The sequence below is a fragment of the Pandoraea nosoerga genome, assembly GCF_902459585.1.
Classification (GTDB): domain Bacteria; phylum Pseudomonadota; class Gammaproteobacteria; order Burkholderiales; family Burkholderiaceae; genus Pandoraea; species Pandoraea nosoerga.
Genome location: NZ_CABPSC010000007.1, coordinates 167,845 through 224,545, shown reverse-complemented (window position 1 = coordinate 224,545; position 56,701 = coordinate 167,845). Strand labels below are relative to the sequence as shown.

Genomic DNA, 56,701 nt, shown 5'->3' with positions numbered 1-56,701 from the left:
CGAACGCAACGCCCACCGCCGCGTACATGGCGCGACGGCGAAGCCCCGGCGGCGGCGCCTCGGCCTGGTGGCGGCCACGCGAACCGGCGGGGCGAACGGGAACGGGACAAACGTCGGGGAGTACGACAGCCATGGTGAGCGATCTCGAGCGGGCGATGAAAGAGGGGTTTCACTTGCCCTGTCACGCGAGCACGCCAAAACAGCTCACCTTTCCGGCAAAAAAGACGCAACGCCCGCCGGGTCAGCCTCGCGGCCCGACCGTCACCCAATAGCGAGTGAGCGACGAAACGCGAACGGGCAGCGCGTGCGGCAGCATGGCGAGGATGGCGTCCGTGTCCGCCAGCGGATACGTCCCGGACACGCGCAGCGCCGCGACTGCCGGATCGCACCGCACATAGCCGCGCCGGTAGCGCGCGAGCTCGGCAAGAAACGCATCGAGCCGCATGTCGGCGGCGACGAACATGCCATCGGCCCAGGCGCCATCGCCGTCGGCAAGCGGCGCGACGGCGCTCGCCCGCTGCGCCGTGAAGCGCGTCTGCTCGCCGGCCCGCACGGTGCGCGGGATCTCGCCGGGCCCCGCTGCCGCGGGCGTGACGCGCACTGCGCCGTCGAACACCTGCACCTGCGTGACGCCGCCCGCCTGCTGACGCACGGCAAAGCGCGTGCCCATCGGCATGAGCGTGCCCTGCGCGGTGGCGACCACCAGCGCGCGCGGCAGGGCATGCCTCGCGTCCTTGCCCGTCGTCACCATGATTTCGCCGTCGACGAGCGTGATGCGCCGCACGCCGCCGTCCATCGACCATCGCACGGCGCTGCGGGTATTGAGTACCAACGTCGTGCCGTCGGCCAGACGCCATGTGCCGCGCTCGCCCGCCCCGGTATGCGCGTCCGCCCGCAAGCCTTGCACGATCGACGTATCGCTCGCGAGCCACGCCCCGCCGCCCACGAACGCCGCGCCGACCATGGCCTTGAGCGCATGACGGCGCCCGCGCGAGCGCGGCGCCCAAAGTACCGAGTGCGCCGAGCGCACCGCGGTGGCGCCCAGCGTGTCCGAGACCTGCCGCATGCGCAGATCCGCACCTTCGATGTGGCGCCATGCCCGCTCGTGCTCCGGATGCGCCTCGCGCCACCGCGCGCAAGCCGCGCGCAGGGCGTCCGTGGCATCGCCGCCATGCAGCGTGATCCACCACTCGGCGGCTTGCCGCGCCACGTCGGCGTCGAAACCGCCAACGGCCGTTGCTCGTTGCGTCATCGTGCGCCCATCGCAAAGAAGCACTGCGTTGCGGCCCGCACGAGATGGCGCTTCACGGTAGCCAGCGAAATGCCGAGTCGCGCGGCAATCTCGGCATGCGTGAGTCCGTCGAGCTGCGCGAGAAGGAACGCCCGTTTGACAAGTGGCGGCAGACCGTCGAGACAGCGATCGATCTCGACCAGCGTCTCGAGCACGACGGCGCGCGCCTCGGGCGACGGCTCGCAACCCTCGGGCTCGCGCGCCAGTGCCTCGAGATAGGCGCGCTCGATCGCTTCGCGCCGCCAGTGGTTGTACAGCACGCGTTGGGCGACGGTGGTGAGGAAGGCGCGCGGCGAGGCCAGCAGCCGAGGCGGATCGCGCTCGAGCAGGCGCACGAACGTGTCGTGGACAAGATCGGCCGCGCGGTGCGAGCAGCCGGTCTTGCGATGCAGCCAGCCATGAAGCCAGCCATGATGGTCGTTGTAGAGTCCGTGCAGCGTGTCGTCGGCGGGCATGCGCCCCTCCTGTCCCCGGCCGGGTGTGGCCGGAAGGCTGGACACCCGCTTTGCAAATGAGAATCGTTCGCAGTATAGCAAACGACACCCAAAGAACGGCGTCCCGTCGTGTCGCCATCGCCGCCGGCGCCTCAGTAATACGTGTCGTCGAGCAGCATGTCCTCGAAGAACGCGCCGAAGCGCCGCTGCGGATCAAGCAAATGAATTTCCAGAATCCAGCGCATGGCCGACGGCGTCGCCTCGAAGTCGGCCAGCGTGCCGGTGTGAATCGCGGCATGCGGGAAGTCCGATACGCGATGACCGGGCAGCTCGAAGTTCAGCGTCCAGCCCATGCGTTGCGCGACCTCGTCGGCATACGCGTAGAGCGCCTGACCCGACGCGCCGTCGCGCAGCCACTTGGCGCGCACGTCGTGGAACAACGCTTCGGCGTCGCGCGCGCAACGCGCGTATCCGGCGTGCTCGCCCACGACGAAGCTCGCGCCGCCGTCACCCTCCCACGCGTCGAAGCGCGGCGCAATGTCGATGAAGAACAGATCGTTCTCGGCGAGCACCACGCCCGGCTCGGACGGCTGGCGCATCGGCTTGAGCGTGTTCCTGCCAAAGCGAACGCGCGTGGGGTGCCAGCTCAATTCGAGGCCGGCCGCCGCAAGGGTGCGCCTGGCCATCGCCACGGCGTCTTCCTCGCACATGCCCGGTCGCACCTGCGCGGCAATGTTGCGAATGGCTTCGCGGGTCTTGTTGCGCGCGAGCAGCATGCCGTCGACGGAAAATGCCGGGCCGACCCGCTCCGCGAGCGAGGCCGCATCGGGGTAGCGGACGCTGGCCGTGGACGGCGCCCGGGAGGAAGCGCCCGCCGCCGTGGCGGGCGCACCGGTCGCACGCGAAGTGGCGGGATGAGCGGGATGGGCGGGATGGGCGTGATGGACGTGACGGGCGTGAGGGGCGTCATGAGCGGCATGATTGTCCTCGGTGGGGCCGGCAATGGCGGCGCCGGCGGAGCGGTTTGCGTGATTGGACATGGGGGCTCCTGTTCGGGATGGCGTTCGGGGGCATCGCGGCGACGCATTCGAAGGTCCTCATGGCGCCGCCGATGTCACCGATTGTCGAAGCGCCGTCCCGGCCGGTGGCGCAAGGCAGGCGGCCCGATTGCGCCAAACGGCGGCATCTTCGCGCCAGCGGGCGACCGCGCCCGTGCGCGCGCGCCGCTTTCTGCCAAAATGCGGCCCATGTCTGCCAGCGCTTTCAAGCCATGATCCGGAACGTCGCCCTGCTGGTTTTCCCCGGCGTGCAATCGCTCGACGTGAGCGGCCCGCTCGATGTCTTCGCGGAGGCGAATCGCTTCCTGTTGCCCGGCGATCACTATCAGACGGAAGTCGTCGGCAGCGTGCACGGCGCCATCGCATGCTCGAATGGGATGACGCTGCTGCCGCGCCGTCACTATCAGGATGTGGGCGGCCATCTCGACTTGCTGCTGGTCGCGGGCGGCCCGTCGTTGCTGACGGACGATCTCGGCCCGAACGTCGCCCGATGGTTGCGCAACGCCGTGCCGCGCGCCCGCCGCTACGGCTCGATCTGCAATGGCGCGCTCGTGCTCGCGGCCGCCGGGCTGCTCGACGGCAAACGTGTGACGACGCACTGGAACGATGTCGACGTGCTTGCCGAACGCGCCCCTGCGGCCCGTATCGAGGCCGATCGTCTGTTCGTGCAGGACGGCAATCTGTACACGTCGGCGGGCGTTACGGCGGGGATCGATCTGTCGCTGCATCTGCTCGCGCAGGACCACGGCCCGCAAGTGGCGCTCAACGTGGCCAAGCGTCTGGTCGTCTTCACCCAGCGCGCCGGCGGCCAGTCGCAGTTCAGTCCATACCTCACGCCCTACGCCGAGCCGAATTCCCCGGTGGCGCAGGTCCAGCAGTACGTGCTGGAGCATCTCGCCGAGCCGCTGTCGGTCGGCGACCTGGCGGCCGTCGCGAAGATGAGCGTGCGCAACTTCTCGCGGGTATTCGCGCGCGACGCCGGCGTGACGCCGGCCGAGTTCGTGAGCGCCGCGCGCGTCGACGCCGCGCGCGTCATGCTGGAAAACGGCAGCGCCCCCCTCAAGACGATCGCGTGGCAATGCGGCTTCGGCGACGCCCACAACATGCGCAAGGTGTTCCAGCGCCGCTTCGGCGTCTCACCGCAGCAATACCGCGAGCACTTCAGTCAGCCGCGGGACTGACCCCCGCGCGGCGCCGGTACTCGCCCGGCAGTGACGAGACGTGATGGACGGGCTCACGCGCGTTGGGTCTTCGATCGCGGTCGCGGCGCACGCGCCGTGCTCCCCGTCTTCCAGTTGCCGCGACTCAAGGCTTCCACCACGGACGCTACGAACTGACGAAACCATCGTATGCCTTCGTCCGCGTCGAACGCCTGATGCCAATGAATCGTGGACTCGGCCTCGGGCGCCTCAATCGGCAACGGGTAAATCGCAAACTTCCCGGACGCGTTCAGAATCTGCGCCACTCCCCTGGGCAGCGTGGCCACCCAATCGGTCCGCTCCAGGATTTCCGGCACGATCGTGAAATGCGGCACGCTAATGGCCAGGCGCCGCTGCAGCCCGCCGCCGCTCAGCGTCTCCTCGATCACGAGATGGCTCGAATCCGTGGACGTCACCGCGATGTGCGACATGGCAAGAAACTGCTCCCGGGAGAGCACCCGGGCGGGCAGGCCGGGGCGCTTGCGCGTCATGCATGCATACGTCTCGCGAAACATCACGATGTGGTTCGTCATGCCCTTTAGCGTAGGCAGATTGCCGATCGCAAAGTCGAGCTGACCGAGCCGGAGCCGCTCTTCCACCACACTGGCGTCCACCTGCTCGACCGACAGACGCACGTTCGGCGCAGCGTGCTGGAGCGCTTCGCACAATCGCGGCAGGAACACCTGAACGCCGATGTCGCTCATCGAAAGCCTGAACTTTCGCGTGCTCGTGCGCGCGTCAAACACCTTGTCGTGGTTGAGCACCTCCTGAATGGACACCATCGCGCGGCCCAAAGGCAGCGCCAGCCGCTCCGCGGTCGGCGTCGGCAACATGCCGTCGCTCGCGCGCACGAACAACGGGTCGTCAAAGAGCGCACGCAGGCGCGACAACGCATAGCTCGTCGCGGGTTGCGACAGACCAATGCGCTCTCCTGCGCGCGTAATGTTGCGCTCTTCGAAGACCGCGTGAAACACCCGAAGCAGGTTCAGGTCGACGTCATTGATATCCATGGCACTTATGGTAATGATATTTACGATGCATTTGACGGATATGTTACCCATTTCTAGACTCCTTCACATTCATCGAAGGGGTATCGAGACATGGGATGTATTGAAACGATCGTCGCGCAGGCCAACGCCGCGACGCAAGCGCAAGGCGCGAGACATACACTGCCGGCACTTCTGTGTGCGCGCGCTGCGAGAAATCCCGGCGCGCCGCTGTTCTCCGACCGCAAGACGACATTGACCGGCGCAGACGCCATCTCCATTGCCGCGCGCCGCGCCGGCACGCTCGCGGCGCGCGGCATCGGGCGCGGAGACCACGTTGCGCTGCTGTGCGGAAACCGCGTGGAATTCATCGAAATGGTGCTCGGCTGCGCGTGGCTCGGTGCCGTGGCCGTCCCCATCAACACGGCCTCACGCGGGTTTCAGCTCGCGCACATCCTGCGCAACAGCGGCGCGCGACTTCTCATCGCCGAGGCCTCGTTGGCCGATTCGGTCAACGCGCTCGATGTCGATGACTTGCGCTTGGAGGAGATCTGGCTCATCGACGATCCAATGCCGGGCGCGCTCGCCCCGGCCTGGCCCACGAGGCCGGTGCCGCCCCTGGGGGACGCGATCCCGGCGGCCGCGCTGACCGACGGCGATCCGTTCGCGATTCTTTACACGTCGGGCACGTCCGGCGTCTCGAAGGGCGTCGTATGCCCGCACGCTCAGTTCTACTGGTGGGGCCGGAATACCGGCGGCGATCTCGGCATCGTCAAGGGCGACGTTCTCTACACCTGTTTGCCGCTGTTTCACACCAACGCGCTCAATACGTTCTTCCAGGCCCTGATTCTCGACGCCATGCAGGTCGTCGACCGCCGCTTCTCCGCGAGCGGATTCTTCGACTCGCTGGTCGACACCGGCGCTACGGTCACTTACGTGCTCGGGGCGATGGTGCCGATCCTGCTCGGTCGCCCGGCGTGCGCCAACGAGCGACAACACAACGTGCGCGTGGCGCTCGCTCCCGGCGTGCCCGCGAACTTCCATCGGGAGTTCACGCAGCGCTGCGGCATTGCGCTGATCGACGGATTCGGTTCCACCGAGACCAACAGTGTGATCGGCGGCGACGTGAGCGCGCAGCGCGCGGGCTTCATGGGCCGCCTCGCCGCAGGTTTCGAGGCGCGTGTCGTCGATGAAAACGACATGCCCGTGCCCGACGGCGAACCCGGGGAACTGATCCTGCGCGCCAACGAGCCGTTTGCCTTTGCCAGCGGCTATCACGGCATGCCCGACAAGACCGTCGAAGCGTGGCGCAATCTTTGGTTCCACACCGGCGATCGCGTCATACGAAGCGAGGACGGCTATTTCCGCTTTGTCGATCGGCTCAAGGACGCCATCCGACGCCGCGGCGAAAACGTCTCCTCCTTCGAAGTCGAACAGGTCCTGCTCAGTCATCCGAGTGTCGAAACCGCGGCCGTCTTTGCCGTGCAGTCGGCGCTCGCGGAGGACGAGGTGATGGCAGCGGTCGTGCCGTGCGCCGGCCACACCATCGATCCTCTCGAGCTGATTCGCTACTGCGAACCGAGACTGCCCTACTTCGCGGTGCCCCGCTTCCTCGACATCGTGCCGGACCTGCCGAAAACCGAGAACGGAAAGATTCAGAAATTCAAGCTGCGCGAACGCGGCGTGAGCGCGTCGACGTGGGATCTCGACTCATCGGGATACCGCCTCAGACGCTCGTGATCGCCCGGATTTCCCACCCCGACGGCGCCGTGCACTCACATCGGCCAACGATACGGCGCGCACGTCCCCATACGCGTGCATCGACAGGTGCACCAGGAGGAGCTTCAGATGGCAAGCACGCAAACGTATAGCGGCCCGGAATCAGGCGGGACGGTGGCCAACATGGACGACCGATCGCTTCGGCGCATTGTGTTCGCTTCGGTGATCGGCAATGCACTGGAGTGGTACGACTTCTTTCTGTACAGCACCGCCGCGGCGCTGGTCTTCGGCGATCTGTTCTTTCCAAAGGGGACCGACCCGCTTCTCGGCACCCTGGCAGCATTCGCCGGCTTTGCCATCGGCTTTGCCGCCCGGCCGCTGGGCGGCGTGCTCTTCGGCCACATCGGCGACAAGTTCGGGCGCAAGGGCGCGCTGGTCTGGACGCTTTCCATCATGGGAGGAGCCACGTTCCTGATCGGCCTGCTGCCCACCTACGCGCAGGCGGGCTTCTGGTCGCCGGTGATGCTCATCGTGCTGCGCATTCTGCAAGGCATTGCGGCCGGCGGTGAGTGGGGAGGCGGCGTGTTGATGATCAGCGAGTCCGCGCCTGCGGACAAACGCGGCTACTACGCGTCGTGGAGCCAGATCGGCGTGGGCGGCGGCTTCGTGCTCTCCGCCGCCGTTTTCTACGCCGTGCAAATGCTGCCGAAGGACGCATTCATGGCCTGGGGCTGGCGCATCCCGTTCGTGCTCTCCATCGTCATCTTCGGCGTGGGTGTGTACATCCGGTCGCGCCTGCCGGAAAGCACGGAGTTTTCGAAGGCGGAAGCGGCCGGCAAGACCGTGCGTGCGCCGCTGCTCGACGTCATTCGCAAACACCCCAGGGAAATTCTGATGGCCATGGGACTGCGCGTGGCCGAGAACGGCGGCTCGTACATTGTCGTTGCGTTCGCGCTGGTCTACGGGAAATTCATCGGCGTGCCCAACGAGATCATGCTCGGCGGCCTGATCGTATCGATGATCGCCGAACTGTTCACGATTCCCTTGTGGGGCCGACTGTCCGACCGCTGGGGCCGAAAGCCGGTGTATATGACCGGCGCGCTGGGCTTCGTACTGATGGCATTCCCCTTTTTCTGGCTGCTCGACACCCATACCCCCGCGCTGATCTGGCTCGCGTTCATGATTGGCAACGCGGTATGCCACGGCGCGATGATCGGCACCCAACCCAGCTTGATGGGCGAATTGTTCAGCACCGAAGTCCGCTATTCGGGCATGGCGCTCGGGCACGAGGTCGCATCGGTGTTTGCCGGCGGCCTGTCGCCGCTGATCGCGACCGCCCTGCTGTCTCATTACCACGCCGCCTGGCCAATTGCGCTGCTGATGATGTTCCTCGGTTCCGTCACAGTCGTCTCCCTGCTGTTCACGCGGGAAACCACGCGCCGAAGCCAGCGGCAGGGGCATTGATATGACACCCCGTGATTTCAGCGGCGTGCTGATTGCCGCCGGCGCCGAGGTTCCGTATCGACGACGCGCCCCGGAAAGCTCCACCGGCGATCTGCTCGCCGACGCGTTCTCCCGGGTGCTCGCCCAGTCGGGCTTCTCCGCCAAGGACGTCGATGGCCTGGGCGTTGCCGCATTCACCCTCGCCCCCGACCATGCCGTGGACATGGCATGGCGGCTGGGACTGAGCCCGCGCTGGTGCATGGACGACTGCCATGGCGGCGCAAGCGCCATCAACATGCTCCAGCACGCGGCGCGGGCGATCCAGTGCGGGGACGCGAACGTCGTCGCGCTGCTCTGCGGCGACCGCTTTGAAACGTCCGACTTCAGGCAACTGGTCGATCACTACAACCTGACGACGCGCAATTTGCTCAGACCGCTGGAGACGGGCGGGCCCAATGCCGTGTTCGCGATGCTCACGCAGCGCCACGCCCGCCGGTTCGATCTGAGCCCGCACGACTACGGCGCACTGTGCGTGGCGCAGCGTGCATGGGCAGCGCAAAACCCCAATGCCGTGTACCGCGACCCGATGACGCTCGCGGACTACCTGGAAGCACCGCTCGTCGCGGATCCATTGAGACGCCTCGACTGTGTGCCGGTGGTCTGCGGCGCCAACGCCATCATCGTCGCACGCGCCGACTTGGTCCGCGGTACGCGCAGTGTGCGTATTCGCGCACTGCAGAGCCTTTACAACACGGACCATCAGGCCGGCGACGGGCTGACGACGCCCCTGGCCGTCGTGGCGCCGGCCCTTTGGCAGCAGGCGGGCGTCGCGCCGAGCGACATGGACGTGATCTCGGTGTACGACGACTACCCGGTCATGGCGCTGATTCAGCTTGCCGAGCTCGGCTTCGCGCCCGACGGCGACATACGCGCCCTGCTCGCACGCATTGCCGCGCGTGAGCTCAACGTCAACACATCGGGAGGCCAATTGTCCGCGGGACAGGCGGGGGCCGCGGGCGGGATGCACGGGCTCGTCGAAGCCATCACGCAGTTGCAGCACGGCGGCGGCGAGCGCCAGGTGGCCGGCGCGCGACTTGCCGTCGTGAGCGGCTACGGCATGGTCGAGTATCGCTACGGCATGTGCGGCAATGCCGTGGTGCTCGAAGGCGTTACGGGACAAGCGAGAGAAGCGGGAGAAGCAGGAGAAGCGTCATGACGTTGTCGGCATTTCAGTGCACTGCGTGCAATCACACGCTCTTTCCCGCGCGCTACTTCTGCCCGAACTGCGGCGGCGCCGATTGGCAAAGCGTGCCGCTCGGCGTGGGGACCGTCGCGGAGACTACCGTTGTACGCCAACGCGTCGGCCTGCCCAACGCGGCGCCCTTGCATCTCGCAAGCGTCCTGAGCGTGGCCGGCCCGGTCGTCATTGCGCGCTCGGCCGCCGCGCTCCATGCGGGTGACGTGGTCCGTCTGACGGTCGATTCCGCCGGCGCCATCGTGGCCGAGCGCACCTGACCCCCGAAACTGCGAGGACATGACATGCAAGTCGAAGGATCCGTGGCCTTTGTCTCCGGCGCCAATCGCGGCGTTGGCGCCTGTTTCGTGCAAACGCTGCTCGCGCAGGGCGCGCGCAAGGTCTATGCCGGCGCGCGCGATGTCGCGCTGTTGCCGCGGAACGACAAGCGCGTCGTACCGGTAACGCTGGATGTCACGCGTGCCGCCGACGTCGCGCGCGCCGCAAACCTTGCCGGCGACGTCAATTTGCTGATCAACAACGCCGGCATCAACCGGATCGTGCCGCCGTTCCGGGCAGGCCACCTGGAGGCCGCCCATGCGGAAATGGCAGTGAACTACTTCGGGACGCTGAACATGACGCTGGCATTCGCCCCGGCGCTCAAGCGCAATGGCGGCGCGCTCGTCAATGTTCTGTCGATTCTGGCCCGCGCCACATTGCCGGCGATGACGTCACTGAGCGCCTCCAAGGCCGCCGCCCTGCGCATGACCGAGGGCATGCGCGCCGAACTTCGCGCGCACGGCGTGCGCGTGCTCGCCGTCATGCCCGGCGCGATTGACACCGATATGTCGCGAGACGTGGGCGACATGCCCAAGCTCGCGCCCTCCGAAGTCGTGCTCGCCACACTGGCCGCGCTCGTCGACGGCACCGAGGATGTCTATGTCGGCGACATGGCCAAGGCGATCGCCTCGGGCCTCGCCACGGACAGGAGCGCGGTGCTGCGACAACTGGCCGGCAGCGGCTGACCGGTCGACCCGATTCATCGATTTGGACTCGCCGAATCGATTTCACCTATCGAAAGGAGAACCTCATGGCTGGACAAACCATCGAAATCGCGGCCGGGAACGGGAAGTCGTTTTCGGCCTACCTCGCGACCCCGAAGCAGGGTAAGGGACCGGGCCTGATCCTGTTGCAGGAAATCTTCGGCATCAACGCTTTCATGAAGGAGATGGCCGACCGGTTCGCGCAGGAAGGTTATGTGGTCGTGGTGCCCGATCTGTTCTGGCGCATGGCCCCCGGCACCGTGCTCGGGTACGGCGAAGAAGATTTCGCACGCGCCCTCGATTTCAATGAACGCCTAGACCTCGGCAAAGCCGTCGAAGATATCGGCGCGACCCTCAAGGCGCTGCGCGCCGTGCCGCAGCAAATCGGAAAGATCGGCGCGGTCGGCTACTGCCTGGGCGGGAAACTGGCCATGCTGGCCGCGGCAGCGACGGATATCGACTGCGCCGTGAGCTATTACGGCGTGGGCCTGGAAGCTTTCCTGAACGAAGTGCCGCAGATCCGCTGCCCCATGGTCTTTCACTTCGCCGAGAACGATGCCCTCTCGCCGCCACCGGTGCGCGAGACCGTCATCGCCGCGCTGTCGGAGAACCCGCAGATCGAGCACTATGTCTATGCGGACTGCGATCACGCGTTCGCGACGCCCGAGCGCGAGCACTACAACAAGCCCGCGTCGATCATGGCGTATTCGCGCACCATCGCCCTGCTTCGCAAGGTGCTGGGCCCCGTGTATGACCTCAATGCCCTGTGGGAACTGCATTGCTATCACGAGTTCGAGTCACGCGACGTCGACGCGATCATGCCCACCATGGTCAATGCGCCTTACGTCAACCACATCCCGACAATGACCGGCGGCGTGGGGCACGACGAGCTCAAGCGGTTCTACAAGTACCACTTCGTGCACGCGAACCCCGCCGATACGCGCTTCATTCCGATTTCGCGAACCATCGGCGCCGACCGTATCGTCGACGAGTTCATCTTTTGCGCGACGCACGACCGCGAGATCGACTGGATGCTGCCCGGCGTGGAGCCGACAGGCAAATACATCGAAGTGGCCATGCTCGCCGTCATCTGCTTTCGCGGCGACAAGCTGTACAACGAGCATATCTATTGGGATCAGGCGAGCGTACTGGTGCAGATCGGCCTGCTGGACCCGGCAGGCCTGCCGGTCGCCGGCATCGAAGCGTCGCGCAAGCTTCTCGGCGAGAGCTTGCCAAGCAACACATTGATGCGTAACTGGTCGTCTAGCGAAGGAAAGCCGATCTGAAACGCCAGGAACTCGCGTGCGCGGTACATCCATTCGAGCGTCGATTAGTACTACTTACATATAGATCCATGCTTTCCCGCCATCGCCTGGCGGCGTCATGCCCCCCAACTCGATAACGATACGGGTGATTCATATGAAACTCAGGTTTGGATGTCTCGCGGCTTTCATGAGTGTTTCGGCGCCCGTGCTGGCGCAGACGTCGTTCACCATCTACGGCGTCATTTCCGACGGCATCGGCTACTTCAGCAACCAGTCGGGTAGTTCGGCCGTCCAGCTCGTGAGCGGGGCGAATCAGAACAACCGGCTGGGGTTCCGCGTCAACGAGAACCTCGGCGGCGGGTGGTCCACCATCGCCACGTTGGAAAATGGGTTCGACATCAATCAGGGCAAGTTCGGCCAGGGTGGCCGGATGTTCGGGCGGCAGGCGTTTGTGGGGCTGTCGAGCAGGACATACGGCACGCTCACGGCGGGCCGGCAATACGACGTGTTGTGGGACTACCTGGATCGCATCGAACCACAGTCCATGGGGCCGGGCCTGGCAACGAGCATCGGCAGCAACGACAACATCGAAGGCAACTTCCGCTATAGCAATTCCGTCAAGTACAGGAGTCCGGAATGGAACGGCCTCGAGTTCGAATCGATGTATGCGTTCAGCAACAAGGCGGGCGCCTTCCAGCAAAACCGGGCCTTTAGCGCCGGCGTCAATTACGTCTGGGGTAGTCAGCGATATGCCGTGACCTACCTGACTATCGACCGGCCCGGCACGGCGAACCCGTCGGGCGCCGTGAGCGACGATTACTCGGGCGGGGCATTCCAGCTGTTTCACACCAGTCCGGTGAATGCCAGCGTCGGCGTGGAGCGGCAGCGCGTGGTGGCCGGCGGCGCGCAGTACGCGTTCGGCAAGACGCACGTCGGTGGCATCGTGTCCGATGTCCGGTACGCGTACCTCGACGGCACCCGCCTGCATATCAACAATTTCGACCTCACCGTCGTCCATCACGTCACCCCGGCGCTCGCGTTGTCGGCCGCTTACGTCTATTCGCTGGGCCGTTACGGCGGCATCGACGCAACATCGCACTGGAATCAGGGACAACTGAGCGCCGACTACTTCCTGTCGAAGCGGACCGATATTTACGCCTACGTTAATTACGTGAAGGCGTCGGGCTCGCTCGCCACGGCCGTCTTGTTCCTCGCCTCCGCGCCGTCGAGCAACAAGCAGCAGACCGCCGTGGTCGCGGGAATTCGACACCGGTTCTGAGCGGCGACGAATGGGCTTGTCCCTGGAATCGGCGGACATACCGACACCACGTCAACTCGAGGCGCGCCGACCGACTGCGTGCCATCAACAGGCAACCTATGGAAACGACACCGAATTTATCTGACAGGCCTGCGCAGCCGATGACCTTCGGGATGAAGGTCGGAAACGCAACGGTGACCGTCGTGGTGGAGTCTTGCGCCCCCCTGCTTGCGCTAAGCGAGATTTTCCCCGATGCGACCGACAGCATGCTTGCCGAGATCCGCACGGGTGAGAACGACGCGTGGTTCGACAAGCTCACCGACAGACTCGTGGTGGCCATTCAGGGGTTCGTCGTGCGCAGCGAAGGCAAGATCATCGTGGTCGATACCTGTGTCGGCGACTGCAAATCACGGGTACGCCACGGGTTCGACCACGCCTCGCTGGGTTGGCTGGACAGGCTCGCTGCCAGCGGGACGCCGCCCGAGTGCGTCGACACGGTCGTCTGCACCCACTTCCATGTCGATCACGTGGGCGGCAATACACGGATGGTGGACGGGCGCTGGCAACCGAGCTTTCCCAACGCGCGTTACCTGTTTGTCGATGCCGAGCTCGATTTCTGGCAAGGCGATGGCGCAGCGCCGGGCATCGCGCGAACGGGCGATTACATGGCCGACAGCATCGCGCCGATCCTCGACGCCGGCCTGGCCGACATCGTCCGGGGCGATCACCGGATCACCGGCGAAGTCCGGCTGATGCCAACGCCAGGACATTCGCCGGGTCACGTGTGTGTCGTGATCGAGAGCGGGGACGATCGTGCGATCCTCAGCGGCGACCTCTTCCACTCGCCGCTGCAATGCCGTCACCCGGCGTTGAGCACGCGGTTCTGCGACGATCCGGCGAAATCGGCCGCAACGCGCACCGCCTTTGTCGAACGCCACGCCAACCAGCCCACGTTGGTGATTCCGGCGCATTTCCCGTTCCCGAGCGCCGGACGTCTGTGTCGCGACGCCCACGGCACCCGCTTCGAGTTCGTCGCGCGCGAAGCGCTCACGCCCGTTCTCACGGACCTCGCCTCGTAGCGGTCCGCCCCGGCGGGCGGGGCTGCGCGGCACACGCCCGCTCGTCAGCGCGGCGTGGACTGCGGTTCGATCATCACGCCGCTTGCTGGCGGCGCAAATCGCTCAACACCTGCCGGATATAGCGTCCTGCGGCCTGGACCCCGGCCATGTCGACGCCCGTTTCGTAGCCTCTGGCATGCAAAGTCGCGAGCAGCTTTTCGGTGGCCAGATTCCCCGACGCGCCCTCGGCATAGGGGCATCCGCCCAGCCCCGCGACAGCGCTGTCAAAGGTGCGAAGCCCCATGTCCAGCGCGAGGCAGACATTCGCTTGCGCCATGCCGCCGGTATCGTGAAAATGACCCGCCAGGCGCTCGCCGGGAATGTCTCTCAGGCAGACCTCGAGCAGCTCGCGCGTGGACTCGGGCGTGCCGCGCCCGATCGTGTCGCCCAGGGAAATCTCGTGGCACCCCATTGCCAACAGCGCTTGCGCAACGTGCAGGACGGCCTCGGGAGCGATATCGCCCTCGTAGGGACACCCCAGCACGCACGACACATAACCGCGCACCGGCACACCGGCCTCCAGCGCCTTTTGCACCACCGGCCTGAAACGATCCAGGCTCTGCGCGACGCTGCAATTGATATTGCGTTGCGAGAAGGTTTCTGAAGCCGCCCCGAAGACTGCCACCTCGTCACAGCCGGCGGCCAGAGCGGCATCCAGCCCCTGCAGATTGGGGGTCAATGCGCTGTAGCAAACGCCCGGGCGGCGTTCGATCGAGGCCATGACTTCGGCGCTGCCGGCCATTTGCGGCACCCACTTGGGAGATACGAACGAAGCCGCCTCGATAAAGCGCAGGCCGGCGCGGCTGAGCCGATCGATCAATTCGACCTTGGCGCCCAACGGCACCGACAGCTTTTCGTTTTGCAGGCCGTCGCGCGGCCCGACCTCCACGACCTTCACCCGGCGCCCCGACGTATCCGGCATCGCCACCCCTCCCTTTCAGAACAGCTTGAGCAGCGCGGGAACGCTGAGTACGGCTGTGTAATAGCCCATGAACTGCACGCCGGTGTTGAACCCGAAGGTACGCGAGAGCAAGCCGCCCATGAGGCCCATGGTCAGGATCACCAACAGCCCCAGCAGACCGCCTTCCCAGACGCTGATCACGATGATCAGGCCGACAAAGGTGGCAATGATGGCTTCGTGGCTGACCTTGCGCGAGACGAACATTGCCGCACGGCGCGCGTAGTTCATCGCAAACGGATAGGACACCACCGCGGCCAGCAATACGGACAGCATGCCGTAGCCGAGAAACTCCCAGTGGCTCAGCAGGTTGTGCAGGTTGTGGGTCTGGCCCGTGGCCGCGTCGACCGTGAAGCGCGGAGGTGCGTTGAACAGCGGCGCAGCGGGGCCCGCGGCCACGGGGCTCAACGGCAAACCGAACGCAATCAGCGGAATCAGCGCTTCGGCGATATACGTGGCTTCCGTCACGCCATTGCGAGTGCTCAGCACCGTGGTCAGACGGTGATAGGCGTGCTTGATGCGCGAGCCCACCAACTCGCCCAGCACCACGGTCATGGCCACGGGGCTGAAGACGAACGTTGCGCTCGAAATGGCGGCAGTCGCCAATGTCCAACGGGTTTGGGTTCGATCCAGCACCTTCAGCGGGTTGGGGAAATAGCCGGACCAGTCTTTGACATCCGGCGCCAGGTTGAACTGGCGAACCTTGTCGCGCAACATGCCTTTGCGGCCGGCGGGCGCCATGACGGTGAACAGATCGGCGACCAGCGGGCCGATGGCGATACCGAGGAAGTAGCTGATGCTCAGCTTCGTGTCGAACTTGGCGGTCAGTGCCTGCAGCGCGAGAATCACCACCACGAAAGGCACGAGCAAGGCGACTGCGCCCCAGCGGCCTTTGGAAAAATAGGCGATCAGCACGGCCGCGGCCAGAAAAATCCAGGGGGCGGTCTTGGTGATGATCGAGCCGAACGGTGCGAGCATCACGGCGAACAGCACGGCCAGCGGCACGGCGATGAAGGCCGCGACAATGGCGCCCGAGACCATCTTGCGCAAGGCAATGTGCGGCACGCCGAGCTTGCGCAGCAAGTCCGCGTCCTGCAGCAAGGGCGTAGCGAGCGTATCCCCGGGAATGCCCAGCAGCGCGGTGGGCACGGCGTGCGTCATGTGCTTGGCCACGGCGCCGGCGAGAAAGAAGGTGAACACGCCTGCCGGCGGAACGCCGAGCAACACGACAAGCAGGGTGAGCGGTGCGAGCGTCGTGGTTTCGTCCGTACCGGAAACCAGTCCGATTGCCGCGAAGACGATGGCGCCGATCAGGCCCATGCCAACGGCGACGCCAATTTGTTCAATGAGCAGGGAATCCATGCCGTGTACTCCGCGGGTTATTGGCCATCACGGCTTTGGGTTGCGCCGGGCGTGACGAAGAGCTCGTAGAGCTTGAGCGCCTTGAGCTCTTGCACCACGGCCGGGGGCAGGTCGGACACGGAGCCCAGACCGCCGGGTTGCTGCTCCAGCTCGCGCAGCACTTCGGCGCGCCATTCGGGGTTGCTCGCGACGTCTTCTTCGGTCACCACGCGCTTGGGCGGGAAGATGCGGGCGCAGATGACGCCTGCGATCACACAGCCGGCCAGCCCCGCGAGCATGGCATAGGCCTGGGCCAGTGGCCTGGACTCGACGACCGAGTTCAGCCAACGGCTTGCCGCAAAAAACCCGATCACGCTGATGCCGATGCCCATCAGAATGGACCAGCTCAGATGCCTGAGGTCGACGGTATCTCCCCACACCTGCGCGAGTTGCCCGTGCGACGCTTGCCTGTCGGAACGCATGGCCTTGTCTCCTTTGCTCGTTGTTATTTCGTTTCGGATCGGAAGGCCTCGCCCGGCTGTCCCCGGCGAGGCCGAAGATACTTAGCGCCCGGCTCGAATTTCCTTCAGGACTTCCAGTGCACGGTCGGTGCGCACGTCGTGCTCGGCGGCCAGACGCTTGGCAACGACTTCCACCTCTTGCCCGACTGCGCCCGCGAGCAGCGCAATATTGCGGGCGTGAAGCGCCATATGGCCGCGTTGAATACCTTCGGTGGCCAGCGCGCGCAAGGCGCCCAGGTTTTGGGCCAGACCCACGGCCGCGGCAATCTCGCCCAGCTCCTGGGCGGACTTGACGTCCATGATCTTGAGCGCGAGGCGTGCGAGCGGATGCGTCTTGGTGGCGCCGCCGACCAGGCCCACGGGCATGGGCAGCTCGATCGTTCCCACCAGCGCGCCGGTATTGTCCTTTTCCCAGTGCGTGAGCGACGTGTACCGGCCGTTGCGGCTGGCATAGGCGTGGGCTCCGGCTTCCACGGCGCGCCAGTCGTTGCCTGTGGCGACGATGACGGGGTCGATGCCGTTCATGATGCCCTTGTTGTGCGTGGCGGCGCGGTAGGGATCGATGGCGGCGAACGTGTAGGCGTCGAGCACGCCTTCGATGATCTCTTCGCCACTACGCTCGCTGGTCGCCAGGGTTTGCGGCGTCAGGCGTACTCGCGCGCGGGCAAGGCGCAGGTCCGCCAGGTTCGAGAGAATGCGCAGGCGCACCGAACCGCCCGTGATTTTTTCCACCAGTGGCGAGACCGATTCGGCCATGGTGTTCACGGTGTTGGCGCCCATGGCGTCGCGCACGTCGACGATCAGGTGCATCACGACCATAGGGCCGCGCGCGGAATCGGGGAAGACATGGACTTCGATGTCCTTGCAGCCGCCGCCCAGACCGATCAGCACTTTGTCCCGGCTGTTGGCTTGCGCGAGGATCTCCTCGCGGGCCTTGAACAATGCCAGTCTTGCACCATAGGGGTCGCGGATGCCCACGATCTGCACCTGGGCGCGCATCAGCGGCAAGGTGCTCGACGTTTCGAAGCCGCCATTCTCACGCGCGAGCTTGGCCATGTACGAAGCGGCGGCAATGATGGAGGGTTCTTCCACTGCCAGCGGAATCAGCACGTCGCGGCCATTGATGCGGAAGTTGCCCGCCACCCCCATCGGCAGCTCGAACGTGCCCACCACGTTCTCGATCATGCCGTCAGCCAGGGAGGCTGGCAGCGCACCGGCCTGCGCCAGCAATGCGCGCTCTTCGTCGCTGAGATTGCATGCGGCGGCGACATGCGCCCAGCGCTGAGCGGGGGTGAGATTTCGGAAATTGGGAAGACGCGAATCGACGGCCATGGAAACTCCTGCTCATCCAGAACTGGATATGAATACGAGGGGACGGTTGGCCGTGAATTTAGTCAAACTGTACCGCTAAATACAGGTACAGTTTGGGAGGACAGTACTGCTGCGACGCAGCATTGGACCCCTCTGGATGCCGACTGGCAACGCATGGTTCGGGAGATTTGAATGGCGGGTGGCGGCAAGCGTCAGGCCCCTATTGCGGAGCGTCTGGCCGATTTGATAGGGCAGCAGATTACCGACGGCGTGTATCGCGCGGGAGACAAGCTCCCGTCGCTGCGCGAGTTGGCGCATTTGCACAATTACGCGAAAAACACCGTGGTATCGGCCTTCGATCTCCTCGTCTCGCGTGGGCTGGTCGAGTCCCGGCGCGGTGCCGGTTTTTATGTCCAGCCCCAGGCGCGCCTCGCTCGGGATGACGACGCGGGGCAGCTCACCCGTGCGATGGACGTGGTCTGGCTGATGCGCGAACAGCTCAAGAGCCAGCCGGACGCCGTCGCGGTCGGCGACGGCTTCCCGCCTGTCGAGTGGCTGGCCGACATGCGCATGGATCGCTATCACCAGAAGGTGGTGCGAACGGGGCTCGGCTCGCTGTTCCGCTATGGCAGCCGCTTCGGTTATGCGCCGCTGCGCGATAGCCTGGTGCGCAAGCTGGGGGTATTTGGCCTTGAAGTGACGCCGCAGCAACTGGTGCTGACCCAAGGCGCGAACGAAGCCATGGATCTGGTGATTCGCTACTTCGTGCCGCACGGCGCGACGGTACTGGTGGACGATCCTGGCTATTACCTGCTGTTCGGCAAGCTCAAGCTCGCCGGGGCGCGCGTGTTGGGCGTCCCGAGGCAGGCCGACGGCCCTGACGTCCAGGCCCTGGAGCAGTTGCTGCTGACCGAGCGCCCGCGCCTGTTCTTTACGCAGTCGCTGGCGCACAACCCGACGGGCTCGGACATCAGCGCCGCCAAGGCGTACCGTGTCCTGCAGCTTGCGGAACGTCACAACCTCCTGCTGGTGGAGAACGACCCCCTGGCCGATTTCAAGCCGACCTCGTCGGTGCGTCTGTCGACGTTGGACCAGCTCGAACGCACGATTTACATCGGCAGCTTTTCCAAGTCGTTTTCTGCGGCGCTTCGCGTGGGATTCATCGCCTGCAGCGAGGGTTTGGCCAGCGATCTGGCCGATTTGCGGTCATTGATTCATGTGAGCGGGTCGGAGTACTGTGAGCGCATGGTCGACGTCATGCTCCGCGAAGGTCATTACGAGCGGCATCTGGTGCGCTTGCGCCAACGTTTGGGCAAGGCCACGGCACAGGCGCTGGAGTGGCTTGACACGCACGGCTGCGAGGTGTTCGCGCGCAACCCGCAGTCGCTTTATCTCTGGGTCGCGTTTCCCGGCAATCCCGACGCCGCGAGTCTGGCCGGACGCTTGCTCGCCCACAAAGTCACCATGGCGCCCGGCCACGTCTTCACCCTGGATTCGAACCGGGTATCGCCCTGGTCGCGCTGCAACGTGGGCGCCATGCTCGATCCCCGCTTCGAGGCGGCCTGGCGGGCCATGCGGCAGGTGCGTTAGCCGCTCGCGGAAAACCGCGGCGGGAGGGGAGAGGAGGGAGGAGGGAGAGGGGGAGCGGGGTCGGCACCCGCCCGGCCTAATGGAAAACATTTATTGACCGACCGGCCGGTCGGTTTATAATGCCTCCCATATCCCTATCTGCCGCGGAGGCCTCCCTCTATGTATACGCAAGCCATCGATCTGGCCGGCAACAGCGCCAAGGGCACAGGCGCCGTCATCGCCCTCACCGAGGCGGAGCAGCAGCAGCAAGCCCGCTTCGACGCGCGTATCGCCGCCGATCAGAAGATCGAGCCCCAGGACTACATGCCCGCCGAGTACCGCAAGACGCTCGTGCGTCAGATCTCGCAGCATGCGCACTCGGAAGTCGTCGGCATGCTGCCCGAGGGCAACTGGATCTCGCGCGCGCCGAGCCTCAAGCGCAAGGCCATCCTGCTCGCCAAGGTGCAGGACGAAGCCGGCCACGGGCTCTATCTGTATTCCGCGGCCGAGACGCTCGGCACGTCGCGCGATCAGATGATCGACGCACTGCACTCCGGCAAGGCGAAGTACTCGAGCATTTTCAATTACCCCACGCTCACGTGGGCGGACGTCGGTGTCATCGGCTGGCTCGTGGACGGCGCCGCCATCATGAATCAGGTGCCGCTGTGCCGCTGCTCCTACGGCCCCTATGCGCGCGCCATGATCCGCGTGTGCAAGGAAGAGTCGTTCCACCAGCGGCAGGGCTTCGACGCCCTGCTCGCCATGATGAACGGCACGCAGGCCCAGCGCGACATGGTCCAGGAAGCGGTGAACCGCTGGTGGTGGCCGGTGCTGATGATGTTCGGCCCGAGCGACAAGGACTCGATCCACAGCGCGCAGACCATGAAGTGGGGCATCAAGCGCATCTCGAACGACGACCTGCGCCAGAAGTTCGTGGACGCCGCTGTCGAGCAGGCCAAGGTGCTCGGCGTGACCTTCCCCGACCCGGATCTGAAGTGGAACGAAGCGCGCAAGGCGCACGACTACGGCGAGATCGACTGGAGCGAGTTCTGGCGCGTGGTCGGCGGGGAAGGCCCGTGCAACAAGGAACGCCTCGGCACGCGCGTGGCCGCCCACGAAAAGGGGGCCTGGGTGCGCGAAGCCGCCCTCGCCCACGCCGCCAAGCAGCGCCAGCGGGCCGAAAAGCGGGCCGCATGAGCGAGCGGCCGGAGCCGCCGTCACCGGCTTCGGTCGCCAGACCTCACAAGACATCAGGAACGATCATGACGCAAGCAAGCAACAAGGAATGGCCCCTCTGGGAAGTGTTCGTGCGCAGCAAGATGGGCCTCGAGCACAAGCACAGCGGCAGCCTGCACGCCGCCGACGCCGAAATGGCGCTGCGCATGGCGCGCGACGTGTACACGCGCCGCCAGGAAGGCGTGAGCATCTGGGTCGTGCCGTCGGCTGCCATCACGGCGTCGGCACCGGAAGACAAGGCCGAGCTGTTCGATCCGGCCGCCGACAAGATCTACCGTCACCCGACCTTCTACCAACTGCCGGAAGAAGTGAACCACATGTAAGCGGCGGCGCGCCGCCATGCATGGCGCGCCCCCTGTGAGACCCAGAACATGAAACCGACGCAGGAACATCTGTCCTATCTGCTGCGCCTCGCCGACAACGCGCTGATCCTCGGTCAGCGCAACGCGGAGTGGTGCGGTCACGGCCCCGTACTCGAAGAAGACATCGCGCTCACCAACCTGAGCCTCGATCTGATCGGCCAGGCCCGCATGCTGTATCAGCACGCCGCCAGGATCGAAGCCGAACTCACGGGCTTCACCAAGCAGGAGGACGATTACGCCTTCTGGCGCGACGAGTTCGCCTTTCGCAACTGGACGCTCGTCGAGCTGCCGCACTACGGCCCGAGCGCCGGCACCACGGCCGCGGAACGCGACTACGCCGTGACCATCGTGCGCAACTTCCTGTACTCGGCGCTGATGGTGGAAGTCTGGCAGGCGCTCGCCGACTCGGCGGACGCCGAACTGGCCGCCATCGCCGCCAAGTCGGTCAAGGAAGCGAACTATCATCTGCATCACGCGCGCGACTGGCTCGTGCGTTTTGGCGACGGCACCGAGGAATCGCACCGCCGCGCACAGGCCGCGCTCGACTACCTGATGCCGTACATGAACGAAGTGTTCAAGCGCGACCCGCTCGAAGCGGCCGTGGCCGCCGCCGGTACGGGCGTGGCCATGGCCGACCTGAAGGACGCCTGGCACGCCACCGTGAGCGACGCGCTCGCCGAGGCGACGCTCGAGGCTCCGGTCGGCGGCGCGTTCGAGAGCACGGGCAAGTTCGGTCACCACTCCGAGCACATGAGCTATCTGCTCGGCGAGATGCAGGGGCTGGCGCGCCAGCACCCCGGCGCAAGCTGGTAAGCCGCCGCGCTTCATGCACGTCACGCACGAGATGCCGGATATGCCGCGATGTGCCGATACGCTGGATAAGCCACTCATGAATCCGTTCACCGACTTCGCCGACAAGACCATGACCCTGCCGCTGACGCCCCCCGTCGCGCCCGACGTGCTCACGCCGGCCTCGGAGGCGTCGCTGCCGCTCGCGTGGCGAACGCTCGAATCGGTGCCGGATCCGGAGATTCCGGTCGTATCGATTCGCGAGCTCGGCATTCTGCGCGACGTGCGCGTGCTCACGCGCGACGGCGCCGCCGCGTTCGAGATCGTGATCACGCCCACGTACTCGGGTTGCCCAGCCATGCAGCAGATCGCGCAGGACATCGGCGCGGCGATGACGCGCGCCGGCCTCGGCCCGTGGCACATCACCACGGTGCTGGCGCCGGCATGGACCACGGACTGGATCAGCCCCGAGGCGCGCGAGAAGCTGCGCCGCTACGGCATCGCGCCGCCCACGGGCGCGCACGCCGTTGCCGCCGACGCGCCGCGCAAGATCACGTTCTACGGCTGCCCGAAAGACGGCGTGCCGTGCCCGCACTGCGGCTCGACCGAGACCGAAGTCGTCTCCGCCTTCGGCTCGACCGCCTGCAAGGCGCATTACCGTTGCCGCACGTGCCGCGAGCCGTTCGACTACTTCAAGCCCTATTGATTGATCCGACTGATCCCGCCTCGCACGCGGCCAGACCGGCACCGACATGTGCCGGCGCCCGCGACCGGCGGCAAGGAAGCCCACGATGACCACCCCGCAATTCCACTCGCTGACCATTCGCGAAATCCGGCCCGAGACCGCCGACGCCATCTCCGTTGCCTTCACGGTGCCGGACGCGCTGCGCGACGCTTATCGGTTCACGCAAGGCCAGTTCCTCACGCTAAAGACCGAGATCGAGGGCGAAGAAGCACGTCGCTCGTACTCGATCTGCGTTGGCGTCCCTGAATACGAGGCGACGGGCGAGTTGCGCGTGGGCATCAAGCGCGTGCCGGGCGGCAAGTTCTCGAACTTCGCCAACGATCGGTTCAAGCCGGGTCAGCAGATCGACGTGATGACGCCCGACGGACGCTTCTTCACGCGTTTGTCACCCGATCACGCCAAGCATTACGTCGGCTTCGCCGGCGGTTCGGGCATTACCCCGATGCTCGCGCTCATCAAGACGACGCTCGCCGCCGAACCGCAAAGCCGCTTCACGCTGGTCTACGGCAACCGCTCGGTGCCGTCCATCATGTTCGCCGAAGCGCTCGAGGACCTGAAGAACACGTATCTGGGTCGTCTGCGTCTATATCACGTGCTCTCGGACGAGGCCCAGGAAGTCGAGTTATTCAATGGCCTGCTCGATCGCGAGAAATGCGCCGCGTTTCTCGATACGCTGATCCCGCCGTCGAGCATCGACGAGGCCTTCATCTGCGGTCCCGGCCCGATGATGGACGCCGCCGAGGCCGCGCTGGCGGCGGCCGGCGTCGCCAGGGAAAGGATCCACGTCGAGCGTTTCGGTGTGCCCTCGCCGCAAGCCGGCGTGAAGCCGGTCGTCATCACCGACGACACGCCGATGGCCGAACTGGTCGTGGTGATGGACGGCAAGGAGCGCCGCCTGCGTCAGCCATACGAAGGCCAGAGCATTCTCGACACGGGCCTCGCGGCCGGCCTGTCGCTGCCATACGCCTGTAAGGGCGGCGTATGCTGCACGTGCCGCGCCAAGGTGCTCGAGGGCGAAGTCGCCATGGACAAGAACTACACGCTCGAGGACCACGAAGTCGAGCAAGGCTTCGTGCTGACGTGCCAGGCGCGCCCGCTCACCGAGCGCGTCGTCGTGAGCTACGACGAGCGTTAAGCGGCCGGCCGGCGCAGCGCCGGGCGGGCGTCCCGACATTGACCGGGCGTCTGCCATGCGGTGCGAACGTTACGCCAACGCGGTGGCATCGAACGCGAAATCCGGCCAATGCGCCGATTATTTCGGTCATTGCGGGAGCGTCAACCCGAGGTTGCGGGAATACCGTAAACTACCGGGCATGAATACCATCCATGTCGTCTGTGGCGATATCGCCGCGCAGCAATTGCGCGCGGCGATGGCGCAAGCGCTCCGCGCCGACCCCGTGCTCGTCCTGCGCGACGACCTGGCCATCGGTCCGGTGCGCGAAATCGACGAGAACGAGCGGCAGCGGGCGGCTTTCTGGCAGCGCGTGGCGCCCGCGGCCGGACGCGACTACGCAGGTGAGCTGCGCGAGGAACTGGCGGCACTGCAACGTCTGGCCGAAGGCGACAACGCCGTGGTGTGCTGGCATGGTGACAGCGCCTCGGACCAGTTGATGCTGCGTCGCGTGGCATTCACGCTGCGCGGCACGCCGGCAAGGCTCAACGAGATCGCGCTGCGCGGCGGCGACCTCGCACCGGGCGGCGCGGGGTACGGGCCCGAGCGGCGCACGAGCGTGGGCATGTACGCGCCGGAGATTCTGGCCGAACGGTTTGCCCGCATCGCGCCGATTTCGCTGTTGCGCATCGGCCGTCTGTCGTTGGAATGGCGAGCGCTCAAGCAGGTGAACGCGCAGGTGCGCCGCTGGGTCCACAACACGTTCGAAGGCGCGACGTTCGCGCAGATCGACGACCAGATCATCACGCTCGCGCCCGTCGCATGGACGCCGATGGCCGCGTTTCTCGGCGAGACGATGCCGCGCATCGAAGGCTTTTTTGCAACCGACACTTTTCTGCTGTGGCGCTGCCGCGAACTCGGCGCGGCGGGCCGGCTCGCATTGCGCGGCGACACCACGGCGCCCGCCGCGTGCGATTTACGACTGGAGTAACCCCCGTTTATGGCACGTACCAAAGCGCCCGATCACGAATCGCAGCGCGAACAGATTCTCGATGTCGCGGCCGAGGCATTCGCCCGCGCGAGCTATCCGAGCACCTCGATGTCCGAGCTTGCGGCCGCGTGCGGCACGTCCAAGGCGCGGCTATATCACTACTACGCCAGCAAGGACGCCATTCTGTTCGATCTGCTCGAACGCTACACCAAGCGGCTGATGCTGATCGTGACCGAGGTGGAGGCGCTCGGCCAACGCCGCGGGCTGTCGGAGCGCGAGACGTTTCACGAACTGATCCGGGCGTTTCTCGACGAGTACGAAACGTCGCAGACGCGGCACATCGCGCTGCTCAACGACGTCAAGTTCCTCAACGACGAGCAACGCGAGATCGTGCTCAACCGCCAGCGCGACGTGGTCGCGGCGTTTGCCCGCCAGCTCTGCCGCGCTTTCCCGGATCGCATCGGCAAACACAACCAGACAGCTCTCACGATGATGCTCTTCGGCATGATCAACTGGACCTTCACTTGGCTCAAGCCCGGCGGGCGCATGCGCTATCGCGACTTCGCCAACGAGGTCATCGCCGTGCTCGAACATGGATTGGCGGCACCGCTGCCCGAAGGCAGCGAAGCGGCGAATGCCGAGACGGCGCCGTCACGCCGATGAGTGCGTAAGCACACACTCACAAAGAAAAGGGCGAATCTTCGCCCTTTTTTGTTGCCTCGCAACAACTCTTCGTGGAAGACAACGCGGCCGGATCGCTCGGAAACACGCCGCTCTTCAGTCACTTAGACGTTTCCCTCCAGCGTTCCGGGCCTATATCCTAGGGTTTTTACCTACCCAATGAGGTATAATTCTTTTGCGTCGCACAATCCGGTGCACGCATGAAAGGTTACCGAAGGATTACGCCATGAACGCCCCGAACTCCACGCCCGACGTCGCACGCGCGACGGTTGCCGCCAACGAGCGGTCGAGCGTGCTGATTCGCGAGCTGACGTCCGGCGACGTCCATCGCCTGCAACGCCACTTCCTGGCCCTCGGCGAAGAAGATCGCCTGCTGCGTTTCGGCCAGGCCGTCACCGACGACGTGATCACCCGCTACGTAGCCAGCCTCGACTTCACTCGCGACAGCCTCTTCGGCGTGTACGACGACAACCTCGCGCTGGTTGCCGTCGCGCACGTGGCGCAGTTGCCCGAGGGCAAGAACGGCCGTGTCGCCGAATTCGGCGTATCGGTACTGGAGTCGGCCCGCGGCCGCGGCATCGGCTCGCGTCTGTTCGAGCGCGCCGCGATTCACTGCCGCAACAGGCGCGTGGATACGCTGTACATGCACTGCCTGTCGCGCAACGCCCGCATGATGCGCATCGCGAAGAAGGCCGGTATGCAGATCAATTTCGCTTACGGCGAAGCGGACGGTTACCTCAGCCTGCCGCCGGCCGATACGCAGTCGATGCTCTCGGAAATGATGCAGGAGCAGGTCGCCGCCTTCGACTACGCCATCAAGCGCCAGCTTCGCAGCGCCCGGCGCTGGTTCGGCGCCCTGCTGCCGAACCAGCGCGCCGCCTGAAGGCGGGCAGTCGCACGCGCGCCTCGCGACTTCCCCGTCTCTCAAAGAAAACCCGGCCTTGGCCGGGTTTTTTTGTCCCGTCAGAATGGCGGGCGAGATAGGTGCGCGCCGTCACGCCGCGGCATCAGGGAAGCGGCAGCGCCGTCGTTTCCTTGAGCTGGTCGAGCACGAAGCTGGTCTTGACGTCGACCACGCTCGGGTGGACGAGCAACTGCGACTGCATGAAGTTGGAGAAGTGGGCCATGTCGCGCACGTGCACGCGCAGCAGGTAGTCCATGTCGCCCGCCATCGCGTAGCAGCCGACGACTTCCTGCCAGGTGTCGACCACGTTGCGGAAGTGCTCGTTGACCGAGCCGCCCTGCCCGTCGCCGGGATGACGCTTGTCGAGCCGAACGTTCACGTAGGCGAGCAGGCCCAGGCCGAGGCGCGTGGGTTCGAGCAATGCAACGTAGCCGCGGATCACGCCGGCCTCTTCCAGACGCCGGATGCGCCGCAGGCAGGGACTGGGCGACAGGCGCACCTGTTCGGCGATTTCGAGATTCGACAGCCGGCCGTTACGCTGCAGCAAGGCGAGGATGCGCCGGTCGATCTTGTCCAACTCCAGTTTTGACATATTCCCCCCTGATATTGACGCTTATGCGCAACATTATTGCGCATAAGTTCGTTTACAAGGAAGTCTTTGTCAAAATAATCGAGTTGCGAGACATTACATCGAAGCCTTCCCACAAAGAAAAGGGCGCCAGCCTTGTCAGGCGACGCCCTGCATGTCGGGTCGTGAGAGCGGGCGAGACGCGGGAAAGGCCTCGGGGCGTTCCTGCGTTCCGCTGCCGGCGTGGACGGGCCGCGGCTTAGCGGCGCTGAAATTCGCGCGGATCGATCGTGCGCTGGTCGAGCGGGCCTTCGTAACGCTGCGGCTGTTGCGTGGTTCGCTGCTGCGTGATGGGGGTGGGTTGGGCCGTCTTGTCGCGCGCCAGTTCGTCTGCGCGTGCGACGCTCACTTCCAGGGTCAGGAACGAAGCGGAAACCAGCAGGAATTTGGCGATGTTTCGTTGATTCACAGTGACTCCTTCTTACGTATCGCTTATGACTAAACGCTTATTACTAAAACTACTCAATGTGCGTATCCAACGTGTCGGGTAACGCATTAGTAGGCATTCTGCCCGCTCCGTTCCCGCGCGCCCCGAACCGTTACACGTTGTTACCCGCATGTCGGAAGACGCCGACAAACGCTTGATTCTCGACATCCTGGCGACACAATCACGTCATTTTCGGCCGCAATCCGAAGGACGTCGTGCGTCGTGATGCCGCAGGGCCCGCTGCTGCCCCCAGCACGCAGGGTCGAGTCACACGAACACCAGACGAGGGTTTACGCCAGCTATATTACGTTTACGTAAACGTCAGAATCCTCGTTATACTGCGCTCGACCCGCGACTCGTGGGGCGTCGTCCCCGCCGTCAGGCAATGCCGCGACACCGGTGCTACCATGAGTCCGACTGGCATAGCATCATGAAAACAAGGCCCTGCCGTTCGCGTGACGTCACATCGTTGAGCACGCGAGCGAGCGACGGACAAAGGCCGCATTCACCACCGCCGTCCGGCTTCACGAGAGCGGGAGGGCAGGAAGTTTTGGCGATCCCAAAATCAGTGAGAGTGAGGAGCACACCCCATGAACGCCCCCGTCAATCCGAGCTTGCTGGCCGCGCTGGAGTCGGTCACGCTCGACGACAAGTACACGCTCGAGCGCGGCCGCGCTTACATGAGCGGCATTCAGGCACTGGTTCGACTACCGATGCTGCAGCAGGCGCGCGACGCCGCCGCCGGACTGAACACCGCGGGTTTCATTTCGGGCTATCGCGGCTCGCCGCTGGGCGGCCTGGATCTCTCGCTGTGGAAGGCCAAGCAGCACCTCGCCGGCCATAACATCGTCTTCCAGCCGGGCCTGAACGAAGACCTCGCCGCCACCGCCGTGTGGGGCTCGCAGCAAGTCAACCTGTATCCCGCCAAGTTCGACGGCGTGTTCGCCATGTGGTACGGCAAGGGCCCGGGCGTCGACCGCTCGATGGACGTGCTCAAGCACGCCAACTCGGCCGGCTCGTCGAAGCACGGCGGTGTGCTCGTGCTCGCCGGCGACGACCACGCCGCCAAGTCCTCCACGCTCGCGCACCAGTCGGAACACGTCTTCAAGGCGGCCGGCATTCCGGTGCTGTATCCGTCGAACGTGCAGGAGTATCTCGACTACGGCCTGCACGGCTGGGCGATGAGCCGCTATTCCGGTCTGTGGGTCGCGATGAAGTGCGTGACGGACGTGGTCGAATCGTCGGCCTCGGTAATGATCGATCCGCACAACGTCGACATCCGCTTGCCGGACGACTTCGTCATGCCTCCCGACGGCCTCAACATCCGCTGGCCCGACCCGCCGCTGGTGCAGGAAGCGCGTCTGCTCGACTACAAGTGGTACGCCGGCCTCGCCTACGTGCGCGCCAACAAGCTCGATCGCGTGATGATCGACTCGCCCCACGCGCGCTTCGGCATCATGACTGGCGGCAAGGCCTACCTCGACGTGTGTCAGGCGCTCGCCGACCTCGGGCTCGACGAAGCCACCTGCCAGCGCATCGGCATCCGTCTGTACAAGGTGGGCTGCGTCTGGCCGCTCGAAGCGCAGGGTGCGCGCGCGTTCGCACAGGGTCTTCAGGAAATTCTGGTGGTCGAGGAAAAGCGCCAGATTCTCGAATACGCGATCAAGGAAGAGCTCTACAACTGGCGCGAGGACGTGCGCCCGCGCGTGTACGGCAAGTTCGACGAAAAGGACGGCGCCGGCGGCGAATGGTCGGTGCCCATGGCCAACTGGCTGCTGCCCGCGCACTACGAGCTCTCGCCGGCGCTGATCGCCAAGGCCATCGCCACGCGCCTGGAAAAGTTCGAATTGCCGAGCGACGTGCGCGAGCGCATCGCCGCGCGCCTGCGCGTGATCGACGCCAAGGAACAGGCGCTCGCCAAACCGCGCGTGGCCGCCGAGCGCAAGCCGTGGTTCTGTTCGGGCTGCCCGCACAACACGTCGACCAACGTACCCGAAGGCTCGCGCGCGATCGCCGGCATTGGCTGTCACTACATGACGGTGTGGATGGATCGCCGCACCGACACCTTCTCGCAAATGGGCGGTGAAGGCGTGCCCTGGATCGGCCAGGCGCCGTTCTCCGCCGACGAGCACATCTTCGCGAATCTCGGCGACGGCACGTATTTCCACTCGGGCCTGCTCGCCATCCGTGCGGCGATCTCGGCCAACGTCAACATCACCTACAAGATTCTGTACAACGACGCGGTCGCCATGACCGGCGGCCAGCCCGTCGACGGCACGCTCACCGTGCCGCAGATCGTGGCGCAGGTTGCGGCCGAAGGGGCGGCGAAGATCGTCATCGTGACCGACGAGCCGCAGAAGTACGAAGGCGTGAAGCTCGTGGGCGACGTGCCTGTCTATCACCGCAACGAACTCGATCGCGTGCAGCGCGAGCTCCGGCTGGTCAAGGGCACCACGATCCTGGTCTACGACCAGACGTGCGCCACCGAAAAGCGCCGCCGCCGCAAGCGCGGCGCCTATCCCGATCCGGCCAGGCGCGTCGTCATCAACGAGGCCGTCTGCGAAGGCTGCGGCGACTGCTCGGTAAAGTCGAACTGCCTGTCGGTCGAGCCGCTCGAGACGGAGTTCGGCACGAAACGCCAGATCAACCAATCGACGTGCAACAAGGACTTCTCGTGCCTGAACGGCTTCTGCCCGAGCTTCGTGACGGTCGAAGGCGGTCAGTTGCGCAAGCCGAAGACCGCGCAGGTCGACAGCAGCGATCTGCCGCCGCTGCCGGAGCCGGCACTACCTGCCATCACGCGTCCTTACGGCATTCTCGTCACGGGCGTGGGCGGCACCGGCGTGGTGACGATCGGCGGGCTGCTGGGCATGGCCGCACACCTCGAGAACAAGGGCGTGACGACGCTGGACGTGACCGGCCTCGCGCAAAAAGGCGGCGCGGTCACGAGCCACGTGCAGATTGCGCTGCAGCCCGAAGACATTCATGCCACGCGCATCGCCATGGGCGACGCGCGCGTGGTGATCGGCTGCGATGCCATCACCACGGCGAGCGACGACACGCTCTCGCGCGTGCAGCATGGCGTGACGAACATCGTGGTCAACAGCGCCCACACGCCGACGGCGGAGTTCATCCGCAACCCGAACTGGCGTTTCCCCGGTTCGAGCACGGAGAACGACATCCGCGCGGCAGCCGGCGAGAACGTCGACTTCGTCGATGCGAATCACCTCGCGCTGCGCCTGCTCGGCGACACCATCTATACCAACCCGTTCGTGCTCGGCTACGCCTGGCAGAAGGGCTGGGTGCCGCTCTCGCACGCCGCGCTCACGCGTGCGATCGAACTGAACGGCGTGTCGATCGAGAAGAACAAGCAGGCGTTCGAGTGGGGCCGTCGGGCCGCGCACGATCTGGCCAGCGTGCGCAGGCTCGCGGCGCAAAACGAAGCGCCCGAGACGTCCGCGACCGGTGGCAAGCTCATTACGCTGCACACGCCGCGGGCGCTCGACACGCTGATCCAGCGCCGCTACGACCAGCTCGTGGCGTACCAGGATCGCGCTTACGCCGAGCGCTTCAAGCACACGGTCGATCGCGTGCGCGCCGCCGAAACGCCGCTCACGCAGGAAGGCGCCCAGATGCCGCTCACCGAGGCGGTCGCGCGGGCGCTCTACAAGCTCATGGCGTACAAGGACGAGTACGAAGTCGCGCGTCTGTATACGGACCCGGCGTTCATGAAGAAGCTCGGCGAGCAGTTCGAAGGCGACTTCACGCTGCGCTTCCATCTCGCACCGCCCTCGCTCGCCGGGCGCGACGACAAGGGGCATCTCGTCAAGAAGGCCTACGGTCCGTGGATGATGAAGGCGTTTCGCGTGCTGGCGAAGCTCAAGGGTTTGCGCGGCGGGGCGTTCGACATCTTCGGCCGCACGCACGAGCGGCGTACCGAGCGTGCGCTGATCGGCGAGTACGAAGCACTCGTCAATGAACTGGTGACGGGTTTGAACGAGCACAACCTGTCGCTTGCCGTGCAACTGGCCGAGTTGCCGCAGGAAATTCGCGGCTACGGTCACGTGAAGGAGCAGAACCTGGCCGCCACGCGCATCAAGTGGACGAAGCTGCTCGCGCAGTGGCGCGAGGGCGGCTCGCATCGCGCCGCGGCATGACGCTGCGCGCGACCCTGGACACCGAACGCGGGCGCTGAACGCCGCATGTCATGGAAAAAACCCGCCAGACGCTCACGCGCTGGCGGGTTTTTTCTTTCGCGTCGCCGTCACTTCGCCGTCACTTCGCCGTCACCGCGACGCCGGCCCGTCGGCCGGCGGCTTCGCACACGGAACCTCAGCGGCTGACGTTGGCGGCGGCCACCGCCGTCATGTTGATGATCCGGCGCACGGTCGCGGCCGGGGTGAGAATGTGAACCGGCTTGGCGCAGCCCAGCAGGAACGGGCCGACCGTCACGCCTTCGCCGCCCGTCATCTTGAGCAGGTTGTACGTGATGTTCGCGGCTTCCACGTTCGGCATGACGAGCAGGTTCGCTTCGCCCGACAGACGCGAGGCCGGATAAGCCGCGCGACGCACCGCTTCGGACAGCGCGGCGTCGCCGTGCATTTCGCCATCGACTTCCAGCTCCGGCGCACGCTCGGCCAGCAGCGCGGCCGCACGCGCCATGCGCTGCGCCGATGCCGACTTCACGCTGCCGAAGTTCGAATTCGAGAGCAGCGCCACCTTCGGGGCAATGCCGAAGCGCTCGATTTCCTTCGCGGCCAGCACCGTCATCTCCGCGAGCTGCTCCGCGCTCGGCGTCTCGTTCACGTAGGTGTCGCTGATGAACAGATTGCGCTTCTCGAGCATCAACAGGTTCATGGCGGCGTAGTTTTCGACACCGGCGGCGCGGCCAAGCACCTGATCGACCACGTCGAGGTGACGGTGGTACGTATCGATCATGCCGCAGATCATGCCGTCGGCTTCGCCCAGGCGCACGAGAATCGCGCCGATGAGCGTGTTGTCCTTGCGCATGGCCGCCTTGGCGACTTCCGGCGTCACGCCGTGGCGCGCACCGAGGTTGTGATACTCCTGCCAGCAACGTTGATAGCGCGAGTCGTCTTCCGGATTGACGATTTCGAAGTCGACCCCGGGCTTGAGCCTGGAGCCGATCTTCTGCAGCCGCATCTCGACCACCGCCGGACGGCCGATGATGATCGGCTTGGCAATACGCTCGGCGAGCACGAACTGCGCGGCGCGCAGCACGCGCTCGTCTTCGCCTTCGGCGAACACGATGCGTGCGGCATCGTTGCCGAAGCGCGCACGCGCGGCGGCGAACACCGGGCGCATGATGAAGCCCGTGCGATACACGGTCGTGCCGAGTTGCTCGCGATAGGCGTCCATGTCCTGGATCGGGCGCGTGGCCACGCCCGAATCCATCGCGGCTTGCGCCACGGCCGGCGCGATCTTGATGATCAGGCGCGGATCGAACGGCTTCGGAATAATGTATTCCGGACCGAACTCGAGCGACTGGCCTTCATAGGCGCGCGCGACCTCTTCGCTCTGCTCCTCTTCCTGCGCAAGCTCGGCGATGGCGCGCACGGTGGCGAGCTTCATCTCCTCGGTGATGGTGGTCGCGCCGACATCGAGCGCGCCGCGGAAGATGAACGGGAAGCACAGCACGTTGTTGACCTGGTTCGGATAGTCCGAACGGCCCGTCGCGATGATGCAGTCCGGGCGCGCCGCCTTGGCGACTTCCGGGCGAATTTCCGGCTCCGGGTTGGCCAGCGCCAGAATCAGCGGGCGCGGTCCCATCGTCTTGACCATGTCGGCGGTGAGCACGCCGGCGGTCGAGCAGCCGAGGAACACGTCGGCGCCGTTCGAGGCGTCGGCCAGCGTGCGGGCGTCGGTCGTCACGGCGTAGCGGGCCTTGCTGTCGTCGAGCTTGTCACGCCCCGCATGGATCACGCCCTTCGAATCGAGAACGAGGATGTTCTCCTTCTTCAGGCCGAGGTTCACGAGCAGGTCCAGACACGCGATCGCGGCGGCGCCAGCGCCCGAGCACACGAGCTTGACCTTGGCGATGTCCTTGCCCACGACCTTCAGGCCGTTGAGGATGGCGGCCGAGGCAATGATGGCGGTGCCGTGCTGATCGTCGTGGAAGACGGGAATCTTCATGCGCTCGCGCAGCTTCTTCTCGATGTAGAAGCACTCGGGCGCCTTGATGTCTTCCAGGTTGATGCCGCCGAGCGTCGGCTCGAGCATGGCGATCGCCTCGACGAGCTTGTCCGGGTCGTGCTCGGCGAGTTCGATGTCGAACACGTCGATGCCGGCGAACTTCTTGAACAGACAGCCCTTGCCTTCCATCACCGGCTTGGCGGCGAGCGGGCCGATGTTGCCCAGGCCCAGCACGGCCGTGCCGTTCGTGATCACACCGACGAGGTTGCTGCGCGACGTATAGCGGTTCGCGGCGAGCGGATCTTCGGCGATGGCCTCGCAGGCATATGCCACGCCCGGCGAGTAGGCCAGCGACAGATCGATCTGGTTCGACAGCGGCTTGGTCGGCGTCACCGAGATTTTGCCCGGACGCGGATTCTCGTGGTACGCCAGGGCGCTTTGCTTCAGTTGTTCATCCATATCTCGATACCTAAGGACAGGGCGACGGCCAGTCCGTGCCGCACGCAGGCAGCGTGCGGGCAGCATTTCGACTCGGCCGTCTTTTGACGGGATCACGGCGGGGAAGAAGCCTTCCGGGGGGATTCGGCGATTGTGTCGCCGACGGGGTTCTTCGCGGCGCGGCGGCGTGATGACCGACGCTTCCCCGGCCCGATATGCCGCGCTCTCGCGCGGGGGGCCGTGGGGCTTGCGGTGCGCCGGACGCACCGCAGGACGCAAAGTGTACACCCTGCGCCAGAAGCTTGATGCCGCATGCGCCGCCGGGCGCGCATGCGCTCGCACCGCCCGGCGGCCCGCGCGGCGCGGGCTCGCGCTTATTCCAGTGCCTGGCCGCGGCGCTCCGGAATCAGGAACAGCGTGGCGAGAATGTCGAGCACGTAGATGCCGGCGAGGAAGACGAGCGCGAGCTTGAACGAGTACGCCGCGGCAAGCGCGCCCACGGTGAGCGGGCCGAAGCCGCCAACGGCCCGGCCGATGTTGAACAGCACGTTTTGCGCGGTGGCCCGTGCCGCCGTCGGATACAGCTCGGAGATGAGCGCGCCGTACCCGCCGATCATGCCGTTCACGAAGAGTCCCATGACCGCGCCGCCGACGAGCAGCGCGAACTGCGACTGCAACTGTGCGTAGACGAACACCATCACGACGGCGCCGATCTGGTAGGCGATGAAGGTGGGACGGCGGCCGATGCGATCGGCCAGGCGCCCGAACAGCCAGATGCCGAACGCCATGCCGAGCACCGTCACCGCCGTCCACATGGCCGACTTGGTGAGCGAGTACCCGAACGTCTTCGACAGGTACGACGGCATCCAGATCATCAGCCCGTAGTAGCCGAAGTTCTGCACCGAGCACAGGATCGCCACGCCCAGACTCGCACGCGTGCTCGCGCAGTCCTTGACCAGCAGCTTGAGCGGCGCGTGTTCGCGCGGCAGCTTTTGCTGTGCGAGAAACATTTCCGGCTCGCCGAGCGCGCGGCGCATGACGAACGACACCACGGCCGGCAGCAGACCGACGGCGAACATGCCGCGCCAGCCGATGACCGGCAGCAGCAGCGGCGTGAGCAACGCGGCGGCGAGCACGCCCGCCTGCCAGCCGAGCCCCACGAACGACGACGCCCGGGCACGGCGCTCCGGTGCACAGGCTTCGGCCGCCAGCGCCATGCCGATGCCGAACTCCCCGCCCAGCCCGATGCCGGCGATCGTGCGGTACGCGAGCAAATCCCAGTAGCCCTGTGCGAGCGCGCACATGCCCGTAAACACCGCGAACACCAGGATCGTCCACGACAACACGCGCACGCGGCCGTAGCGATCGGAGAGCATGCCGAAGACGATGCCGCCCACGACCGCGCCGACGAGCGTCCACGTCACGAGCGCGCCGGACTGTGCGCTCGTGAGCGCCAGATCGGCCGCGATGGCCGGCAAGATGAAGCCGAGGATCAACAGATCGAAACCGTCCATGGCATAGCCGATGGCCGAGGCCCACAGGGCACGGTTCGCGTAAGCGTTGTCTTGCGGCGGTACACCGGCGACCGGTGTGGCGGCAAGCGAGGGCGAGGAATCGTTAGGCATGAGCACGTCCGACGGGGGCTGAAATTCGGCGTGAGTGTATGCCTGTCATAAAGGCTCGGCAACTGTCTCTTTTTTTGGACTCATCTGTCGGCGACCGACCTTCATATGCGCCGTGCGGTCACTCTGTGCGTATTTTGCCGAGCAAAAATATACGCTTAGTGCATAATTGCCCGTGCATCTGCTCAAAGTTGTGGCATAATTCGCGTTCAAGCGCCGGGCTGTCGCCGCAGCACCGCACCGACCGGCCGCCCTGATCGGCCGTTCTGCCGTGGCGCACCCGCGCCGCGGCGTCGCGCCGACTGTCCCATGACTCCTGGCTGTACGCCGCGCGGCGGGCAGCCAAGCAAAGGAACCGCATCATGATTGGCATCGACCGCCAGGCGATTTCCGACATCACCGCCAAGATCCTGCTCGAAGTGGGCGCGGTGCATTTCAACGCCGAGAAGCCGTACATCTTCACCTCGGGCTGGGCCAGCCCGGTCTACACCGACTGCCGCAAGCTCATCTCGTATCCGCGCGTGCGCCGCACGCTGATGGACTTCGCCGAGGCCGTCATCATCCAGGACGTCGGCTGCGAGCAGTTCGACACGGTGGCCGGCGGCGAGACCGCGGGCATTCCGTTCGCGGCCTGGATCGCCGACAAGCTGATGCTGCCGATGCAGTACGTGCGCAAGAAGCCGAAGGGTTTCGGCCGCAACGCGCAGATCGAAGGGGATTTGCCGGAAGGCTCGCGGGTACTGCTCGTCGAGGACCTGACGACCGACGGCCGCAGCAAGATCAATTTCTGCAAGGCGCTGCGCGAAGCCGGTGCGAAGGTCAATCACGTGTTCGTGATCTTCCACTACGACATCTTCCCGGAGAGCCGCCAGGTGCTCAAGGACATCGACGTGCAACTGCACTCGCTGGCCACATGGTGGGACGTGCTGCGCGTTGCCAAGCAGCAGAACCACTTCGACACGAAGACGCTCGACGAAGTCGAGAAATTCCTGCACGCGCCGGCCGAATGGTCGGGCGCGCACGGCGGCGCCACGGCCTTTCCGAAAGACTGAGATCCGTGGCAGTATTCGCGTGAGAGAAGACCTCGGCCGGCCTGAAAAGGCTGGCCGTTTTTTCGTCCGCCCCCCTTTCACTACCCGTGCGATCCGCGAGGAGAGTCGCCCATGATCGGTTCGGTCGTCGCCATCAGCCTCGGCGCCGCGCTCGGCGCGCTGCTGCGCTGGGTGCTCAGCGTACAGTTCAACGCAATACTGCCCACGCTGCCGCTGGGCACCCTCGCCGCCAACCTCGGCGGCGGCTATCTCATCGGCGTCGCCGTGGCCGTCTTCAGCCAAGTACCGTCGCTGCCGGTCGAGTGGCGTCTGTTCATCATCACCGGCTTCCTGGGCGGCCTCACCACGTTCTCCACGTTCTCCGCCGAAGTGACCGGGCTGCTGCGCGAGGGGCAGCTCGGCTGGGCGTCGCTGATCGTCCTCACGCATGTCGGCGGCTCGCTCGCCATGACGCTGCTCGGCATGGCCAGCGGCGCCTTGCTCGCGAGCTGGCTGCGCTCTGCCGCCTGAGACTCCCGGCGACGGCGTATCGATTACGGCAGCAGCATCACGAGCTTGACGTCGTCATGGCCGGACAGGCGGAACGTGACCTGCGCGAAATCGATGTCGCCGCGCACGGGATGATGAAAGCCCCGTCGCCCGCCTTCACGCTCCACCACGTCCTGCTGCGACCACAGCGCGGCGAAAACGCGGCTCTCGCGCTGCAGCGCGTCGGTGAGCGCACGCACGGGCGTGTCGTCGAGGTATGCACTGCATTCGGCGCGAAACTCCGCGACCACGCGCCGCGCGCGGCTGTCCCAATCCTGAATCAACGCACGTGCGCCCGCATCGAGGAAGATGTAGCGCATCAGATTCTTCGCGCCCGGCGCGTCGAGCCAGCCGCGAAAGACGTCGGCCGCCGCATCGTTCCATGCGAGCACGTCCCAGCACCGGTCGAGCGCATAGGCCGGTGCGGCCACCGCCGCCACGGCGGCCTGCACCTGTGCCGCCGCGTGATGCGGCAAGGGTTCGGCGCCGCGCTCCGGATCGCGCCGGCCCGCGAGGTCGAACAGATACGCGCGTTCCGCGCGCGAGAGCCGCAACGCGCCCGCCACGGCCGCCAGCGCGCCCGCCGAGATCGACACCTCGCGCGCCTGCTCGATCCACGTGTACCAGGTTGCCGACAGGCCGCACAACTGCGCCACTTCCTCGCGCCGCAGGCCGGGTGTGCGACGGCGCCCGATCGGCGGCAAGCCGACCGCGGCCGGCGTGAGGCGCTCGCGATGCGCACGCAGGAAGTCGCCGAGCGCACGGCGCTGGCTCGCGGCGCCGCGTGCTTCGTCCGGCGATGGATCGTCCCGGGGCCCCGGGCGGGTTGGCGGCATAGGGGTAGTTTTCATACCAGGATAAACGCGTAACTTGTACCGGTATCGACGAGCCATTATCGTGACACTCGTCGATGCCGCACAAGCCCCCTGGCGCGCGGCGCCGGCGTCGGCAACCGCCCCACCCACGAAGGAGACTTTCCGTGAGCGAATCTCAACGCCCCTCGCCCGCCGCCGGCGACGCGCCCCAGTCCCACAACGCCGTCGTCACCGGGCAATTCGGCCCGCAGGCCTCGGCCTATCTGACGAGTGCCAACCATGCGCAGGGCGCCGATCTGGAGCAGCTCGCCGCCCTCGCGCAGACGCGGCCTGCCGCGCAACTGCTCGACCTCGGCTGCGGCGCGGGCCACGTAAGTTTCTTCGCGGCGCCGCACGTCGCGCGGGTGGTCGCTTACGACCTGTCGCCCGACATGCTCGGTGTCGTGGCCGACGAAGCGGCCCGGCGCGGACTCGCGAACATCGTCACGCAGCAGGGCGCGGCCGAGTCGCTGCCGTTCGAAGACGCCAGCTTCGATCTCGTCTTCAGCCGCTACAGCGCACATCACTGGGCGGACGTGGGCGCCGCGCTGCGCGAGATGCGTCGGGTGCTCAGGCCGGGCGGGCGCGTGGCGATCTGCGACGTCGCCTCCACCGGACAGCCGCTCTTCGACACGTATCTGCAGGCCGTCGAGGTGCTGCGCGACACGTCGCACGTTCGGGACTACTCGCTCGGAGAGTGGCTGACGATGGCCGCCGGCGCGGGCTTGTGCGTCGTCTCGCTCACGCCGCGCACGCTGGAACTCGACTTCAGGACGTGGACGACCCGCATGCGCACGCCCGAACCGATGCAGGTCGCCATCCGTGCACTGCAAGCCGCGATGGCCGACGACGTTCGCCGCCACTTCAAGATCCAGCCCGACGGCTCGTTCACGCTCGACACGTTCACGCTCGAGCTTGCCGTCGGTTGACGCCCGGGCCACTGCGGCGCGTCGCGACCGGTCGCGGCCATGAAGAAACGGGCGCCGCTATTGCACGCGCGCCGGCCTGTCGTTATCGCCGGCGCCGCTGATCTGCGCGGCATCCGCGAGCAGCGCCACGTAATGATGCAAGGCTCGCGCGCGCGCCTGCTGGTACAACTGTGCCGCGATGCGATCGGCCACGCGCTCGAACGGCGGCATGCGGCCCTTCACGCGGCGCTCGATACGCACGACGTGAAAACCGTAGCGCGTGTTCACGAGCCGTGGCACCACGCCGAGCCGATCGCCGCAGAACAGCACGAGTTCGAACTCCGGCGCGCCGCTGCCGCGAGCGAGCATGCCGAGGCTGCCGCCGCGGCGCCCCGAAGGGCAGTCCGACATGCGCGCCGCCACCGACTCGAACGATGCCGGCTCCGCGAGCACCGCGTCGAGCGCCGACTGCGCGCGCTCGAGCGTCGAGGACAGCGGCACCCCGGCCGACAGCGCGAACAGAATGTGACTCGCCTGCACCTTGTCGCCGACACGAAACTGTCCGGCGTGCTCGTGGAAATAGGCGCGGCATTCGGCTTCGGTCGGACGCCGCACCTGCACGTCGCGCGTGAACAGCGTGTCGATGATCGCGTCATCGCTCGCATTGGCGGCGTCGGCTTCGTCGAGCAATCGCAAGTCGCGCACGCGCTGGCGCAACAACTCGCTGCGGACCAGCGCGCGCCTGGCCGCCGCTTCCGGATCGGCGACGTCTCGATGCCGGTTGATTTCATCGGCGACGCGGCGTGCGTCGATGACAATACCGTTGACGCTCAAAGCCATGACGAACTCCTGCAAAACGTTGACTGTATCGCCTCCACGCTCACCGACGCTCGCCGGCGCGCCGAGCGCGCTCAGAACTCGTTCTGAATGCGGCGATACGCGCGTGCGAGCTCCACGTTGGTACGGCTCACCGACTCGGAGAACTCGCGCGCGTCGACCGTGACCTTCGGGATGGTCGCGAGATCGGTCTCGCGGCTGATATGCGTCGTCGACGGGATATAGAAGTTCTCGGGGATGTCCCGTGCCTCGACCACGCTGTTGTGCCGCACGACCACGCCGTCATGCACGACGCAGTTGAACAGCACCGAATTGAAGCCGATGAAGACGTTGTTCCCGATGACACACGGTCCATGCACGATGGAGCGATGCGCAATCGACGTGTTCTCACCGATGCTAACGCGTGCCCCGTCTTTCGAATGGATCACGACCCCGTCCTGAATATTGGAATTGGCGCCGATCACGATCGGCTCCATCTTGCCGTTCTCGTCGACCTCATCGGCCCGCAACACGGCATAGGGTCCGATGAAGACGTTCTCGCCCACGATGATCTGACCGCATAGAATGGCCGTCGGATCGATGAACGCGCTTTCATGCACCACGGGGTAGTCCCCGCGCGGGTTCTTTCTCAACATTGTTGGGTGACTCCAGACCGCTCGCTCGTACCGCCGGGCCGAGACAGGGCGTCGCGCATCTCGCACGAAGCATCGCTGCCGGGATTGACCATGTCGGCCACGTCGGAATACGCCCTGTGGGCGAGCGGGGGAAAGGGAGCACGGACGGGCGCCGCGCTGCGGATTCTCTCACCGCCGCGAACGGTATATCGATGTTGTAGGCGATGAGAGACAGAAAGGCAAATGGCCGCGATGACGGTGCGGCCACCCGTTGCGCGCCGCACACACCGGGGCGCGGCGCAGGAAAACGTCAGTGCGTCGGGCGCGTCGCCACGGCCTGGTCGTCGTTGGCCGTGCCCGTCGGACGGCCGCGCCAGTAGCCGGCGAGCAGCGAGCCCGAGAGGTTGTGCCAGACCGAAAACAGCGCTCCCGGCAACGCCGCGAGCGGCGTGAAGTAAATCTTGCCCAACGTGGCAGCCAGCCCCGAATTCTGCATGCCCACCTCGATGGCGAGCGTGCGGCAAATCGACTCGTCGAAGCCGAGCAGGCGCCCCCCCCAGTAGCCGCCAAGCAGCCCGAGGCCGTTGTGCAGCACCACGCCGAGCATCACCAAGGGGCCGACAGTGGCGATATTGCCCTGATTCGCGCCGACCACCGCACCGATGATCAGCACGATGGCGATCATCGAGACGAGCGGCAGATAGCGCTCTAGCGCGCGCACCACGCCGCCGCAATAGCGGTTGATGAGCAGGCCCGCGCCGATCGGCAGCGCCACGATCTGGAGAATGGACAGCAGCATGCCCTCCACGTCCACCGCGATCGACGCATCGACGTAGAGCCGCGTGAGCAGCGGCGTGGCGAACACCCCCACGAGCGTGGACATCGCGCTGATCGTCACCGAGAGCGCCACGTCGCCGCGCGCGAGGTAGATCATGACGTTCGACGCGGTGCCGCTCGCCACGCTGCCCACCAGCACCATGCCGGCTGTCAGGTCGGGCGGCATGTGCAGCACGCGCGCGATGATCCACGCCGCGAGCGGCATGACCAGATAGTGCAGCACCACGCCCGCCACGATGGGGGCGGGACGCGTGAAGACGCGCTTGAAGTCGTCGAAGGTGAGAGTCACGCCCATCGCGAACATCACGATGGTGAGCAACGCCGTGACGTGCGGTGTGATGCCGGAGAAACTGCCCGGCGAGAAAAAGGCGAAGACGGACAGCAGCAGAGCCCACAACGGGAACAGCCGGGTGACACGGGCGATCATGAAATCCTCGAAGAACGGGAAGGCGGCGCCCGGACCGCCGGGCGCGAAAGCTTAATATTTTACTTACTTTGCGCCGCTCGCCCACGGGGGATGTCGGCCCGTCACCCTTCGCCGGGTTGGCCATGCGCGCAACGCGATGCGCGAGACGCCGCCGGCGCGCATCGTCGCAGGCGCTGGGAAGGCTCAGTCGCGCTTGGGCTTGCCCATCAGCAGGGCGCCACCGGCGCCGTCGCGACGTGCCGGGCGCGGACCGCGCTGGCCGAAGTCGCTGCGCTCACCGCCCCCGCCGGCGCCCTGGCCGCGTGATGCGTTGTGTGCGTCGCGGCCCTGGCGCGGGACACCGTTGCCCGGCGTGGCCCGTGCCGCGGTGCGCTGTGCGTCGCCCGCACGCTTCGGCGCTTGCTGACGGACACCCTGTCCACCGATGCCGACGTGACCGACGTTACCGATGTTACCGACGTTACCGACGTTACCGACGTTGATCGTGGCGTTCCCGCCGCTGCCGGCATTGCCGCCGCGCCGTGCGTTCCGGCCATTCGGGTCCTGCCGTTCGCGATGGTCACCCCGTTCTCCGCCACGCTCCCCCTCGCGCCGCACCCCGCCGGGTTCGGCGCCCTGACGCCCGCCGCGAGCGCCTTCACGCGGGGCGCGCGGCTGCGCTTCGGCGCGCGCGCCACGGCCGCCGCCGGCGCCTCGCCCACCGTTCTGATTCTTGCGAATCGGTTGCGGCACGGCGTTCGGATCCGGCTCGAAGCCCGGGATCACTTCGCGCTCGATGCTGCGCTTGATCAAGCGTTCGATCTGCGCGAGCAATTGATGCTCGTCCACGCACACGAGCGACACCGCCTCGCCGTTGGCGCCCGCGCGGCCGGTACGGCCAATGCGGTGCACGTAATCCTCGGCCACTTCCGGCAGATCGAAGTTGACCACATGGGGCAGTTGGTCGATATCGATGCCGCGTGCGGCAATATCGGTCGCCACGAGCACCTGCAGCGTACCGCTCTTGAACTCGGCCAGCGCACGCGTGCGCGCTCCCTGGCTCTTGTTGCCGTGAATGGCGAGTGCCGGAATGCCGCCCTTGGTGAGTTGCTCGGCCAGACGGTTCGCGCCGTGCTTGGTGCGCGTGAAAACGAGCACCTGGAACCAGTTGTGCTCGCGCACGAGATGTTCGAGCAGTTCGCGCTTGCGCTCGCGATCGACCGGGTGGATCTTCTGCGCCACCGTCTCCGCGGTGGTATTGCGGCGCGCCACTTCGATGAGCGCGGGCGACTTGAGCAGGCTGTCGGCGAGCTGCTTGATCTCGTCGGAGAACGTGGCGGAGAAGAGCAGGTTCTGACGCTGCGCCGGCAGCGCCGCCAGCACGCGGCGGATGTCGCGAATGAAGCCCATGTCGAGCATGCGGTCCGCCTCGTCGAGCACGAGAATCTCGACGTGGGACAGGTCGACGGTCTTCTGCTGCATGTGGTCGAGCAGGCGACCCGGCGTGGCAACGAGGATGTCCACGCCGCGCGCCAGTTGCTTGACCTGCGGCACCATCGACACACCGCCGAACACGGTCATGGAACTCAGGCGCAGGTACTTGCCGTACTGCGTGACGCTCTCCTCGACCTGCGCGGCGAGCTCGCGCGTGGGCGTGAGCACGAGTGCGCGCACGGCGCGCTTGCCGTTGGCGGCTGCTGGGCGCGCACGCGAGGAGAGCATTTGCAGGATCGGCAGCGTGAAGCCCGCCGTCTTGCCGGTGCCGGTCTGGGCGCCGGCGAGGAGATCGCCGCCTTGCAGGACGGCCGGAATCGCTTGGCGTTGAATCGGGGTCGGACGGGTGTAGCCAAGCTCAGTGACTGCCCGCAGGATGTCGGCCGACAGGCCGAGCGTTTCAAAAGACATATAAAGACCAATGCGCGGACTCCACGATGTGTGTCCCCGCGCGTTAGATGTTGTTTGTTCTTGATGGAATGCCCGCGTCGGGCGTGCGACAGGCGTCGCGCTCATGCGGGCGACGCGCCGGAAGACGCCGGCAAGACGACCCGCCGGCGAATAACGATTCAAGCGGCTTGGCGGGCGAGGCCGTCGCGGGTACGGCCGTGTCTTGAAAGCGCGTAGTTTACCATGCGCCCTTTCCCAAGTCAGTGGGCATCGCCGCACATGCCGTGCAATCGGCACACAGTGCGTGCGCAGTCCGCGCGCTACACTGGCGCCATTGCGTTCTGCGCGCTACGCCCGCCTGCGGCATTTCCCGTGCGATTCGACCTTACCGATCTGCGTCTTTGCCTGCTCGTCGCCGACGCCGGCAGCATCACCGGCGGCGCCGAGCGCGCCCATCTGACGCTGGCCTCGGCCAGCGCGCGCATTCGCGGACTCGAGGAGACGCTGGGCGTCGCACTCTTCATGCGGCACCGCCAGGGCGTCATGCCGACGCCCGCCGGCCGGGCTCTGCTCGCCCACGCGCGCCGCGTGCTCGCGCAGGTCGACCAGATGCGCGGCGAACTCGGCGAGTACGCCGCGGGCCTCAAGGGCAACGTGCGCATCGCGTCCAATACGGTGGCCATGTCGGAATTCCTGCCTGATCTGCTGGGCGCTTTCCTCGCCCAGCACCCCAACGTGGAAATCGCGCTGCGCGAGCAGACGAGTCCGGCCGTCGTCCAGGCCGTGCTCGAAGGCGCGGCGGATATCGGCGTCGTGTCCGACTGGATCGAATTGACGGGGCTGGAGACGGTGCCGTTTCGCCAGGACCGGCTGGTGATCGTCACGCCGCCCGGTCATGCGCTGGCCGAACGCGCGCAGGTCGCGTTCATCGATGTGCTCGACAGCGAGTTCATCGGCCTGCCCGAGCACAGTGCGATCGCCGAGCATCTCGACGGCCACGCCCGACGCGCCGGGCGCTCGCTGCGCTATCGGCTGCGGCTGCGCGACTTCGACAGCCTGTGCCGGGCGGTGGCGGCCGGCGCTGCGCCGGGCATCGTGCCATTGAGCGCCGCCCGGCGCTCGGCCGGCGCGCTCGGCCTGGGCGTGGTGCCGCTCACCGACGCCTGGGCGCTGCGCAATCTCATCCTCTGCGTGCGCGAGCGCGACGCCCTGCCCGCCTATGCGCGCCAACTGCTCGAACATCTTGCCGCGGGAGAAGCCAGCGGCGCCACCGAAAAAAACGGCACGGCGTAATCGCCGCGCCGGGCGCCGGACCGTACCGGCTGGACAGACGTCGCACGCGCGACGTTACATCGCCGCGGGCGTCGACTTTTCGCGGCCGCGCAGCAGCGCGTACAGGATGATCGCGCCGAAGGTGGCGCAGCCGATACCGCCAAGCGAGAAGCTGCCGAACTTCAGCGTGAAGTCGCCAGCGCCGAGCACCAGCGTGACGGCCGCCACGATCAGGTTGCGGTTATCCGAGAAGTCCACCTTGTTCTGCACCCAGATGCGCGCACCGGCCACCGTGATCAGACCGAAGACGACGATCGACACGCCGCCCAGCACCGGGCCCGGGATCGTCTGGATGAGCGCGCCGAACTTGGGCGAGAAGCCGAGCACCAGCGCGATGACGGCAGCCACGGCGAATACCAGCGTCGAATAGATTTTCGTGACGGCCATCACGCCGATGTTCTCGGCATACGTGGTCACGCCCGTGCCGCCGACGCCGCCCGACACGATGGTCGCGAGCCCGTCGCCGAGGAAAGCGCGGCCCATGTAACGGTCGAGGTTCTGGCCCGTCATGGCGCTCACGGCCTTGATGTGACCGAGGTTCTCCGCCACCAGGATGATGGCGATCGGCGCGAGCAGCACCATCGCCTCGGCCTTGAACACCGGCGCCGCGAAATGCGGCAGGCCGAACCATGCGGCATTGGCCACGATCGAGAAGTCGATGGGCTTGCCCAGTCCCATGCCGTTGGTCAGCACCGCGTACAGTACGTAGGCGAGCAGCAGCCCCACGAGAATCAGCAGACGCTGCACCATGCCGCGCGCGAACACCGCCACGAGCCCCACGCATAGCACCGTCGCGAGCGCCATCCACGTGTCGAAGCTGCTGGCCGAGACACCCTTGACCGCCACCGGCGCGAGATTCAGGCCGATGACGGCGACCACGGCGCCCGTCACCACGGGCGGCATGAGCGCTTCGATCCAGCGCGTGCCGACCATCATCACGATGAGGCCGATGATCGCGTAGGCAACACCGCAGGCGATGATGCCGCCCAGCGCCACCGGAATGTTCATATTCGGACCGCTGCCGGCGTACCCCGTGACCGAGATCACGAGCCCGATGAAAGCGAAGCTCGAACCGAGATAGCTCGGCACCCGGCCGCCCACGAGCACGAAAAAGAGCAGCGTGCCGATGCCCGACATGAAGATCGCGAGGTTCGGGTCGAAGCCCATGAGCAGCGGGGCGAGCACGGTCGAGCCGAACATGGCCACCACGTGCTGCACGCCCATGGCGATGGTCTGCGGCCAGGGCAGGCGCTCATCGGGCGCGATCACGCGGCCGGACCCCGTGTCCTGCTGCCGCCACTGCGGGAAATAACCCTCTGCCATATCGATCTTCTCCTGTAGGTGTGTCGTTGCTACGTCGTGCTGCGTCGTGCTGCGCCTTGTTGTGTCGTGCTGTGCCACTTCGGGCGCGGCGGGTCGTTGGGAAAACTCGCGGCAGTGTACGGAGCGTGCGTAAGGAAGGCAAGGCAAGAAAACAAGGCGGAACCTGCGCCGGGACACGCTGCGGGAAAGGCGCCGAAGCCCGCGCGCGGCCGGCATCGGCTTGGGCGGTGCGGGGCGGCGGGGCGGCCCGTGTCAGCGTCTGGCGGCGGCCTGGAGAATGGCGTCGGCAAGCCCGGCGTAGTTGCCGTCGAAGTGATGACCGCCGGCCATCTTCACGAGCTGCACGCGCCTGGGATCGAGCCCCGGGCAGTTGCTGTCGTCCTCGTCGGCGCCGTAGACGCACATCGCCAGCCCGTCGGGCAGGCGCTCGAGCTCGGGGCGGATCGGCAAGCCGTTCTGGCTCGACATCACCCAGTTGGTCATGCGGAACTCGAAATCCGCCTTCTGCCCCAGTCCCATGAGCACGAGCAGCGCCACACGTTCGCGCGCCACCGGCGGCAGGCGGTTGACCATGAACGGCAGCACGTCGGCGCCCTGCGAATAGCCGATCAGAATCACGCGCTTGCGGTTCCAGCGCGCCTGGTAGAAACGCATGAGACGCTCGACGTCGAGGGCGCCGGACGCCGGTGTGCGCGCCGACCAGAAGTAGCGCAGCGAATCGACGCCGACCACCGGAATGCCATGCGCCGAGAGTGCGCCGGCGACATCACGGTCGAGTCCCGCCCAGCCGCCGTCGCCCGAGAACAGGATCGCGAACGTGTCGGCCATCTTCGCAGTGGGCTTGCCGGTGGCCGGCACCTCGATGACGGGCAGATCGGCCACCGCCGCCGGCGGACGCGCCGTGCCCGCCACGTGGTGCGCGTTCAGGCGGCGAAAGGCGTTCTTGTACTGCGTGAGCCAGTCGGCGAGCACCGGCGACGCCGGGGCGCCGGTCGAGGTGGCGGACGCCGCAGGCGGGGCGGATGCGGCAGACAGGGCTGACGGGGCTGACGGCGCCGTCGCATCCGACGGCGTCGGCCCGGGGCCAATGCCCGAGGCGTCCATCGCGCCAAGGCTTCCCGCGAGCCCGCCGACAAGCCACGTCGAATTCGGCGTGCGGGCGGCAAACGCTTGCGCGACGTGGTCCGGGCAACGCGGCGCGCGCGCCGTCGATCCCGTTGGCCCGCCTACCGGGCCGCCCATCGCGAGCCACGGCGCGCTCATCACGGGCGCGGGCAGCAGGCGCATCGGCGCGCCGCCCGCCGTATGCGTGATGCCGCGTGCGAAATGCACGCCCTCGCCCTGACACAGCGGCTTGCTCATCGGCAGCACCGGGCAGAAGTCCACCGACAGCGCGCCGGAGAACGTTTCGTTGCCGGCCTGCGCGAGCATCGCGTAGGCGAACGTGCCGCCTACACCGTCGCCCACGAGAATCGGCGGCGTGTAGCCCGGCAGCTTGACGGCCGCCTCGACCCAGCGGCCGAAGTTGTCGAGGTCGCCGGCCGCGTACACGCAGCCCACGTCGTCCTTCGTGTAATTCGCCATCAGACGCGCCGTGTCGATGCCCGCCACGAGCGCCCCCGTGTCGGCCAATGCGCGCGCCATGCGTTCGGCGCGGGGCGTCCAGCCCGTGTCGTCGGAGAAGAAGAGCACCGTCGCGTTCGGTTCGCCCTCCGGACGGAAGATCGGGACGTTCTCGAAGCGGCCGTGCGTCATGACTTCCGGCGCGCGATTGCCCGCGCCGCGAAACGCCACCGCGCCCGCTGCTGCGGCCGCCGCCTGCGGCATGACGGGCGACGGCACACTCGAGGCCGCGACCGGCGGCTGCGCGGCGGGCCCCGCCTGGGGCGCGGGCTTGAGCGCGAACTTGGGCACGGGCTTGGGCGCGGGTTGGGGCGCGGGTTGGGGCGCGGGTTGGGGCGCGGGTTGGGGCGCGGGTTGGGACGCGGATTGGGGTGCGGGTTGGCGTGCGGGTTGGGGTGCGGGTTGGCGTGCATAAGCGCGCTGCTCGGCCGGCGAGGCCGTCTGCGCGGTGGCGGCCGGCGTCGTCATCGCGAACGTCATGATCGCCGCCGCGGCGAGCCCCGCCCGCGCTTGCGAATGCCACCCATGGCGCCAGGCCCGCCTGCCGCGCCCGGCGCCGGCGTGATGCGAACTCGTTGTCCCGCCGCCCGTTGCCATCGTGCGTGCCGTCATTTCGTGATCATCCCTTTCCAGCCGCCGCCCACGAGCGCCGCCACGTCGGCGAGCGTGAGCATCGGCGCGAGTCCGCCGGGTGTCATCAGGTAACGCGTTTCCCATTGCGGATCGAATTTGTCCTTGAAGCTGCGCAAGCCGCGGAAATTATAGAAGCGCGCGCCATGCGCGAACATCATGCGGCCGAAGCGGTGCCAGCGCGGCGCGAGCTGATGCGTCTGCATGCCGGACATCGGCGCCATGCCCAGGCCAAAGCGCTGGTAGCCCTGTTCCTGGAAGTGCAGCATCAGCTTCGCGAACAGAAAGTCCATCGTGCCGGGCGGCGCGTCGGGCACCTGACGCATCAGATCGACGCTCGCCTCGATGCGCTGCACCTCGGGGCACATCAGTGTGGCAAACGCGACGAGCCGCGCCTCGCGCCGCACGAGCGCGACGGGCTGACGCGTTACGTAGGCGTCGGTGAACGCACCGAGCGAGAAGCCCTTCTCCCGCGTGTGCTGGCGTGCGAGCCACGCGTCGGAGACCCGCCGCATTTCCGCCAGATGCGGCGCGACCTGGGCCGCCGGCACGATCTCGAGCGTGAGCCCCTCGCGCTCGCCGCGCGCCACGCCGTGGCGCAGATTCGCACGGCGCGCGCCTTGCAGGCTGAAGTCCGGCAGGCTCACGAATGCCTCTTCGCCGAGCTTGAACGCGCGCAGGCCCGCGTCGATATAGAGCGGCAACGCCTGCGGGCGCGTCTTGTAGAACGCGGCGCGCCCCCCGTGCGCATCGGCCAGTTCGATGAAGCGCCAGATCAACTCGGGCCATTCCTTCTGGTCGCCCACGGGATCGGACAGCGACACCCACGAGCGGCGATGCTTCGCGTACATGATGAAAGCATTGCCCGACGGCGAGAACAGGAAGCTCTTGTCGCCCATGAGCGCCAGACAGGCGTCGGCGGCAGGCTGTTTGCGAACGACCTCGTGCGCGCGCGCCAGGTCCGCCTCGCTCACCGGCACCATCGCTCCGGCGGACTGCCGCAGCAACTGCCACAGCGACAGACCGAGCCCGATCACCGCAACCACCATCAGCGCGCGCATCGAACGCGGCGCGTCGCCGTCGAACGTGAACTGCCACCAGAGCTGATTGGCGTAGCCCACGCGCCGGTACGACATGAACATCAGCCACGTACAGGCGCCGAGCACCGAGAGCACCGCGATGATCCAGCCGGGCTCGAACGTCTGCGTAAAGAGTGACGAGCGCCGGTCGAACTGCTTGCGCGAGACCAGCAGCAGCGTGGCCAGCACGGCGAGCACGAAGCACTCGGAGAGCGCGATGCCCTTCGGGATCGCGAGCACCGCCGCCACCACGGTCAGGCCGAGCGAGCCCCACCACGCGGCATCGAGCCGGTGCAGCAGGCCGCGCGCGAGGAACAGCATCGCCAGGCCCGCCACGCTGCCGAGCAGGTGCGAGACTTCCACCAGAAACAGCGGGACGTGGCGGCGCAGAAAATCTTCGGCGTCGCGCGTGGCGGGCGTCACGCCGGAGATCAGCAGCATCACGCCCGCCACGAGCGTGAGCGCCGCCAGCACGCCCGGGAAAAGCCGCACCGCCGCGCGGCCGATCGGCGCGGCCGGCCCCTGGCGCAGCTCGAAGCCGGCCAGCAGACAGGCCGCGAGCATCAGCGGCAGCAGGTAATAGATGCCGCGATAGAGCACCAGCGCCCCGGCCACCTCGCTCACGGGCGCGTGGCCGTTCGTCGCGAGCAGGATCACCGCCTCGAACACGCCAACGCCGCCCGGCACGTGGCTCAGCACGCCGAGCGCCATGGCGATCGCGTAGAACACGACGAAGGTGGGCAGATCCACCACGCCGCCCGGCAACAGGCACCACAGCGCCGCGGCCGCCATGCCCAGATCCGCCGCCGAGATGAACAACTGGCGCACGGCCAGCCGCAGCGGCGGCAACGGCATCGCCCAGCGGCCAAACAGCGTCACGCTGCGCTTGCGCGCGCACAAGGCGAGAAACGCCGCGGCGCCCGCGAGCAGCAGCGCGGCGAACGTCTGCAGCAGCCAGCCCGGTATCGGCACCAGCGCCGAGACGCGCGACGCCCCCCATAACATGCCCAGCGAGCCGAAAACCATCATGCCCAGGCCGAACGCGCCGGCGTTGAACGCGACCGCCTGTGCCACCTTCGGCGCATCGACGCCGGCGGCCGCGTACATGCGCATGCGCACGGTGCCGCCGGTGAGCACGCCAAGGCCGACGGAATTGCCCAGGGCGTAGGCGATGAACGACGTCAGCACGACCGTGGAGCGTTTGACCGTCGCCCCGGCGAAGCGCAGCCCGGAGATGTCGTAACCGGTGAGCGCCGCGTAGCTCGCAAGCGTTGCCAGCATGGCAAGGACGAGGCGACTCAGGGGCGTGCCGTGGATCGCGCCGACGACATCGTCGTAGTGCACGTGCCGCAGCATATGGTGGAGCGCGTCGAAGACCAGGAGGCCAAGGAGGGCGACGCCTGCAACGATCAGCCAGGGCCGCGCCGCGCCCCAAGGGATGCGCCGCAGCCAGCGCACGGCGGCCGGCAGCGGCGGCCGGGCGTCGGGCTGCGCCGTGCGCGTGGCATCGTGATGCGCGGCGCCGGCGGGCGGCGCCGCGGCAGAAGCAATGTCGGCGGGCCGGCTCGGGCGCGCGCGAGAGGGTTCAGTCATGTATCGGTCGATCCTTCGGCCGGCACGACGCCACCTTCGGGACGCCGCCTCATGGCCTATGGGCGAGTCGGAGCCTGTTCGTGAGATAGCTTACACCGCGACAGGTAACAGGTCTTGTCGGTGCGGGACCCACACTGCAGCCCCGCAGGGGAACCCCACACTGGAATCCATCTCACGCGCCAGACGCGCGTCTGGTTGACCGGACAACTCCGCAAGCCGCCTGCACGCCGTCTGCATCCCGCCGGCGTCTTGGTGCGATTTCTCGCGAAACGAGCCATTCCGGCAGGGCGCTGCCCGCCCGGCCCCGCCGTATGGGCGCTTCGGCGACCATACGGCGGGGCATCGCCCACGAGCTTCGATATATGCAACTTAATGTAAAATGCGGGGATTTTAACTGTCACTTAGCTGAAGTTTTCCTAAACTTCGAATCGTTTTGAGATTGCCGCGAAGCGGCACGTGCGCACACCGAACCGTTCTGACTCCGAAGAGAGTCGATTGGCGGCTCGAACGATGTGCGCGGGGGGAGTTGATAATGAACGTCGCACGGCACAGCCGTTCGGCAGGGGCACGTTTGACCACGCAGTTCGCATTGCGACGCAATTCGCATGCCGTTGCGCGCGCTTTGGGTAACGCCGGCGCGCCGCTGCGGCGTGGCGTTCTGACACTCCTGCTCGGCATCGCCGCCCTGACCGGAGCAAACCGCTCGATCGCCCAGACCGCCGCATCGCCGGCGTCCTCGGCCAACGCCGTGAGCAGCACGGCCAACGTCGTCGTCGCCATGCCGCCGTCAGGCCCGGCCACGCCGATCACGCCCGCCGTGCCGATCGGTCAGGCCACGCTCGCGCAAGGCGTGGCGCAGCTCAAGGAGCGCTACAACCTCTCGCATGTATGGCTGCGCACCGAGTCGGACAGCGGCGCGGCGCTGGAAGCGGCCACCGCAGGCGACGAAGCGCAGCAGTTGCTGCCGGTGGCGAGCCTGTCGAAGTCGGTCACCGCCATCGGCATCGCCCTGCTCGTGCAGCGCGGCCAGCTCTCGCTCGACGCCCGGCTCGGCGACCTGCTCGAGGCCTACGCGAATCAGCACGGCAAACCGCTGGACCCGAGTCTGCGCGACCTGACCGTGCGGCGGCTGCTCGCCCACCGCGCGGGCCTTGCCACCAACGGCTTCAACGATCCGGTCAACGGCTTGTTCAGCGGTCTGGCAATCCGGCGCGTCGGCGGCGGTGCCGACTTCTTCAACTATCTCGATGCAGGCGACGCCGGTCACTCGACAGGCAAATCCGATTTCGTCTACTCCAACGTCTCGTATCTGCTGCTCGGCATGGTGATCGAGGCCGTCTCCGGGCAGGATTACAAGACCTTCTGCGAGACGCAGATCTTCGCGCCGCTCGGCGTGGCCGACGCAAAGCTGCCCGACAACTGGCGGCTGCTGGCGCCCTTCGCGGGATGGCAGATGTCGACAGGCGCGCTGCTCAAGGTATGGCGCGTGTTCGACGTGCGGCGCCCGACGCTGCTCACCGAGAAGACGCTGCGCACGCTGCTGCTCGACAGGCAGTCAGGGCCGATCAACGCCGATCGCGACGTGTACTACACGCTCGGGGTGTTCCTGCTCGCCGGCGCCGGCGAGCGCAGCTACCGGATCAGCCACGACGGCATCGCCGACTTTTTCCGAACGCAGTCGACCTATTACACCGTGGTGGAGAAGACCGTGCCCGGCGACAGCTGGGCGCTCGTGGTGTCGCCGATTCCGTCTCGCGGGCAGTTCGGCGCGATCCAGCGCGACGTGCGCAAGATGATCCGGCAGGCGCGTCTGATACCGTAACCGTCGCGATGGCGACGGCATCATCGCCATGCTCCGCCGCGCCGTTGCGCTTTCTCTGCTGTGCCGGATCAGCCGGCCGCGGCATTTTCCACGGCGGGCGCGGCTGCGCTCTCGGAGGACTCGCTGGACTTGGTCGACCCGGCGGGCTTGCCGGCGCTGGCGCCGCCGGCGTCGGCAGTGCCGTCCTCGCCAAAGTCGCACACGAACGTGCCCGCGATGAGCCCGCGCTTTTGCGCGGCCGTCAGTCGTTTGACGCGATATTCGGCCCGCGAGGCCGCCGCGCGGTCCGCGAAGGCGAGCGAGAGCAGGAGGCGCGACGGCGGATGAGCGCGTGTGAAGCGCGCGCCCTTGCCCGCCGCGTGAGCGGCGTAGCGCGCCGCGACGTCGACCGTGATGCCGGTGTAAATGCGCCCGCCGGCGCACTCCAGCAGGTAGAGAAACCAGGGACGGGACGGTGCCGTCATAACTTCGCCCTTTCCTCGCGCGTGAATTCGCGCGGCGAAACGCCGAGCGCGCGGCGGAACATCGCCGCGAACGCCGCCGGCGTCGCATAGCCGAGGCGTTCGGCCACCGTCGCCACGGGCACGCCGCGCACCATCCACTCGACAGCGCGTGCGAGCCGCACCTGTTGGCGCCACGCACCGAAGCTCGTTCCCAACTCCGTATTGAAGAGCCGCGCGAGCGTGCGCTCGGACGCACCCACTTCGTCCGCCCATTGCGCGAGCGAGCGATCGTCGTCGGGACGCTCCATCAACCGATCGCACAAATGCCGCAGGCGCCGGTCGTCGGGCCGTTTCAGGTCGAGCGACGCCGGCGGCGCGACACGCAACTCCTCGAGCAACAGCGACGTGGCCAGTTCGTGGCGGGGGTCCGACACGGGCATTCCGCTCGCCAGCGCCGCCGTGAGGTCGCGCAACAGCGGCGAGACTTCGAGCACGAGGCAGCGATTCTCCGGCAAGGGCGAGACTTCGGGCAGCATGTAGACGGCATAGAACTGCGCCTCGCCCAGCACGGCCACCTCGTGCCACGTGCCCGCCGGAATCCATGCGGCGCGAAACACGGGGGCGACGAGGCTCGCTTCCCCCGCCACGATGCGCAGACCACCGCGCTGCGGGCAAATGAGCTGCCCCCATTCGTGGCGATGCGGTTCGATGCGCGCGTCGGGCGGCGGCGTGCGCAGGTGCGCAACGACGGGCCGCTCGACGCTGGGTGCCGTGCGCGGCATGGGAACGTAGCTGGGGCGCTCGGTGCGCCCAGCCTGCCCGGCGTGCCAGGATACGGAGCGTGGCATGTTCTCGATGGTATTTGTCCTGATCGGGGGGTGTCGTGCACCGGAACGAGCCGCTAGCATACGATATGCCCGGCGCGATGCAAGCCGCCGGTTCCGCCGGCGCGCCGCAGCCCCGCTCGCCTGGACACCCTCGCTGGCCCATCACGACAACGACAAGCGCCATGACGTCACCCCCCTCCCGCGAAACGCCGCCGCCGGCGTCTCCTTGCGCGCCGCCCTCGCCCGCCACCGACCGGCTTCGCCGCGAATCCACGCAGGCTCGCGCCGGCGCCCGCTCGCGCGCGCTCGGCGGCTACGCCGTCTATGTGCTGCTCGCCCTGGCGTTGTGGGCCGCACACCACGGCAGCGAGACCCTCGGGCTCGGGCCGGCCGCGGCGCAAGCGGCCGTGCTGGTGATGTTCACGATCGGCGCGTGGGCTTTCGGACTGTTCCCCGAACCGATCACCACGCTCACGTTCTTCCTCCTTGCCACACTGCTCCGCGTGGCGAAACCGGAAGTCATCTTCGCGGGCTTCCATTCGGCGGCGTGGTGGCTGGTGTTCGGCGGCGCCGTCACGGGCATCGCCGTGCGCACGACTGGCCTGGGCTCGCGTCTGGCCGCCACGCTGTTCGATCTGAGGCGGCCGACTTACGCGCGCTATGTCGCGTCGGTCATGGTCGCCTGCGTGGGGCTCGCGTTCGTGATGCCATCGACGACCGGGCGCATTTTGCTGCTCATCCCGATCGTGCTTGCGCTCGCCGACCGCGTGGGGCTCACGCAGGGAAGGCGTGGGCGCACCGGTCTCGTCATGACCGTCGCCGCGGCCAGCTATATGCCGCCCACCACGATCTTGCCGGCCAACATCCCGAACAGCGTATTGATGGGGGCCGCCGACTCGTTCTATGGCGTGAAGCTGCACTACGCGCCGTATCTGCTGTTGCACTTCCCGGTGCTGGGCGCGCTCAAGGCAGCGATTCTCGTATGGGTCATCTGTCGTCTGTTCCCGGACGATGGGCCGCTCACTCACGCCAGAGGTGCCGCGCCGCCGCCCTTCACGCCCGACGCTCGGCGTTTGTCGGTACTGCTCGCGCTCGCACTGGCCGGCTTCGCGACCGACGCATGGCACGGCATTTCGCCGGCGTGGATCTCGGTCGCGGCGGCCATCGTGTGCCTGCTGCCCGCCATTCAGATCGTCTCGCCGAAGACCTTTACCGAGCAGATGCACATCACGCCGCTCGTGTACGTGGCGGGCTTTCTGGGCGTCGGCGCCGTGGTGGCCGACACCGGGCTCGGCGAGAAGGTGGCGCGATGGTGTCTGGATGCGGTAGGCATGGCGCCGGGTGCGCCTGTGGTGAACGCCGCGTGGCTGATCGCCATTGGCGCGGCGATCGGCCTCGTCGCCACGCTGCCCGGGCTGCCTGCGGTGCTCACGCCGCTGGCCGGACAGCTCTCGGGCGCGAGCGGCCTGCCGCTCTACACCGTGCTGATGCTCCAGGTGCCCGTGTTCTCCACGGTGCTGCTGCCGTATCAGAGTCCGCCGATGATGATCGCAATGCATCTGGGCGGCGTGGGCATGCGCGACGGCACACGGCTCACCGTCGTCATGACGATCATCACGCTCGTGCTGCTGTTCCCGCTCGATTACCTGTGGTGGCGTGCGCTAGGGGTGCTTCCTTGAGCCCAGCCGCCGGCCCGTGCTCTCGCGGCAAAAGACGAGCCAGCGGTCGCCGTCCTCCTCGCGCAGGTACGCACCTTCGCGCTCGAGGATCGAGATGAGGCGCAGGCGCGCCTCGCGCAGCCGAATGTCGCTCACGCCGGGCAGAATCATGCCGCGCACGTACCCTACATGGGGCACCGTGCGCAGCAAAAGCCGGATGAGTTGGCAGAAGCGTCGCACGGCGTGCTCGCTCGTCTTCGCCCCGGCGCCCGGCCGGAAGTCGGTGATCGTGAGCACGATGCCCGAGGCGCCCTTGTCCAGCCGGTGACAGAGCGACAACTCGGTGCTCTCCACGCGCTGTCCCAGCGCGACGTGGGTGCGCTCGCAGACCTCGGCGCGCGCCGTGAAACGCTGACTCCGGAAGAAGGCTGCAACGGCGCGCTCGCAAACGGTCATGGCTGATGGCGAATGAGGGGAGGATCAGGAACAGCGCAAAGGAAATATCAGGGCAAGCTCGGCAGAAGATCCGGGGAAAGCTAGCGGATGGCCTCGTAGAGCTTGGCGAGATGCTGGCCGGCCATGCCGTACAACTGCCGCGAGACGTCGCGCATCTCGG

50 protein-coding genes (2 of these 50 running past the window's edge) are annotated in these 56,701 nt (G+C 66.7%); 25 read left to right on the top strand and 25 right to left on the bottom strand.

Annotated elements, in window-relative coordinates:
* The 4 genes from PNO31109_RS11460 to PNO31109_RS11445 form a co-directional block, all read right to left on the bottom strand.
* Positions 1–133, bottom strand: the start of a protein-coding gene (locus tag PNO31109_RS11460) for a TonB-dependent siderophore receptor (protein ID WP_174966362.1). 2,453 nt of this gene lie to the left of the window's left edge; 133 of the gene's 2,586 nt are visible here — the first part of the coding sequence; its start codon is at positions 131–133; the stop codon falls past the left edge of the window.
* 108 nt (positions 134–241) lie between these two features.
* Positions 242–1,252 carry a FecR domain-containing protein gene (locus PNO31109_RS11455; RefSeq protein WP_150555640.1) on the bottom strand — a complete coding sequence of 337 codons (1,011 nt, stop codon included), beginning with the start codon at positions 1,250–1,252 and terminating at the stop codon, positions 242–244.
* Positions 1,249–1,746: a sigma-70 family RNA polymerase sigma factor gene (locus PNO31109_RS11450; RefSeq protein ID WP_150555639.1), complete on the bottom strand. Its 498-nt coding sequence runs from the start codon at positions 1,744–1,746 to the stop codon at positions 1,249–1,251. The genes PNO31109_RS11455 and PNO31109_RS11450 overlap by 4 nt, the downstream gene beginning before the upstream one ends.
* Before the next feature lie 131 nt (positions 1,747–1,877).
* Positions 1,878–2,501: a M24 family metallopeptidase gene (locus PNO31109_RS11445; RefSeq protein WP_150555655.1), complete on the bottom strand. Its 624-nt coding sequence runs from the start codon at positions 2,499–2,501 to the stop codon at positions 1,878–1,880.
* A gap of 494 nt (positions 2,502–2,995) precedes the next feature.
* Between PNO31109_RS11445 and PNO31109_RS11440 the strand changes: the two genes are divergently transcribed.
* Positions 2,996–3,964: a GlxA family transcriptional regulator gene (locus PNO31109_RS11440; RefSeq protein ID WP_150555638.1), complete on the top strand. Its 969-nt coding sequence runs from the start codon at positions 2,996–2,998 to the stop codon at positions 3,962–3,964.
* Positions 3,965–4,017: 53 nt separating this feature from the next.
* Here PNO31109_RS11440 and PNO31109_RS11435 read toward each other — a convergent pair whose 3' ends face one another.
* Positions 4,018–4,992, bottom strand: coding sequence for a LysR family transcriptional regulator (locus PNO31109_RS11435; protein WP_150555637.1), 975 nt, complete (start codon positions 4,990–4,992; stop codon positions 4,018–4,020).
* 90 nt (positions 4,993–5,082) lie between these two features.
* Between PNO31109_RS11435 and PNO31109_RS11430 the strand changes: the two genes are divergently transcribed.
* From PNO31109_RS11430 to PNO31109_RS11395, 8 genes are all read left to right on the top strand, one after another.
* Positions 5,083–6,708 carry an ATP-dependent acyl-CoA ligase gene (locus PNO31109_RS11430; RefSeq protein WP_150555636.1) on the top strand — a complete coding sequence of 542 codons (1,626 nt, stop codon included), beginning with the start codon at positions 5,083–5,085 and terminating at the stop codon, positions 6,706–6,708.
* Positions 6,709–6,816: 108 nt separating this feature from the next.
* On the top strand, positions 6,817–8,151 hold the full coding sequence (locus PNO31109_RS11425) for an MFS transporter (RefSeq protein WP_150555635.1): 1,335 nt from the start codon (positions 6,817–6,819) through the stop codon (positions 8,149–8,151).
* 1 nt (position 8,152) lies between these two features.
* Positions 8,153–9,346 carry a thiolase family protein gene (locus PNO31109_RS11420; RefSeq protein ID WP_150555634.1) on the top strand — a complete coding sequence of 398 codons (1,194 nt, stop codon included), beginning with the start codon at positions 8,153–8,155 and terminating at the stop codon, positions 9,344–9,346.
* Entirely contained in the window at positions 9,343–9,645 is a 303-nt protein-coding gene (locus PNO31109_RS11415; RefSeq protein ID WP_150555633.1) for a Zn-ribbon domain-containing OB-fold protein, read from the top strand. Before PNO31109_RS11420 ends, PNO31109_RS11415 begins: the two co-directional genes overlap by 4 nt.
* A gap of 24 nt (positions 9,646–9,669) precedes the next feature.
* A complete protein-coding gene (locus PNO31109_RS11410; protein WP_150555632.1) occupies positions 9,670–10,389 on the top strand; it encodes an SDR family NAD(P)-dependent oxidoreductase in 720 nt (239 codons plus the stop codon).
* 65 nt (positions 10,390–10,454) lie between these two features.
* The gene (locus PNO31109_RS11405; RefSeq protein ID WP_150555631.1) at positions 10,455–11,693 is read left to right on the top strand and encodes a dienelactone hydrolase family protein; all 1,239 of its coding nucleotides are present in this window, start codon (positions 10,455–10,457) and stop codon (positions 11,691–11,693) included.
* A gap of 166 nt (positions 11,694–11,859) precedes the next feature.
* Positions 11,860–12,951: a porin gene (locus PNO31109_RS11400; RefSeq protein WP_150555630.1), complete on the top strand. Its 1,092-nt coding sequence runs from the start codon at positions 11,860–11,862 to the stop codon at positions 12,949–12,951.
* A gap of 152 nt (positions 12,952–13,103) precedes the next feature.
* Positions 13,104–14,009, top strand: a complete 906-nt coding sequence (locus PNO31109_RS11395; protein ID WP_241014264.1) for an MBL fold metallo-hydrolase — start codon at positions 13,104–13,106, stop codon at positions 14,007–14,009.
* A gap of 73 nt (positions 14,010–14,082) precedes the next feature.
* On the opposite strand, the gene PNO31109_RS11390 is transcribed toward PNO31109_RS11395, so the two are convergent.
* The 4 genes from PNO31109_RS11390 to PNO31109_RS11375 all read right to left on the bottom strand — a co-directional run bounded on the left by PNO31109_RS11390 (position 14,083) and on the right by PNO31109_RS11375 (position 18,200).
* Positions 14,083–14,970, bottom strand: coding sequence for a hydroxymethylglutaryl-CoA lyase (locus PNO31109_RS11390; protein WP_150555628.1), 888 nt, complete (start codon positions 14,968–14,970; stop codon positions 14,083–14,085).
* 15 nt (positions 14,971–14,985) lie between these two features.
* Positions 14,986–16,368, bottom strand: a complete 1,383-nt coding sequence (locus PNO31109_RS11385; protein ID WP_150555627.1) for a tripartite tricarboxylate transporter permease — start codon at positions 16,366–16,368, stop codon at positions 14,986–14,988.
* A 17-nt stretch (positions 16,369–16,385) separates the two neighbouring features.
* A complete protein-coding gene (locus PNO31109_RS11380; protein WP_150555626.1) occupies positions 16,386–16,829 on the bottom strand; it encodes a hypothetical protein in 444 nt (147 codons plus the stop codon).
* 81 nt (positions 16,830–16,910) lie between these two features.
* A complete protein-coding gene (locus PNO31109_RS11375) occupies positions 16,911–18,200 on the bottom strand; it encodes a hydroxymethylglutaryl-CoA reductase, degradative (RefSeq protein WP_150555625.1) in 1,290 nt (429 codons plus the stop codon).
* A gap of 171 nt (positions 18,201–18,371) precedes the next feature.
* Between PNO31109_RS11375 and PNO31109_RS11370 the strand changes: the two genes are divergently transcribed.
* The 9 genes from PNO31109_RS11370 to PNO31109_RS11330 all read left to right on the top strand — a co-directional run bounded on the left by PNO31109_RS11370 (position 18,372) and on the right by PNO31109_RS11330 (position 26,546).
* Complete coding sequence (locus PNO31109_RS11370; RefSeq protein WP_150555624.1) at positions 18,372–19,769, top strand: aminotransferase-like domain-containing protein; 1,398 nt, start codon at positions 18,372–18,374, stop codon at positions 19,767–19,769.
* Between the two features lie 159 nt (positions 19,770–19,928).
* Complete coding sequence (gene paaA / locus PNO31109_RS11365; RefSeq protein WP_150555623.1) at positions 19,929–20,945, top strand: 1,2-phenylacetyl-CoA epoxidase subunit PaaA; 1,017 nt, start codon at positions 19,929–19,931, stop codon at positions 20,943–20,945.
* 65 nt (positions 20,946–21,010) lie between these two features.
* Positions 21,011–21,307 (top strand): 1,2-phenylacetyl-CoA epoxidase subunit PaaB, encoded by a 297-nt coding sequence (gene paaB, locus PNO31109_RS11360; RefSeq protein WP_039406438.1) that lies wholly within the window; start codon positions 21,011–21,013, stop codon positions 21,305–21,307.
* A gap of 48 nt (positions 21,308–21,355) precedes the next feature.
* The gene (gene paaC, locus PNO31109_RS11355) at positions 21,356–22,159 is read left to right on the top strand and encodes a 1,2-phenylacetyl-CoA epoxidase subunit PaaC (RefSeq protein ID WP_150555622.1); all 804 of its coding nucleotides are present in this window, start codon (positions 21,356–21,358) and stop codon (positions 22,157–22,159) included.
* 76 nt (positions 22,160–22,235) lie between these two features.
* On the top strand, positions 22,236–22,841 hold the full coding sequence (gene paaD / locus PNO31109_RS11350) for a 1,2-phenylacetyl-CoA epoxidase subunit PaaD (protein ID WP_241013753.1): 606 nt from the start codon (positions 22,236–22,238) through the stop codon (positions 22,839–22,841).
* A gap of 85 nt (positions 22,842–22,926) precedes the next feature.
* Complete coding sequence (paaE, locus tag PNO31109_RS11345; protein WP_150555621.1) at positions 22,927–24,015, top strand: 1,2-phenylacetyl-CoA epoxidase subunit PaaE; 1,089 nt, start codon at positions 22,927–22,929, stop codon at positions 24,013–24,015.
* A 178-nt stretch (positions 24,016–24,193) separates the two neighbouring features.
* Positions 24,194–24,982: a DUF1835 domain-containing protein gene (locus tag PNO31109_RS11340; protein WP_150555620.1), complete on the top strand. Its 789-nt coding sequence runs from the start codon at positions 24,194–24,196 to the stop codon at positions 24,980–24,982.
* Positions 24,983–24,991: 9 nt separating this feature from the next.
* Positions 24,992–25,645 carry a TetR/AcrR family transcriptional regulator gene (locus PNO31109_RS11335; protein ID WP_150555619.1) on the top strand — a complete coding sequence of 218 codons (654 nt, stop codon included), beginning with the start codon at positions 24,992–24,994 and terminating at the stop codon, positions 25,643–25,645.
* Between the two features lie 244 nt (positions 25,646–25,889).
* The gene (locus PNO31109_RS11330; RefSeq protein ID WP_150555618.1) at positions 25,890–26,546 is read left to right on the top strand and encodes a GNAT family N-acetyltransferase; all 657 of its coding nucleotides are present in this window, start codon (positions 25,890–25,892) and stop codon (positions 26,544–26,546) included.
* Between the two features lie 124 nt (positions 26,547–26,670).
* Here PNO31109_RS11330 and PNO31109_RS11325 read toward each other — a convergent pair whose 3' ends face one another.
* Together PNO31109_RS11325 and PNO31109_RS11320 are read right to left on the bottom strand one after the other, a co-directional pair.
* Entirely contained in the window at positions 26,671–27,159 is a 489-nt protein-coding gene (locus tag PNO31109_RS11325; RefSeq protein WP_150555617.1) for an Lrp/AsnC family transcriptional regulator, read from the bottom strand.
* 235 nt (positions 27,160–27,394) lie between these two features.
* Complete coding sequence (locus tag PNO31109_RS11320) at positions 27,395–27,604, bottom strand: hypothetical protein (protein ID WP_150555616.1); 210 nt, start codon at positions 27,602–27,604, stop codon at positions 27,395–27,397.
* A 608-nt stretch (positions 27,605–28,212) separates the two neighbouring features.
* Between PNO31109_RS11320 and PNO31109_RS11315 the strand changes: the two genes are divergently transcribed.
* A complete protein-coding gene (locus tag PNO31109_RS11315) occupies positions 28,213–31,779 on the top strand; it encodes an indolepyruvate ferredoxin oxidoreductase family protein (protein WP_150555615.1) in 3,567 nt (1,188 codons plus the stop codon).
* Positions 31,780–31,954: 175 nt separating this feature from the next.
* Here the strand turns inward: PNO31109_RS11315 and PNO31109_RS11310 are convergent, their stop codons facing one another.
* Positions 31,955–34,234 carry an NADP-dependent malic enzyme gene (locus PNO31109_RS11310; protein ID WP_150555614.1) on the bottom strand — a complete coding sequence of 760 codons (2,280 nt, stop codon included), beginning with the start codon at positions 34,232–34,234 and terminating at the stop codon, positions 31,955–31,957.
* A gap of 353 nt (positions 34,235–34,587) precedes the next feature.
* On the bottom strand, positions 34,588–35,838 hold the full coding sequence (locus tag PNO31109_RS11305) for an MFS transporter (RefSeq protein WP_150555613.1): 1,251 nt from the start codon (positions 35,836–35,838) through the stop codon (positions 34,588–34,590).
* Positions 35,839–36,197: 359 nt separating this feature from the next.
* On the opposite strand from PNO31109_RS11305, the gene PNO31109_RS11300 reads away from it, so the two are divergent.
* Together PNO31109_RS11300 and crcB are read left to right on the top strand one after the other, a co-directional pair.
* Positions 36,198–36,887 carry an orotate phosphoribosyltransferase gene (locus tag PNO31109_RS11300; protein WP_145864722.1) on the top strand — a complete coding sequence of 230 codons (690 nt, stop codon included), beginning with the start codon at positions 36,198–36,200 and terminating at the stop codon, positions 36,885–36,887.
* Between the two features lie 111 nt (positions 36,888–36,998).
* Positions 36,999–37,397: a fluoride efflux transporter CrcB gene (gene crcB, locus PNO31109_RS11295; RefSeq protein ID WP_150555612.1), complete on the top strand. Its 399-nt coding sequence runs from the start codon at positions 36,999–37,001 to the stop codon at positions 37,395–37,397.
* A 23-nt stretch (positions 37,398–37,420) separates the two neighbouring features.
* Here the strand turns inward: crcB and PNO31109_RS11290 are convergent, their stop codons facing one another.
* Positions 37,421–38,266: a helix-turn-helix transcriptional regulator gene (locus PNO31109_RS11290; RefSeq protein WP_241013754.1), complete on the bottom strand. Its 846-nt coding sequence runs from the start codon at positions 38,264–38,266 to the stop codon at positions 37,421–37,423.
* Between the two features lie 128 nt (positions 38,267–38,394).
* On the opposite strand from PNO31109_RS11290, the gene PNO31109_RS11285 reads away from it, so the two are divergent.
* A complete protein-coding gene (locus PNO31109_RS11285; protein WP_244958160.1) occupies positions 38,395–39,198 on the top strand; it encodes a class I SAM-dependent methyltransferase in 804 nt (267 codons plus the stop codon).
* 57 nt (positions 39,199–39,255) lie between these two features.
* Here the strand turns inward: PNO31109_RS11285 and PNO31109_RS11280 are convergent, their stop codons facing one another.
* The 4 genes from PNO31109_RS11280 to PNO31109_RS11265 all read right to left on the bottom strand — a co-directional run bounded on the left by PNO31109_RS11280 (position 39,256) and on the right by PNO31109_RS11265 (position 43,776).
* Complete coding sequence (locus PNO31109_RS11280) at positions 39,256–40,017, bottom strand: peptidylprolyl isomerase (RefSeq protein WP_150555610.1); 762 nt, start codon at positions 40,015–40,017, stop codon at positions 39,256–39,258.
* Between the two features lie 71 nt (positions 40,018–40,088).
* A complete protein-coding gene (locus PNO31109_RS11275) occupies positions 40,089–40,649 on the bottom strand; it encodes a DapH/DapD/GlmU-related protein (protein ID WP_150555609.1) in 561 nt (186 codons plus the stop codon).
* 289 nt (positions 40,650–40,938) lie between these two features.
* Positions 40,939–41,892: a ketopantoate/pantoate/pantothenate transporter PanS gene (panS, locus tag PNO31109_RS11270; RefSeq protein WP_150555608.1), complete on the bottom strand. Its 954-nt coding sequence runs from the start codon at positions 41,890–41,892 to the stop codon at positions 40,939–40,941.
* A gap of 183 nt (positions 41,893–42,075) precedes the next feature.
* Positions 42,076–43,776, bottom strand: a complete 1,701-nt coding sequence (locus tag PNO31109_RS11265; RefSeq protein ID WP_150555607.1) for a DEAD/DEAH box helicase — start codon at positions 43,774–43,776, stop codon at positions 42,076–42,078.
* A gap of 351 nt (positions 43,777–44,127) precedes the next feature.
* Here PNO31109_RS11265 and PNO31109_RS11260 point away from each other — a divergent pair, with 351 nt between their 5' ends.
* A complete protein-coding gene (locus tag PNO31109_RS11260) occupies positions 44,128–45,048 on the top strand; it encodes a LysR family transcriptional regulator (RefSeq protein WP_150555606.1) in 921 nt (306 codons plus the stop codon).
* 54 nt (positions 45,049–45,102) lie between these two features.
* Here PNO31109_RS11260 and PNO31109_RS11255 read toward each other — a convergent pair whose 3' ends face one another.
* From PNO31109_RS11255 to mprF, 3 genes are all read right to left on the bottom strand, one after another.
* The gene (locus PNO31109_RS11255) at positions 45,103–46,410 is read right to left on the bottom strand and encodes a solute carrier family 23 protein (protein ID WP_150555605.1); all 1,308 of its coding nucleotides are present in this window, start codon (positions 46,408–46,410) and stop codon (positions 45,103–45,105) included.
* A 252-nt stretch (positions 46,411–46,662) separates the two neighbouring features.
* Entirely contained in the window at positions 46,663–48,513 is a 1,851-nt protein-coding gene (locus tag PNO31109_RS11250) for an AcvB/VirJ family lysyl-phosphatidylglycerol hydrolase (protein WP_244958159.1), read from the bottom strand.
* 128 nt (positions 48,514–48,641) lie between these two features.
* Positions 48,642–51,335, bottom strand: a complete 2,694-nt coding sequence (mprF, locus tag PNO31109_RS11240) for a bifunctional lysylphosphatidylglycerol flippase/synthetase MprF (protein WP_150555604.1) — start codon at positions 51,333–51,335, stop codon at positions 48,642–48,644.
* 532 nt (positions 51,336–51,867) lie between these two features.
* Here mprF and PNO31109_RS11235 point away from each other — a divergent pair.
* On the top strand, positions 51,868–53,157 hold the full coding sequence (locus tag PNO31109_RS11235; protein ID WP_150555603.1) for a serine hydrolase domain-containing protein: 1,290 nt from the start codon (positions 51,868–51,870) through the stop codon (positions 53,155–53,157).
* A 68-nt stretch (positions 53,158–53,225) separates the two neighbouring features.
* Here the strand turns inward: PNO31109_RS11235 and PNO31109_RS22355 are convergent, their stop codons facing one another.
* Positions 53,226–53,621, bottom strand: a complete 396-nt coding sequence (locus PNO31109_RS22355; RefSeq protein WP_150555602.1) for a GIY-YIG nuclease family protein — start codon at positions 53,619–53,621, stop codon at positions 53,226–53,228.
* Positions 53,618–54,448 carry an AraC family transcriptional regulator gene (locus PNO31109_RS11225; protein ID WP_150555601.1) on the bottom strand — a complete coding sequence of 277 codons (831 nt, stop codon included), beginning with the start codon at positions 54,446–54,448 and terminating at the stop codon, positions 53,618–53,620. The genes PNO31109_RS22355 and PNO31109_RS11225 overlap by 4 nt, the downstream gene beginning before the upstream one ends.
* A gap of 161 nt (positions 54,449–54,609) precedes the next feature.
* Here PNO31109_RS11225 and PNO31109_RS11220 point away from each other — a divergent pair, with 161 nt between their 5' ends.
* Positions 54,610–56,106: an SLC13 family permease gene (locus tag PNO31109_RS11220; protein WP_150555600.1), complete on the top strand. Its 1,497-nt coding sequence runs from the start codon at positions 54,610–54,612 to the stop codon at positions 56,104–56,106.
* On the opposite strand, the gene PNO31109_RS11215 is transcribed toward PNO31109_RS11220, so the two are convergent.
* Together PNO31109_RS11215 and PNO31109_RS11210 are read right to left on the bottom strand one after the other, a co-directional pair.
* Positions 56,089–56,541 (bottom strand): hypothetical protein, encoded by a 453-nt coding sequence (locus PNO31109_RS11215; protein WP_150555599.1) that lies wholly within the window; start codon positions 56,539–56,541, stop codon positions 56,089–56,091. The two genes, PNO31109_RS11220 and PNO31109_RS11215, sit on opposite strands and share 18 nt — an antisense overlap.
* Positions 56,542–56,621: 80 nt before the next feature.
* Positions 56,622–56,701: the final stretch of a hypothetical protein gene (locus PNO31109_RS11210; protein WP_150555598.1), read on the bottom strand. Its footprint extends 442 nt past the window's final position; only the last 80 of its 522 coding nucleotides appear in the window; the start codon falls outside the window, past its right edge; its stop codon occupies positions 56,622–56,624.

What these genes read in the sequence shown, in the direction of transcription:
- PNO31109_RS11455 (WP_150555640.1), bottom strand. Translation starts at nt 1,252, where the DNA reads ATGACGCAACGAGCAACGGCCGTTGGCGGTTTCGACGCCGACGTGGCG.
- PNO31109_RS11450 (WP_150555639.1), bottom strand. Translation starts at nt 1,746, where the DNA reads ATGCCCGCCGACGACACGCTGCACGGACTCTACAACGACCATCATGGC.
- PNO31109_RS11445 (WP_150555655.1), bottom strand. Translation starts at nt 2,501, where the DNA reads ATGCTGCTCGCGCGCAACAAGACCCGCGAAGCCATTCGCAACATTGCC.
- PNO31109_RS11440 (WP_150555638.1), top strand. Translation starts at nt 2,996, where the DNA reads ATGATCCGGAACGTCGCCCTGCTGGTTTTCCCCGGCGTGCAATCGCTC.
- PNO31109_RS11435 (WP_150555637.1), bottom strand. Translation starts at nt 4,992, where the DNA reads ATGGATATCAATGACGTCGACCTGAACCTGCTTCGGGTGTTTCACGCG.
- PNO31109_RS11430 (WP_150555636.1), top strand. Translation starts at nt 5,083, where the DNA reads ATGGGATGTATTGAAACGATCGTCGCGCAGGCCAACGCCGCGACGCAA.
- PNO31109_RS11425 (WP_150555635.1), top strand. Translation starts at nt 6,817, where the DNA reads ATGGCAAGCACGCAAACGTATAGCGGCCCGGAATCAGGCGGGACGGTG.
- PNO31109_RS11420 (WP_150555634.1), top strand. Translation starts at nt 8,153, where the DNA reads ATGACACCCCGTGATTTCAGCGGCGTGCTGATTGCCGCCGGCGCCGAG.
- PNO31109_RS11415 (WP_150555633.1), top strand. Translation starts at nt 9,343, where the DNA reads ATGACGTTGTCGGCATTTCAGTGCACTGCGTGCAATCACACGCTCTTT.
- PNO31109_RS11410 (WP_150555632.1), top strand. Translation starts at nt 9,670, where the DNA reads ATGCAAGTCGAAGGATCCGTGGCCTTTGTCTCCGGCGCCAATCGCGGC.
- PNO31109_RS11405 (WP_150555631.1), top strand. Translation starts at nt 10,455, where the DNA reads ATGGCTGGACAAACCATCGAAATCGCGGCCGGGAACGGGAAGTCGTTT.
- PNO31109_RS11400 (WP_150555630.1), top strand. Translation starts at nt 11,860, where the DNA reads ATGAGTGTTTCGGCGCCCGTGCTGGCGCAGACGTCGTTCACCATCTAC.
- PNO31109_RS11395 (WP_241014264.1), top strand. Translation starts at nt 13,104, where the DNA reads ATGAAGGTCGGAAACGCAACGGTGACCGTCGTGGTGGAGTCTTGCGCC.
- PNO31109_RS11390 (WP_150555628.1), bottom strand. Translation starts at nt 14,970, where the DNA reads ATGCCGGATACGTCGGGGCGCCGGGTGAAGGTCGTGGAGGTCGGGCCG.
- PNO31109_RS11385 (WP_150555627.1), bottom strand. Translation starts at nt 16,368, where the DNA reads ATGGATTCCCTGCTCATTGAACAAATTGGCGTCGCCGTTGGCATGGGC.
- PNO31109_RS11380 (WP_150555626.1), bottom strand. Translation starts at nt 16,829, where the DNA reads ATGCGTTCCGACAGGCAAGCGTCGCACGGGCAACTCGCGCAGGTGTGG.
- PNO31109_RS11375 (WP_150555625.1), bottom strand. Translation starts at nt 18,200, where the DNA reads ATGGCCGTCGATTCGCGTCTTCCCAATTTCCGAAATCTCACCCCCGCT.
- PNO31109_RS11370 (WP_150555624.1), top strand. Translation starts at nt 18,372, where the DNA reads ATGGCGGGTGGCGGCAAGCGTCAGGCCCCTATTGCGGAGCGTCTGGCC.
- paaA (WP_150555623.1), top strand. Translation starts at nt 19,929, where the DNA reads ATGTATACGCAAGCCATCGATCTGGCCGGCAACAGCGCCAAGGGCACA.
- paaB (WP_039406438.1), top strand. Translation starts at nt 21,011, where the DNA reads ATGACGCAAGCAAGCAACAAGGAATGGCCCCTCTGGGAAGTGTTCGTG.
- paaC (WP_150555622.1), top strand. Translation starts at nt 21,356, where the DNA reads ATGAAACCGACGCAGGAACATCTGTCCTATCTGCTGCGCCTCGCCGAC.
- paaD (WP_241013753.1), top strand. Translation starts at nt 22,236, where the DNA reads ATGAATCCGTTCACCGACTTCGCCGACAAGACCATGACCCTGCCGCTG.
- paaE (WP_150555621.1), top strand. Translation starts at nt 22,927, where the DNA reads ATGACCACCCCGCAATTCCACTCGCTGACCATTCGCGAAATCCGGCCC.
- PNO31109_RS11340 (WP_150555620.1), top strand. Translation starts at nt 24,194, where the DNA reads ATGAATACCATCCATGTCGTCTGTGGCGATATCGCCGCGCAGCAATTG.
- PNO31109_RS11335 (WP_150555619.1), top strand. Translation starts at nt 24,992, where the DNA reads ATGGCACGTACCAAAGCGCCCGATCACGAATCGCAGCGCGAACAGATT.
- PNO31109_RS11330 (WP_150555618.1), top strand. Translation starts at nt 25,890, where the DNA reads ATGAACGCCCCGAACTCCACGCCCGACGTCGCACGCGCGACGGTTGCC.
- PNO31109_RS11325 (WP_150555617.1), bottom strand. Translation starts at nt 27,159, where the DNA reads ATGTCAAAACTGGAGTTGGACAAGATCGACCGGCGCATCCTCGCCTTG.
- PNO31109_RS11315 (WP_150555615.1), top strand. Translation starts at nt 28,213, where the DNA reads ATGAACGCCCCCGTCAATCCGAGCTTGCTGGCCGCGCTGGAGTCGGTC.
- PNO31109_RS11310 (WP_150555614.1), bottom strand. Translation starts at nt 34,234, where the DNA reads ATGGATGAACAACTGAAGCAAAGCGCCCTGGCGTACCACGAGAATCCG.
- PNO31109_RS11305 (WP_150555613.1), bottom strand. Translation starts at nt 35,838, where the DNA reads ATGCCTAACGATTCCTCGCCCTCGCTTGCCGCCACACCGGTCGCCGGT.
- PNO31109_RS11300 (WP_145864722.1), top strand. Translation starts at nt 36,198, where the DNA reads ATGATTGGCATCGACCGCCAGGCGATTTCCGACATCACCGCCAAGATC.
- crcB (WP_150555612.1), top strand. Translation starts at nt 36,999, where the DNA reads ATGATCGGTTCGGTCGTCGCCATCAGCCTCGGCGCCGCGCTCGGCGCG.
- PNO31109_RS11290 (WP_241013754.1), bottom strand. Translation starts at nt 38,266, where the DNA reads ATGAAAACTACCCCTATGCCGCCAACCCGCCCGGGGCCCCGGGACGAT.
- PNO31109_RS11280 (WP_150555610.1), bottom strand. Translation starts at nt 40,017, where the DNA reads ATGGCTTTGAGCGTCAACGGTATTGTCATCGACGCACGCCGCGTCGCC.
- PNO31109_RS11275 (WP_150555609.1), bottom strand. Translation starts at nt 40,649, where the DNA reads ATGTTGAGAAAGAACCCGCGCGGGGACTACCCCGTGGTGCATGAAAGC.
- panS (WP_150555608.1), bottom strand. Translation starts at nt 41,892, where the DNA reads ATGATCGCCCGTGTCACCCGGCTGTTCCCGTTGTGGGCTCTGCTGCTG.
- PNO31109_RS11265 (WP_150555607.1), bottom strand. Translation starts at nt 43,776, where the DNA reads ATGTCTTTTGAAACGCTCGGCCTGTCGGCCGACATCCTGCGGGCAGTC.
- PNO31109_RS11255 (WP_150555605.1), bottom strand. Translation starts at nt 46,410, where the DNA reads ATGGCAGAGGGTTATTTCCCGCAGTGGCGGCAGCAGGACACGGGGTCC.
- PNO31109_RS11250 (WP_244958159.1), bottom strand. Translation starts at nt 48,513, where the DNA reads ATGACGTTCGCGATGACGACGCCGGCCGCCACCGCGCAGACGGCCTCG.
- mprF (WP_150555604.1), bottom strand. Translation starts at nt 51,335, where the DNA reads ATGACTGAACCCTCTCGCGCGCGCCCGAGCCGGCCCGCCGACATTGCT.
- PNO31109_RS11235 (WP_150555603.1), top strand. Translation starts at nt 51,868, where the DNA reads ATGAACGTCGCACGGCACAGCCGTTCGGCAGGGGCACGTTTGACCACG.
- PNO31109_RS22355 (WP_150555602.1), bottom strand. Translation starts at nt 53,621, where the DNA reads ATGACGGCACCGTCCCGTCCCTGGTTTCTCTACCTGCTGGAGTGCGCC.
- PNO31109_RS11225 (WP_150555601.1), bottom strand. Translation starts at nt 54,448, where the DNA reads ATGCCACGCTCCGTATCCTGGCACGCCGGGCAGGCTGGGCGCACCGAG.
- PNO31109_RS11220 (WP_150555600.1), top strand. Translation starts at nt 54,610, where the DNA reads ATGACGTCACCCCCCTCCCGCGAAACGCCGCCGCCGGCGTCTCCTTGC.
- PNO31109_RS11215 (WP_150555599.1), bottom strand. Translation starts at nt 56,541, where the DNA reads ATGACCGTTTGCGAGCGCGCCGTTGCAGCCTTCTTCCGGAGTCAGCGT.